General features: G+C 67.4%; 50 protein-coding genes, 1 other RNA gene and 4 pseudogenes (1 of these 55 running past the window's edge). 16 read left to right on the top strand and 39 right to left on the bottom strand.

Annotation, left to right across the window (positions count from 1 at the left end):
- A protein-coding gene (locus tag CV1CTNOD_RS10175; RefSeq protein ID WP_131785867.1) for an FMN-dependent NADH-azoreductase crosses the window boundary here: on the bottom strand, positions 1-360 show its 5' portion. It extends 273 nt beyond the left edge of the window; 360 of the gene's 633 nt are visible here — the first part of the coding sequence; its start codon is at positions 358-360; its stop codon lies off the left edge, out of view.
- A 118-nt stretch (positions 361-478) separates the two neighbouring features.
- On the opposite strand from CV1CTNOD_RS10175, the gene CV1CTNOD_RS10170 reads away from it, so the two are divergent.
- A complete protein-coding gene (locus CV1CTNOD_RS10170; protein ID WP_242606563.1) occupies positions 479-1,027 on the top strand; it encodes a MarR family winged helix-turn-helix transcriptional regulator in 549 nt (182 codons plus the stop codon).
- Positions 1,028-1,284: 257 nt separating this feature from the next.
- Here the strand turns inward: CV1CTNOD_RS10170 and tyrS are convergent, their stop codons facing one another.
- The 9 genes and pseudogenes from tyrS to CV1CTNOD_RS28225 form a co-directional block, all read right to left on the bottom strand.
- Positions 1,285-2,682, bottom strand: coding sequence for a tyrosine--tRNA ligase (tyrS, locus tag CV1CTNOD_RS10165; RefSeq protein WP_131785866.1), 1,398 nt, complete (start codon positions 2,680-2,682; stop codon positions 1,285-1,287).
- A 212-nt stretch (positions 2,683-2,894) separates the two neighbouring features.
- Positions 2,895-3,173, bottom strand: coding sequence for a hypothetical protein (locus CV1CTNOD_RS10160; protein ID WP_131785865.1), 279 nt, complete (start codon positions 3,171-3,173; stop codon positions 2,895-2,897).
- 29 nt (positions 3,174-3,202) lie between these two features.
- Positions 3,203-3,915 (bottom strand): annotated as a pseudogene (locus tag CV1CTNOD_RS10155) (IS6 family transposase).
- A 232-nt stretch (positions 3,916-4,147) separates the two neighbouring features.
- A complete protein-coding gene (sbnA, locus tag CV1CTNOD_RS10150; RefSeq protein ID WP_131785864.1) occupies positions 4,148-5,134 on the bottom strand; it encodes a 2,3-diaminopropionate biosynthesis protein SbnA in 987 nt (328 codons plus the stop codon).
- A gap of 36 nt (positions 5,135-5,170) precedes the next feature.
- Positions 5,171-6,241, bottom strand: coding sequence for a 2,3-diaminopropionate biosynthesis protein SbnB (sbnB, locus tag CV1CTNOD_RS10145; protein ID WP_131785863.1), 1,071 nt, complete (start codon positions 6,239-6,241; stop codon positions 5,171-5,173).
- Entirely contained in the window at positions 6,238-7,260 is a 1,023-nt protein-coding gene (locus CV1CTNOD_RS10140; RefSeq protein WP_131785862.1) for a TauD/TfdA family dioxygenase, read from the bottom strand. The genes sbnB and CV1CTNOD_RS10140 overlap by 4 nt, the downstream gene beginning before the upstream one ends.
- A 23-nt stretch (positions 7,261-7,283) precedes the next feature.
- Positions 7,284-10,538: a non-ribosomal peptide synthetase gene (locus tag CV1CTNOD_RS10135; protein ID WP_131785861.1), complete on the bottom strand. Its 3,255-nt coding sequence runs from the start codon at positions 10,536-10,538 to the stop codon at positions 7,284-7,286.
- Positions 10,539-10,570: 32 nt separating this feature from the next.
- Entirely contained in the window at positions 10,571-13,204 is a 2,634-nt protein-coding gene (locus tag CV1CTNOD_RS10130) for a Pls/PosA family non-ribosomal peptide synthetase (RefSeq protein WP_131785860.1), read from the bottom strand.
- A 185-nt stretch (positions 13,205-13,389) separates the two neighbouring features.
- Positions 13,390-13,530: pseudogene (locus CV1CTNOD_RS28225) on the bottom strand (aromatic ring-hydroxylating dioxygenase subunit alpha); the annotation flags it as partial.
- Positions 13,531-13,588: 58 nt separating this feature from the next.
- Between CV1CTNOD_RS28225 and CV1CTNOD_RS10120 the strand changes: the two are divergent.
- Positions 13,589-14,303, top strand: a pseudogene (locus CV1CTNOD_RS10120) (IS6 family transposase).
- Positions 14,304-14,560: 257 nt separating this feature from the next.
- Here the strand turns inward: CV1CTNOD_RS10120 and CV1CTNOD_RS24620 are convergent.
- The gene (locus CV1CTNOD_RS24620) at positions 14,561-14,722 is read right to left on the bottom strand and encodes a hypothetical protein (protein WP_165485426.1); all 162 of its coding nucleotides are present in this window, start codon (positions 14,720-14,722) and stop codon (positions 14,561-14,563) included.
- A gap of 217 nt (positions 14,723-14,939) precedes the next feature.
- On the opposite strand from CV1CTNOD_RS24620, the gene CV1CTNOD_RS10115 reads away from it, so the two are divergent.
- Entirely contained in the window at positions 14,940-16,181 is a 1,242-nt protein-coding gene (locus tag CV1CTNOD_RS10115) for an IS256 family transposase (protein ID WP_131785859.1), read from the top strand.
- Positions 16,182-16,377: 196 nt separating this feature from the next.
- A pseudogene (locus CV1CTNOD_RS10110) lies at positions 16,378-17,088 on the top strand (IS6 family transposase).
- 249 nt (positions 17,089-17,337) lie between these two features.
- Here the strand turns inward: CV1CTNOD_RS10110 and ssrA are convergent.
- The 4 genes from ssrA to ftsE form a co-directional block, all read right to left on the bottom strand.
- Positions 17,338-17,714: a transfer-messenger RNA gene (ssrA, locus tag CV1CTNOD_RS10100) on the bottom strand.
- 265 nt (positions 17,715-17,979) lie between these two features.
- Positions 17,980-18,459 carry an SsrA-binding protein SmpB gene (smpB, locus tag CV1CTNOD_RS10095; RefSeq protein ID WP_131785858.1) on the bottom strand — a complete coding sequence of 160 codons (480 nt, stop codon included), beginning with the start codon at positions 18,457-18,459 and terminating at the stop codon, positions 17,980-17,982.
- Between the two features lie 133 nt (positions 18,460-18,592).
- Positions 18,593-19,465 (bottom strand): permease-like cell division protein FtsX, encoded by an 873-nt coding sequence (ftsX, locus tag CV1CTNOD_RS10090; protein ID WP_131785876.1) that lies wholly within the window; start codon positions 19,463-19,465, stop codon positions 18,593-18,595.
- A 147-nt stretch (positions 19,466-19,612) separates the two neighbouring features.
- Positions 19,613-20,302 (bottom strand): cell division ATP-binding protein FtsE, encoded by a 690-nt coding sequence (gene ftsE / locus CV1CTNOD_RS10085; RefSeq protein WP_131785875.1) that lies wholly within the window; start codon positions 20,300-20,302, stop codon positions 19,613-19,615.
- Positions 20,303-20,741: 439 nt separating this feature from the next.
- Here ftsE and CV1CTNOD_RS10080 point away from each other — a divergent pair, with 439 nt between their 5' ends.
- From CV1CTNOD_RS10080 to CV1CTNOD_RS10070, 3 genes are all read left to right on the top strand, one after another.
- A complete protein-coding gene (locus CV1CTNOD_RS10080) occupies positions 20,742-20,927 on the top strand; it encodes a hypothetical protein (protein ID WP_131785874.1) in 186 nt (61 codons plus the stop codon).
- Positions 20,928-21,060: 133 nt separating this feature from the next.
- Positions 21,061-22,245 (top strand): PQQ-dependent sugar dehydrogenase, encoded by a 1,185-nt coding sequence (locus CV1CTNOD_RS10075; RefSeq protein WP_131785857.1) that lies wholly within the window; start codon positions 21,061-21,063, stop codon positions 22,243-22,245.
- 31 nt (positions 22,246-22,276) lie between these two features.
- Entirely contained in the window at positions 22,277-23,056 is a 780-nt protein-coding gene (locus CV1CTNOD_RS10070) for an AAA family ATPase (protein ID WP_131785856.1), read from the top strand.
- 79 nt (positions 23,057-23,135) lie between these two features.
- On the opposite strand, the gene CV1CTNOD_RS10065 is transcribed toward CV1CTNOD_RS10070, so the two are convergent.
- The 6 genes from CV1CTNOD_RS10065 to prfB form a co-directional block, all read right to left on the bottom strand.
- Positions 23,136-24,440, bottom strand: coding sequence for an FUSC family protein (locus CV1CTNOD_RS10065; protein ID WP_165485425.1), 1,305 nt, complete (start codon positions 24,438-24,440; stop codon positions 23,136-23,138).
- 145 nt (positions 24,441-24,585) lie between these two features.
- Positions 24,586-25,377 carry a uroporphyrinogen-III C-methyltransferase gene (gene cobA, locus CV1CTNOD_RS10060; RefSeq protein WP_131785873.1) on the bottom strand — a complete coding sequence of 264 codons (792 nt, stop codon included), beginning with the start codon at positions 25,375-25,377 and terminating at the stop codon, positions 24,586-24,588.
- A gap of 229 nt (positions 25,378-25,606) precedes the next feature.
- Positions 25,607-26,470, bottom strand: coding sequence for a hypothetical protein (locus CV1CTNOD_RS10055; protein WP_131785854.1), 864 nt, complete (start codon positions 26,468-26,470; stop codon positions 25,607-25,609).
- A 37-nt stretch (positions 26,471-26,507) separates the two neighbouring features.
- Positions 26,508-27,731, bottom strand: a complete 1,224-nt coding sequence (locus tag CV1CTNOD_RS10050) for a toll/interleukin-1 receptor domain-containing protein (protein ID WP_131785853.1) — start codon at positions 27,729-27,731, stop codon at positions 26,508-26,510.
- A gap of 217 nt (positions 27,732-27,948) precedes the next feature.
- On the bottom strand, positions 27,949-29,049 hold the full coding sequence (locus tag CV1CTNOD_RS10045) for a toll/interleukin-1 receptor domain-containing protein (RefSeq protein ID WP_131785852.1): 1,101 nt from the start codon (positions 29,047-29,049) through the stop codon (positions 27,949-27,951).
- A 312-nt stretch (positions 29,050-29,361) separates the two neighbouring features.
- Positions 29,362-30,462, bottom strand: coding sequence for a peptide chain release factor 2 (prfB, locus tag CV1CTNOD_RS10040; RefSeq protein WP_131785851.1), 1,101 nt, complete (start codon positions 30,460-30,462; stop codon positions 29,362-29,364).
- 670 nt (positions 30,463-31,132) lie between these two features.
- Between prfB and CV1CTNOD_RS10035 the strand changes: the two genes are divergently transcribed.
- The 5 genes from CV1CTNOD_RS10035 (at position 31,133) to CV1CTNOD_RS10015 (ending at position 36,547) form a co-directional block, all read left to right on the top strand.
- Positions 31,133-32,107: a hypothetical protein gene (locus CV1CTNOD_RS10035; RefSeq protein ID WP_131785850.1), complete on the top strand. Its 975-nt coding sequence runs from the start codon at positions 31,133-31,135 to the stop codon at positions 32,105-32,107.
- 439 nt (positions 32,108-32,546) lie between these two features.
- Positions 32,547-33,437 carry a hypothetical protein gene (locus CV1CTNOD_RS10030; protein WP_131785849.1) on the top strand — a complete coding sequence of 297 codons (891 nt, stop codon included), beginning with the start codon at positions 32,547-32,549 and terminating at the stop codon, positions 33,435-33,437.
- Positions 33,438-33,648: 211 nt separating this feature from the next.
- Entirely contained in the window at positions 33,649-33,960 is a 312-nt protein-coding gene (locus CV1CTNOD_RS10025; RefSeq protein WP_242606565.1) for a peptidase inhibitor family I36 protein, read from the top strand.
- Between the two features lie 167 nt (positions 33,961-34,127).
- Positions 34,128-34,928: a serine/threonine protein kinase gene (locus CV1CTNOD_RS10020; RefSeq protein WP_131785847.1), complete on the top strand. Its 801-nt coding sequence runs from the start codon at positions 34,128-34,130 to the stop codon at positions 34,926-34,928.
- Between the two features lie 89 nt (positions 34,929-35,017).
- Entirely contained in the window at positions 35,018-36,547 is a 1,530-nt protein-coding gene (locus CV1CTNOD_RS10015; protein ID WP_207386314.1) for a serine/threonine-protein kinase, read from the top strand.
- Positions 36,548-36,628: 81 nt separating this feature from the next.
- Here CV1CTNOD_RS10015 and CV1CTNOD_RS10010 read toward each other — a convergent pair whose 3' ends face one another.
- The 3 genes from CV1CTNOD_RS10010 to CV1CTNOD_RS10000 form a co-directional block, all read right to left on the bottom strand.
- Positions 36,629-37,198 (bottom strand): pilus assembly protein TadG-related protein, encoded by a 570-nt coding sequence (locus tag CV1CTNOD_RS10010; protein WP_347402918.1) that lies wholly within the window; start codon positions 37,196-37,198, stop codon positions 36,629-36,631.
- Between the two features lie 209 nt (positions 37,199-37,407).
- Entirely contained in the window at positions 37,408-38,502 is a 1,095-nt protein-coding gene (zapE, locus tag CV1CTNOD_RS10005) for a cell division protein ZapE (RefSeq protein WP_242606562.1), read from the bottom strand.
- A 297-nt stretch (positions 38,503-38,799) separates the two neighbouring features.
- A complete protein-coding gene (locus CV1CTNOD_RS10000) occupies positions 38,800-39,030 on the bottom strand; it encodes a GNAT family N-acetyltransferase (RefSeq protein WP_278043889.1) in 231 nt (76 codons plus the stop codon).
- 11 nt (positions 39,031-39,041) lie between these two features.
- Here CV1CTNOD_RS10000 and CV1CTNOD_RS09995 point away from each other — a divergent pair, with 11 nt between their 5' ends.
- The gene (locus tag CV1CTNOD_RS09995; RefSeq protein ID WP_131785844.1) at positions 39,042-39,554 is read left to right on the top strand and encodes a hypothetical protein; all 513 of its coding nucleotides are present in this window, start codon (positions 39,042-39,044) and stop codon (positions 39,552-39,554) included.
- A 55-nt stretch (positions 39,555-39,609) separates the two neighbouring features.
- Complete coding sequence (locus CV1CTNOD_RS24615; protein WP_165485422.1) at positions 39,610-39,762, top strand: hypothetical protein; 153 nt, start codon at positions 39,610-39,612, stop codon at positions 39,760-39,762.
- Positions 39,763-39,811: 49 nt separating this feature from the next.
- On the opposite strand, the gene CV1CTNOD_RS09990 is transcribed toward CV1CTNOD_RS24615, so the two are convergent.
- The 14 genes from CV1CTNOD_RS09990 to CV1CTNOD_RS24610 all read right to left on the bottom strand — a co-directional run bounded on the left by CV1CTNOD_RS09990 (position 39,812) and on the right by CV1CTNOD_RS24610 (position 54,543).
- Positions 39,812-40,408, bottom strand: a complete 597-nt coding sequence (locus tag CV1CTNOD_RS09990; RefSeq protein ID WP_347402917.1) for a hypothetical protein — start codon at positions 40,406-40,408, stop codon at positions 39,812-39,814.
- On the bottom strand, positions 40,405-40,827 hold the full coding sequence (locus CV1CTNOD_RS09985; RefSeq protein WP_131785843.1) for a TadE/TadG family type IV pilus assembly protein: 423 nt from the start codon (positions 40,825-40,827) through the stop codon (positions 40,405-40,407). Before CV1CTNOD_RS09985 ends, CV1CTNOD_RS09990 begins: the two co-directional genes overlap by 4 nt.
- A gap of 106 nt (positions 40,828-40,933) precedes the next feature.
- Positions 40,934-41,185, bottom strand: coding sequence for a hypothetical protein (locus tag CV1CTNOD_RS09980; RefSeq protein WP_131785842.1), 252 nt, complete (start codon positions 41,183-41,185; stop codon positions 40,934-40,936).
- A gap of 73 nt (positions 41,186-41,258) precedes the next feature.
- Complete coding sequence (locus tag CV1CTNOD_RS09975) at positions 41,259-42,206, bottom strand: type II secretion system F family protein (protein ID WP_131785841.1); 948 nt, start codon at positions 42,204-42,206, stop codon at positions 41,259-41,261.
- 196 nt (positions 42,207-42,402) lie between these two features.
- Positions 42,403-43,263 (bottom strand): type II secretion system F family protein, encoded by an 861-nt coding sequence (locus CV1CTNOD_RS09970; RefSeq protein WP_131785840.1) that lies wholly within the window; start codon positions 43,261-43,263, stop codon positions 42,403-42,405.
- Positions 43,263-44,570 carry a CpaF family protein gene (locus CV1CTNOD_RS09965; RefSeq protein ID WP_131785839.1) on the bottom strand — a complete coding sequence of 436 codons (1,308 nt, stop codon included), beginning with the start codon at positions 44,568-44,570 and terminating at the stop codon, positions 43,263-43,265. The genes CV1CTNOD_RS09970 and CV1CTNOD_RS09965 overlap by 1 nt, the downstream gene beginning before the upstream one ends.
- Positions 44,571-45,719: 1,149 nt before the next feature.
- A complete protein-coding gene (locus CV1CTNOD_RS09960; protein ID WP_131785838.1) occupies positions 45,720-47,249 on the bottom strand; it encodes a hypothetical protein in 1,530 nt (509 codons plus the stop codon).
- A 434-nt stretch (positions 47,250-47,683) separates the two neighbouring features.
- Complete coding sequence (gene pruA, locus CV1CTNOD_RS09955; protein ID WP_131785837.1) at positions 47,684-49,333, bottom strand: L-glutamate gamma-semialdehyde dehydrogenase; 1,650 nt, start codon at positions 49,331-49,333, stop codon at positions 47,684-47,686.
- A gap of 128 nt (positions 49,334-49,461) precedes the next feature.
- On the bottom strand, positions 49,462-49,947 hold the full coding sequence (locus CV1CTNOD_RS09950; RefSeq protein WP_131785836.1) for a DUF6912 family protein: 486 nt from the start codon (positions 49,945-49,947) through the stop codon (positions 49,462-49,464).
- A 112-nt stretch (positions 49,948-50,059) separates the two neighbouring features.
- Positions 50,060-51,070 carry a patatin-like phospholipase family protein gene (locus CV1CTNOD_RS09945; RefSeq protein WP_131785835.1) on the bottom strand — a complete coding sequence of 337 codons (1,011 nt, stop codon included), beginning with the start codon at positions 51,068-51,070 and terminating at the stop codon, positions 50,060-50,062.
- A gap of 214 nt (positions 51,071-51,284) precedes the next feature.
- The gene (locus CV1CTNOD_RS09940; RefSeq protein ID WP_131785834.1) at positions 51,285-51,779 is read right to left on the bottom strand and encodes a transcriptional regulator; all 495 of its coding nucleotides are present in this window, start codon (positions 51,777-51,779) and stop codon (positions 51,285-51,287) included.
- 501 nt (positions 51,780-52,280) lie between these two features.
- Positions 52,281-53,597, bottom strand: a complete 1,317-nt coding sequence (locus tag CV1CTNOD_RS09935) for an AAA family ATPase (RefSeq protein WP_131785833.1) — start codon at positions 53,595-53,597, stop codon at positions 52,281-52,283.
- A complete protein-coding gene (locus CV1CTNOD_RS09930) occupies positions 53,594-54,409 on the bottom strand; it encodes an SAF domain-containing protein (RefSeq protein WP_131785832.1) in 816 nt (271 codons plus the stop codon). Before CV1CTNOD_RS09930 ends, CV1CTNOD_RS09935 begins: the two co-directional genes overlap by 4 nt.
- Entirely contained in the window at positions 54,406-54,543 is a 138-nt protein-coding gene (locus CV1CTNOD_RS24610; RefSeq protein ID WP_165485421.1) for a hypothetical protein, read from the bottom strand. Before CV1CTNOD_RS24610 ends, CV1CTNOD_RS09930 begins: the two co-directional genes overlap by 4 nt.
- 471 nt (positions 54,544-55,014) lie before the next feature.
- Between CV1CTNOD_RS24610 and CV1CTNOD_RS09925 the strand changes: the two genes are divergently transcribed.
- Positions 55,015-55,272 carry a helix-turn-helix domain-containing protein gene (locus CV1CTNOD_RS09925; protein WP_131785831.1) on the top strand — a complete coding sequence of 86 codons (258 nt, stop codon included), beginning with the start codon at positions 55,015-55,017 and terminating at the stop codon, positions 55,270-55,272.
- Positions 55,273-55,435: 163 nt separating this feature from the next.
- On the opposite strand, the gene CV1CTNOD_RS09920 is transcribed toward CV1CTNOD_RS09925, so the two are convergent.
- Positions 55,436-56,008, bottom strand: a complete 573-nt coding sequence (locus CV1CTNOD_RS09920; RefSeq protein WP_131785830.1) for a hypothetical protein — start codon at positions 56,006-56,008, stop codon at positions 55,436-55,438.
- 786 nt (positions 56,009-56,794) lie between these two features.
- Between CV1CTNOD_RS09920 and CV1CTNOD_RS09915 the strand changes: the two genes are divergently transcribed.
- Positions 56,795-57,671 (top strand): LysM peptidoglycan-binding domain-containing protein (locus CV1CTNOD_RS09915; RefSeq protein WP_165485420.1); only part of this gene is annotated, 877 nt, incomplete at its 3' end.

Below are 57,671 nucleotides of genomic sequence, written 5' to 3'. Positions count from 1 at the left end.
CAGGCTGACGGTCCGGTCGACGACGATGACGGCGTCGATCCACGCCTTGACGGTCGACGTGATCGACCAGTTGTACATCGGGACGGACAGCAGCAGAGCGTCCGCCGCCTCAAGCTCGGCGATGAGCTCCTCACGCTCCGCCCAGGCCGCGGCCTGCTCCGGCGACCGCGTATCCGCCGGGGTCACCGAAGCGCTGACGGCTTCCCAGCCGAGATGTGCAGGCGGGTTGGCCACGAGGTCACGGTAGATCACCGTGCCGCCGGGGTGGCTTTCGGTCCAAGCAGTGGTGAACTGGCCGGCAACCGCTCGGGACGCCGAGGTCGGGCTGACGCTTGAGTCGATGTGCAGGAGCGTGGGCATGTGATCTCCTCGATTGGACCAACGAATGCGCGGTAAAACCGTGTGCAGCAACGATCGTCTGTAACTACACGTATCACTCGCGGAGAATATCTCAGATCACAAGCAGTAGGATGGGGGGGTGGACCACTCGGAGGCGGAGACGTCGAAGACGACGTCGGGAGCGGGAACTGACACCATCGCTGCCGCTGAGCTGCCGGCGGAAGTCCACGAAGACCTCGGTTGGCTGCTGAACCAGGTCCTGCAGGGCTTCCTGCAAGCAGCGCAGGAAGCCGTCGGGGACTTCCCCGGTGGCCTCCGCGGCCTGCACATACTGTCCGTCACCGCAACCGACTGTGCCCGCAACCAGCTGGAAGTCGCTCGCCACCTCGGCATCGACCGGTCGGTCATGGTGCGGCTCATCGACGACCTCGAACACGGTGGCCTCGTCAAACGATGTCCCGACCCGACCGATCGGCGTGCCCGGCTCATCCGGCCGACCGACGCCGGGTTGCGCGAACACGAGGAGATGACGGCGCGCCTGGACCTGGCCAAGCGGCACGTCCTCGCACCGTTGAGCGCCGACGAGCAGGCGATCCTCACCGCCGCGTTGCGGCGCGTGGTCATCGGCCTGCTCGCCTCCGGCCAGTCGCCCGAACCATGCCTGGGAGACGCAGCGGATTGCGAGTAAGAGCAACCGAGACAGGACGGTCCGGCTCATGGCACCCTGATCCTCGGTCACTCCAAAGCAAGTGATCTACTCGGAGCCGCCTTTCTCACTCCAGGGGGTTCCGCCTATCGTTTTTCGGCGTGATTGCGCCGACCGAAGATGAGCGGACCATCCCGATCTTCTTCTCGCTGGGAGATGCCGCCATTGCGAAGCCCCACCGGCATCAGTAGGCAAAATATCCTGCGATGCGCCGCAACGGACTTGCCCACGCCCTGAGATCAGGAGGTGGCGGTGATCCGGGCGAGCTTGCGGCCGACCTTGAGGTAACAGTCGCCGGTCCGGTCGCCCAGCTTGTCCTTGACCAGGGCTGCGAGGGGTTCACGGGCCTCGTCGGCGGTAAGCGTGATCTGGTCCTGGTCACCCTCGGTTTCGACCACGAGGCGGAGCCCGTTCTGCTGGGCAACGCGGCGGACGTCACCGTTGCTCTTGGCGAAGCCCAGCGCCTTCACCGCATCGGTCACCGACTGACCCAGGTCGGCGATCGTGGGCAGATCCTCGACGTCGCCGAAGGTGCGCCTGGAGAAACGGGCGGCGAACTCCTCCCGCGCCTTCATCGCGGCGTCGACACCGTGGACGGCGGCGGTGACCTCCCCCGCGAGGATCTTCTTGAGGTCCATCGGGTGCAGCGACCCGGCGGCCACCCGCTCACCGGTGACGGCCAGCTCGGAGTCGAGCCATTCGCTCAGCGCCCGGAAGTAGGGCTGCACGAGCCGGTCCGGCACAGACATGATCTTCCCGAAGATCTCGCCGGCAGGTGCGGTCAGCGGCACGTAGTTGCCCTTGGACTTGCTCATCTTGGCCCCGGTGCCGTCGGTGCCCTCGATCAGGGACGTGGCGACCACCAGCTCGGGTACCTGCCCACGGATGTGCATCACGTGCCTGCACATCTGCATGTTGAGGAACTGGTCGATGCCACCGACCTCCAGGTCGGTGTTGATCTCCACCGAGTCCAGCGCCATGACGACGCTGTAGAGCAGTTCGGCCAGGGAGAGCCCCTGCCCGGCCTCGAGCCGCTTGCGGAAGTCCTCACGTTGCAGCGACATCGAGACGGGGATCTGGGCGGTGATCTCGATCAGTTGAGGCAGCTTGATTTCGCGCAGCCAGTCGCCGTTGTGGCGGAACTGGGCACGTTCGAAGTCGAAGAACGGCGTGACCTGCTGGCGGTACGTGGCAAGGTTGCGGGCGATGTCCTCGTCGGTCAGCGCGGGCCGCTCGTCGGAGCGGCCACTGGGATCACCGATCTTGGCGGTCACGTCGCCGACGATGAACACCACCTGGTGCCCCATCCGCTGGAAGCGGCTGAGGATGAGCATCGGCACCGCGTGGCCCAGGTGGACCTCGTGGCCGGTCGGGTCGATGCCGAACTTGGCGACGAACGGCCTGTCCTTCTTCGCCGCCTCGACGATTCGTCCGGCCAGGGCGTCCGCCGACGGCTGGAGCTCCTGGGAGCGCTGGGCGATGAGCGCGGCCTGCTCAGCCGGCGACAGATCAGACAGGTCCGTACCGCGACGTTCGTTCGTTACTTCCAGCAGTTCGCGCACGGTCGCGTCCGCGGCGAGGTTCGCGTTCGCGAGCAGGGCCGTGGCACGATCGACGGACTTGCTCAGTCGAGTCATCGAAGCTCTCCGGGACGTGGGGTGTGGTCGCTATCCTAACGGGCCGCCTCCGGATGATTCTTCCTGGTCAACACCACATCCGGCGCATGATTTTCACGAATCGGACGTATGATCTTCACGAACCGTGAACGGTAGCGCGCCAGAACCCACAGGCCACGAGGACATTAGACGATCCGGGTTCACCTGCGCGGCGCGGCCTCCCGTCCAGCGATTCAACGGCATCCCAGGCCGACCACCAACTGGGCGTAGGTGGCGAGCTCGCTGGTGGTGGGCTCGTGACCGAGGGCGATCCAGGTGGTCTGGCGGCTCATGATGAGCTCATAGACCGCTTCGGTGAGGACGTCCGCGCGTGGTATCGCGGCACGGTCGAGTATCCGGGCGAGGGGTTGCCGCAGCGGCAGGGTGAGGGTGGCTTTCCCACAGACGCACATCCACCCGCAGATGGCGGTGGAGAACGCGGTCGACGGCTCTGTTGCATTGGGCGGAGGCAAGGCACGGTGGACCTGCGCCGGGCGGGTGCTCAGATGGCCAGGGCGAGCTCGGTGAAGGCAGCGGTCAGCCGCCGGTGGGGTTCGGCGTCCGTTCCGAGTTCGTAGTGGCCGCGGCGGATGTTCTGGACGAATGCGTGTCCGGCGCCGATCACGTGTGCGGAGCGGAGACGTTTCAGGCCGCGCATCGGCCGCAGCCGTGCCTTCCACCGGCCGTGATCTGCTTCGATCGGGTTGTTCGCATACCGTTCGTCGATGTGGTGGGCGGCGGGTAGCTGCTCGTCGAGGACCCGCGGGTAGGCGGCGGCCCGGTCGGTGGTCACCTCGACCGGCCGACCGCCATGGGATCTCGCGCCTGGGTGAAGAAGCGGCGGGCCGCGGCCAGGTCCCGGTGTTCGGAGGCGAGGACGTCGATGACCTGGCCGAACTGGTCGATCGCCCGGTACAGGTACGTCCAGCGGCCGGCGACCTTCACATACGTTTCGTCGACGAACCAGCGGTCACCGGGTGCGTGCCGGCACGGCCGGGCGGCGTCGATCAGCAGCGGGGTGAACCGCTGCACCTACCGGTAGACGGTCATATGATCGGCGACCAGGCCGCGTTCGGTCAGGAGTTCCTCGACGTCCCGGTACGACAGCGTGTAGCGCAGGTACCAGCGGACCGCCAGCACGATCACCTCGGGTGGGAAGCGGAACCCGGTGAACTCCGAGGCAGGGACCGGTGGACGGACGGGACGTCGACGCATCCACCCGCCCTGCCCGACCAAGGACCCGGCGAACGCAACAGACCCCTCGCCCGGCAGAGCCGCAGGTTTCGAAGACGTTCTGCCGCGTGCTCGACGGCGACAGTCCCGACGTCTACCCGCCCATGGCAGGTTACTTCCTCTTGCACTGTCAGCTTGCACTGTCAGCCGGTGACCTTCCCGTTTGCGCCACACTCCCAGGTAGCCGACCTCGGCGAACAACCCGGCGGCGCGGTCAGGCTGACCGGGAACCGGCGGTCAGCTCGTCGGAGCTGAGCACGTCCTCGCCGTAAAGATCCTGCAGCCAGTTGGTCTGGTAGATGGTGTCGAGGTAGCGCTCGCCGAGGTCTGGGGCGATGGCCACCGCGGTGAGTTCACGCGCGTCATGCTGGGCCAACCAGCCCATCGCGCCGCTGACCACCGTGCCGGTGGAGCCGCCGAACAGGAATCCGCTTCTGGCCAGACGATGGCAGGCACGGATGGTGTCCGCCTCCTCGACGCGTATCACCTCGTCCACATAGGACTCGTCGAGCAGCGGCGGACGGAGGCTCGTGCCCAGGCCGGGAATCATCCGGCGGCCCGGCGCACCACCGAAGGTCACCGAGCCGACGCTGTCTACTGCGACGATCCGCACCGGCCGGTGCCACTCCCGGAAGTAGCGCGCGCAGCCCATCAGGGTCCCGGTGGTGCCGGCCCCGACGAACAGCACGTCCAGTCGCGGGAACTGGCGAGCGATCGCCGGCGCCGTCTTGCAGTAGTGCGCCTTCCAGTTGTCCGGATTGGTGTACTGGTTGAGACACACGTACCGGTCGTCGGAGGCACACAGCGCGCGGACGTAGTTGATCCGCCCGGCGAGGAAGCCGCCCTTGGCGTCCGGCTCGGCGATGATGTGCACCTGGCTGCCCAACGCCTCCATCAGCCGCCTGGTCGACAGGTTGCAGCGGGAGTCAGTCACGCACAGGAACCGGTAGTCCTTGCTCGCCGTGATCATGCTCAGCGCCACGCCCAGGTTTCCGGACGAGGACTCGACCAGGACCGACCCCGGCGTCAGGACTCCGTCCCGCTCGGCGGCCTCCACCATCTCGGTCGCGGCCTTCAGCTTGATCGAGCCGGCGAAGTTGAAGCCCTCACACTTCAGGAAGAGCGAGTGCCCGAAGATCGACAGAAGGTCGACGTAGAGCTCCTCCTCGTTGAAGTCCTGGGGAATGGATATGACTGGCACGATGGCCCCCTTATTTGCAGCAGAGCACTCCGCCGCTCATCCGTACCGGCGCAGCTCGTGGAAGAAGTCGTCGACGATGTTCAACTCGCCGGAGTGGACCACCTCGTCGTAGACGTGCTTGCCCACCGCGAGATCGAGCACTCCGAGGCCGAAGGGAGAGAACACCAGCGGCCGGTCCGCCGGCACCGTCACCCGCCCGGCCATCACGTCGTCCAACGTGCCGTGCAGGAACTCCCGGTGGCCCGTGAGCTGTTCGGCCAGATGCGGCGACGTGTTGGCCTTCAGGCAATGCTCGATATCGTCGACAATGTTGGTCGAGGCGAGCAGGATCTCCGGCGCAAGGTCACGCAGCGAAACGTGCAGTACCAACGGATTGTGTTCGAACCAGGACAGGTCGCTGACATGCGGCTGACCGGCGACGGTGGCAAAGACCACCAGGTCGCTGGAGCGGATCAAACGATCGGCGCTGTCGTGCACGGTGATCCGGCCCGCGGTGCCCGACTGCTCCAGGTAACCACGGAAGCCGGCCGCGCTGTCGGCGGACAGGTCGTGCACGCCGATCTCGTCGAACGACCAGCCGGTGCCGGCCAGAAAGGTGTGAATGTAGCGGGCGATCAGGCCCACCCCGAAGAACCCGACGCGCGTCGGGCGCCGCCGGCCGCGGCTGAGCCAGTCAGCCGCCAACGCCGCCAACGCGGCCGTCCTGGTGGCGCTGATGATCGAGCCTTCCAGGCAGGCGAACGGGTAGCCGGTGTCGTGGTCATTGAGGATCAGCACGGCCGAAGCCCTCGGGATACCGGCCGCCACGTTCTCCGGGAAGCTAGAGATCCACTTCAGGCCATCCACTCGCACCTGCCCCCCGATCGAGGCGGGCAGCGCGATGATTCGGGAGGACGGGCGGTCGCGGAAACGCAGGAAGTAGGACGGCGGGTTCACCGAATCTCCGGCGCTGTGCAGCCGGTAGGTGCTCTCGACCAACTCCACGATCTGCTTCTTGCGCCCCTGCAGCGCCTGCTTGACCTGGGCACCGGAGATTATCGCGAATGGTGGCACGGTGATCGGCCCGAACATCGCGGACTCCGTTGCGGTGGAAGGCATACGGGTCATCTGGCGGTCACCTCGACGCTCGGCGAGCAGCCGGCCAGGCGCACCGCGTCGGCCATCCCGACCAGCACTTCGCGCGGTCCCTCGAAGGGCTCCCTGCTGTGCGCGGTGCGGACGTTGTCGACGAGCATCAGGTCGCCGGCCTGCCACGGCTCGCGTGCGGTGTTGGCCTCGTAGACCTCGTTGAGTAGCTGCACGACGTCCTCGCCGATCGAGTCGCCGTTGCCGAAGCGGGTATTGAACGGCAGCCCGTCGGCGCCGTAGACGTCCACCAGGAACTCGCGCACCTCGGGGGCCAACGTCCACTCGCTGAGGAAAGCGATCTGGTTGAACCAGCAGCTCTGGCCGGTGACCGGGTGACGCACCACGGCGCTGCGCCGCTGCCTGGTGCGCAGTCCACCGTCGGGTTGCCACTCGAACTCGATCGCGTTGGCGCGGCAATAGCTTTCGACGGCGGCACGGTCCTCGGTGCCGAACGCCTCACCGACGGACGCCCCGATCTCGTCGTTGTAGTTGCGGGTGAGCAGCCAGCCCTCCCGCTCGAACCGCTCGATCAACTCGGCGGGCAGCGCGTCGAGCACGGTCGGCGAGTCGGCCACTCCGGTCGCCCCGCCGTCGGTGGGCGCGCTTAGGCACGCAAACAGCATCAGGCCGGGGAACTCAAGCGTGTAGCTCAGTTCATGGTGCATGCACATCGGCTGGTTCGGCGGCCACTTCGCTGAGGAGTACACGCCGTCGGAGTAGGCCCGCCGAGGCGCGAAGGCCTCCTTCTCGGCCATCAGGCCGGTAGCCAGCCGCTGAAAGACCGCACCGACCTCGGCCGCGTCACGCAACCCGAGGCCGCGGAGCAGGACCGAACCGTGTTCGGCGACGACGACCCGCAGCGTCTCCCGATGTTCGGCCGCCCAGTTCGACGGGTCGCCGTTGCCCTCGGCCCGCAGCATCGGAGGTCTGCCGGGTTGGAGGTCCACGTCGAGCAGCGACGCCGAGGATGAGGACGAGGACGAGGACGAGGACGACATTTCGATCTCCTTTCAGTTGCCGGTCAAGAAGAAGCCAGCAATTCGGCGGCACGCAGCACGGCCTGTGCCGCCCCGGCCGGACGGGTTCGCAGGAAGTAGTGGCCGCTGTCGGCGAGTTCGTGCAGGTCGACGCGCTCAGCCAGGAGCTGCCAGTCGCGGTGCCGGCGCGGGAACTCCGCCGTGATCGGGTCGTCGGCGGCAACGACCACGGTGACCGGCGCGGACAGCTTCACCGTCGGCGGGGAGTCCAGGGCTTCGGCGAAATAGCGGTGTGCGCAGACGCAGTCGTGCCGGTAGGCGGCGCCGGCATACTCTGCGCGCCGCGCATCCAGCTCACCGAGCTCGGGGTAGCCGCTGTCCACGCTCAGCCCCGAGGCGATCTCGGCATTGCTCCGCCCGGCCAGCTCGGCGATCGTGGCGCGGCGGTCGGTGGCGTCGCCGAGCAGCTGGGCGCCGAGGAACACCCGCTGGACGTCCATACCGCGTTCTTGCAGCTTCCTGGCCGTCTCCAGCGCGAACGCGGTGCCCGAGGAGTGGCCCCACAGCAGGACCCTGGCCAGGCCCCGCCGGGCGATCTCGGCGACGACCTGCTCGACCACCTGGGTCATCGGCGCCAACGTTTCACTTTCGGCGGCCAAGTCGTGACCGGGCAGCTCTACGCCGTAGACGGCCAGCCCGCTGCCACGCAGTGCCCTGGCCATCGGCTGGAAGTTCACCGCGTTCCCGCCAGCGTAAGGAAAGCACACCAGGGCGCCGACCGGCGTACCGCCGGATTCCGACAATGGCTGCAGTAGCCCGCCGCGCCGCTCTCGCCTGCCGTCGACCAGCGCGGCCAGATCGGCGAGGATCGGGTGCCGGGTGACGTCCTTGATGGACACCGCACGGTCCAGGATGATCGCCAGCTTCACTGCTGACAGCGACGTGCCGCCCCGGTCGAAGAAGTGGTCCCGCCGGCCGATCTGGTCCTGCGGGATGCCGAGCACCTTCGCCCACGCGGCCGCCAGTCGTTGCTCGGTCGGTGTACTCGGAGCGTGGTAGTCCTCCTCGACGATGTCGAGTTCTCCGGCGAGCGCTGTCAGCATCTTCTTGTCGATCTTACTGTTGGCCGTCAGCGGCAGACTCTCCCGCCAGTGGAAGGTGGACGGGATCATGTACTCGGGCAGCGACTCACCCAGCCGGTCCCGCAGGACGTCGACCGGGAGTGGCCGCCGGCCGGAGTAGAAGGCCACGAGGTGCTTGCCCCGGTCGACCCGCTCGGAGACCACCACCGCGCCGTCGCGGACTCCGGGCACCCGCAACAGGAGGTTCTCGATCTCACCGATCTCGATCCGGAAGCCAAAGATCTTGACCTGGGTGTCCTGGCGGCCAAGGAACTCCAGCTTGCCCTCGGGCAGCCAGCGGCCGTAGTCGCCGCCCCGGTAGAGCCGCTGGCCCTCGCGGTGCGGATCGGGCATGAAGGCCAGCCGAGTGCGCTCGGGGGCGTTGACGTACCCGCGGCCGACGCAGACCCCTGAGAAGACGATCGCACCGGGGGCGCCGAGCGGCACCGGTGACAGGTGCTCGTCGACGACGTAGACGTGCACGTTGTTGACCGGGCGACCGAGCGGGACCCGTTCGGAGTCCGGCGCCCGGTCCATGACCTCGTGATTGGTGTCGTCCGACGTCTCGGTCAGCCCATACGCGTTGACCAGCTTGATCTCGGGCTCGGCCGCGAACCAGCGCTGCGCGAGCTCCTTCTTCAACGCCTCGCCGGTCACCGACACGCACCGCAGGTCCGGCAGCTCGCGGGGATGCTGCTCCAAATAGGACAGCACGACTTCGAGGTACGACGGCACGACTTGGAGCACGGTGACCCGGCCGCAGGCGATCTTGTCGACGAACCGCTGGACGTCCAGGATCACGTCCTGCTCGATCAGCAGGGTCCGCCCACCGGCCAGGAGCGCGGAAACCAGTTGCCACAGCGAGATGTCGAAGCACTGGGGTGCGGTCTGGGCGACCACCTGGCCCTCGCCGATCTCTAGATCGTTGATCTTGGCATAGAGGTGGTTGAACATGCCCGCGTGCTCGCACATCGCGCCCTTCGGCTCACCGGTGGAACCGGAAGTGAAGTAGATGTAGGCGAGCTGGTCCGGCGCGACACTGACGCTGAGATCATCATCGGCATGCTCCTCCTCGTAGGCCGCGTCGATGAAGAGCGTGTGGACTCCGGCCAGCGAGTCGAGGGCCTGGTCGAGCGTGGTGGTGCTGCCGGGTTCGGTCAACACGAGCCCGCACTCGGCACGGGAGAGCGTGGTCGCGATGCGATCGGCCGGGAAATGCGGCTCGATGGGCAGGTACACGCCACCGGCCTTGAAGACCGCGAGGACGGCGGCCATCCAGTCCAGGTTCCGCTCGGTCACGACCGCGACGACACCTTCGCGACGCAGCCCTCGAGCCAACAGGGCTCGTCCCAGCCGGTTGGCACGGGCGTTGAGCTCCCGGTAGGTCCACTGCCGGTCGCCGTGCACGGCCGCGACGGCGTCCGGATGTGCCCGCACCCGCTGCTCGAACAGCTCGTGGAACCGGCGGTCCGGCAGCTCCCGGCGCGGTCCGGCAAGCCCGTCAAGCTGGAAATGGAGTTCCTCGCCGGAGAGCAGGCTCTGCCGCCCGTGCTCGATATCCGGATCGGCGGCGATCAGCGCGAGCGCGGTGAGGTGATAGCCGGCGATCCTGGCGGCGCAGTCCGCGTCGAGCACGTCGGTCCGGTACCGCAGCCGCAGTACGAGTTGGCCGCCGTGGTGCGCGATACCCACCCATAGCACGGTGTCCTCGGCGAGATCGCCGCCGTCACCGGCCGGATCGAACACGGTCTCGAACAGCGGTTCGGTCAGGCCCAGCTCACGCCTGAGATTGTCGACCGGAAAGTCCTTGTACGACAGCAGTTCTGCCTCGATTCGCTGGGTCTGGAGTAGCAACGTCCGCCACGAGCCGGGTTCGGTCGTCAGCCGGCAGGGCAACGGTTGGCCGCCCGCCACGGCGACGTAGCCGGTCGTGACCTCGTGTTCGCCGGACAGCGCGGCGAGCACCTTGGCGTGCGCGGCCAGCAGCACCGAACTGAGCCGCACCGCCAGCTCGTCCGCCAGCCGACGCAACGCCGCCACGAGGTCGTCGGGGATCGTCGCTTCGTGCTCGACGACGCCCGTCACCGGATTGAGGGTCCAGCACGGGATCGCGGTGAACCCGCCGGCGACGAGCACACCGCGCCAGAACTCCCGGCCGGCCTCCGCTCGCATTCCCATCGGGTCTTCCCTCCACTCACGTAGCCACGGTGCTACTTGCCGCTGATCAGGGCGGCGCCGCAGGTGTCGTCGCTGTCTCGCTGATAGTGGGCATCTCGAATCTCCGCGGCCGGGTTTCCCCCCCACCGCGCGTGCTGTGGGATTTCCTCGCCTTTCATGAGAAAGGAGTCGGGGGCGAGCACTGCGCCGTCGCCCATCATCACGCCGTATTGGACGAAGGCGCCGACCCCGAGGGTGCAGCCGGCACCGAGCGTGATGCGATCGGACTTGAAGGTGCCGTCCTCCTGCGAGTGACACTGGATCTTGCTGCCCGCATTGAGCGTGCAGTCGTTTCCGATGGTGGCGAGCGTCCGCTCCGTGATGTGGACGCCGTCGTCGAAGACCCTGCTGCCGAGCCGGACCCCCAGCAGCCGCCAGATCGCGTTCTTGAACGGGGTGCCGTTGAAGACGTTGAGGTAGGTCTCCGGCACCTTCCACAGGCGCTCGTGCCACCAGAAGTACGGGTCGTAGATGGAGCACAACTGCGGGCGCAACGCGCGGAATTTCGCGACGCCACGCTCCACCAGGACGAAGTAGCCGGCGGTGAACCCGAGGCTGAGCGCCACGTCCGTGGCGATTATCACCTGCCCCACGACGTCGTACACATCGACGGCCACCAGGGCGAGCACCGTGAGCACGAAGAAGGGCAGCCACCGTAGGAGCAGCCACACGCCCATCGTGCGGAGGTTGTAGCGGTTCTTTGCGGCGAGACGGCGGCCTAGCTCCTCTCCGGTCCGAAGATGGTCGAACCGGCTGTCGCGCTCCACCGACCGGGGAATCTCGAAGGGCGGCGAGCCGAGCAGGCCCACCCCCTCGCGGACCTCGCCGTCGAGCGGGATCATCACCTTGGTCGCGAGGAGGCAGTTGTCGCCCGTCCTGCCCTGCGAGGGATAGGCGATGTTGTTCCCAACGAAGTTGTGCGGTCCGATCGATACCCGGGACACGCAAAACGACGTGCTCGAGAAGTCGGCATTGATGATTGACAGCCCGTCGGCGACCATCGTTCCGCGGCCGACAGAGCTCAGGTACGGGGTCTCGTGCTGCACCTCCGTGCCGAAGTTCGACCCGGTCTGCTCGACCTGGGAGAGGTCGTACCCGAGGCAGCGCAGATAGTGGACGATGTAGGAGCTGTCGCCGAAGAGCCACTTGAAGAACTTGATATTGGTCATGCTGGCGATCGCCCTGTGCACCGAGTAATGGAAGCCGTACAGCGGATAGACCTGGTCCGGCTTGACCACCAGGTTCAGCAGGCGCGGAACGGTGAACAACGCGGCGAGCCCCACGACGACGAAGCCGAAGAACAGCACGAGGGACAGGACCAGCGCATCGATGTAGAGCTCCGGCGACGTGATCTCCCCCGTGCCCGGTCCCAGTAGTTTGCCCAGCGCCGGAACCTCGGTCATCAGCATGTACGCGCCTCCGACGACGAGCGGCATGTACACGAAGACCATCTGGAGCAAGGTAAGCAGGCCGTAACCGGCCCGGCGCAGCGCGCCGCAGTTGGCCGGCGCGACCCTCAGGTAGTCCAGCTCGGTGCGCTGTGCCGGGGACCCGTGCCATCGCTGGCCGTCCGGTACCGCCTCGCCGCGTTGCAGCGCGGACGTGTGGCCCAGCTGCGCCCTGTCGCCCATTGACGTGTCGATGTCGAGCACGGTCTTCTCGCCGATGAGGACGTCCTTGCCGAGGGTGACCGCGCCCGTCTGAATCCGCCCGGCGTGCGCGCGGTGGCACAGGAAGAACGAATCCTTGCGGATCACCGTGCCCGCGCCGATCGTGAGCAGGTCGGTGCAGACCGGCACGTGGCGGGAGAGGATCGTGACGCCCTTGCCGATCCGCGCACCGAGGGCCCGCAGGTAAAGCACGTACAGCGGATTGCCGACGAAGAAGATCATCGGGCTGGCGTGGACCAGCACCTTGACGGTCCAGAAGCGCAGATAAGTCAGGCCCCAGACCGGAAACTCGCAGGGTTTCCACCGTCCGATGAGGATCCATTTGGCCACGACCGGGAAGGTGCACACGCAGACGAAGCCGGCGCCGCCGAAAAGGACCGACCGCAGGTAGATGTTGATCAAACCTGAGCCGGCGGAGACCCACTCGTAGCCTCGGGTGGTGACAAGTCCGGCGAGGTAGGAATATCCCAGGAAAATCAGGAACTGCAGTGTTCCGCAGAGGACGTACTGCAGTGTGCTGGCCGGTGTCGTCACCTCGATCGACGCCGGGACCGACGACTCGACAGGGGTGGGCGCAGCGTCCGTGAGCGCCGTCGCCAGGCTTCTGATCGTTGGATGCCGGTAGATGTCCTTCATCGACGCCGACGGCAGGTCCGCCCGCTTCCTGATCCGTGCACAGAAATGGGCCATCACCAACGAGTTAGCACCGAGGTCATCGAAGAAGCGGCTATCGACCGACACCCGCTCGACATGCACCACGTCAGCCAGCACCTCGGCGAGAATTCTCTCGGTGCCGGTAGTTGGGCCGGCGTAGCTCTCCTGGCTGGTCGAAGATTCAGCGAGGTCGGCTGTTAAGACCTCGACAGCACGGCCGTCCGAGCACGGTCTGCCGCTGCTGATCAACGTCTCCGCGCCATCGCTGACAGGGCGAACGTTGCCTGACGCGGCACCAGGCATTTTTTCGATCCTTTCCTCTCCCGGTCGGAGTCGGGTCCTGTGGTAGCCGCGGAATTGCGACTAACGACAGCTTGCCCCCGGAGCCGGGGTGAAATAGATATCCAAGGGATGGGCGCCGCGCACCGAAGGGGGCGGGAATCCCCCGCCTTGGTGGTGCCCTGGCCGTGGCGCGGGGCTTCGCCGAACGTGCTGTGCTCCGTTTCCGGTGTGATGCCGTAGAGGATCTTCACATGTGCCGCGCTCGTGTCGGTGCCGTCTTCTGCCGGCAGTACTCCGGTGAGCGCGATCCGGGAGTGCAGAACATAGGAACACACCGGACGATATTTGGGTCTGTTGCGTTGGCTGGGTCCGCCGTTTCGGTGTCGGGCCAGGCATGATCGAGCGATGCGTCGACGTCTCGGCCGTCCGCCAGTTCCTGCCTCGGAGTTCGCCGGGTTCCGGTTCCCGCCTGAGGTGATTGTGTTGGCGGTGCGCTGCGCTGGTACCTGCGTTACAACTCGTCCTACCGGGACGTCGAGGAGCTGCTTGCCGAGCGTGGGTTGGAAGTCGATCACGTCACGGTCTACCGCTGGGTGCAGCGGTTCACTCCGCTGCTGATCGAGGCGGCCCGCCCCTGCCGACACTCTCCCGGGGACCGCTGGTTCGTGGACGAGACGTATGCGAAGGTCTCCGGTGAGTGGATCTATCTGTATCGGGCGGTCGACCAGTTCGGGCAGGTCATCGACTGTGCGCCTCCGAACACCGCGACCTGGCCGCGGCGCGGCGGTTCTTCACCATCGCGCTGTCCCACGGCCGCCGGCCGGTCGAGGTGACCACGGATCAGGCCGCCGCCTATCCGCGGGTCCTGGATGAGCTGCTGCCGGATGCCTGTCATATCGATGCCCTGCGGGCGAACAACCGGATCGAATCCGATCACAGCCAGCTGAAAGCCCGGCTGCGACCGATGCGCAGGCTAAAACGCCTGCGCTGCGCGCAGACGGTCAGCGCCGGGCATGCTTTTGTGCGGAACATTCGCCGCGGCCACTATGAACTCGGCGTCGACGCCGAACCCGGTCTGTGGCTGTCGGCTGCCTTCGCCGAGCTCACCCTGGCGGTCTGATCACCGGCCTGACAGGGGCCACCATGTCCTGCTTCCGCGCAATGCAACAGACCCTCCTGAAGGGCAGGCGGCTGGTATGGAGCCTTCATGAATGCCTCCTGTCATCCGTGCTTTCCGGATTGCCGGACACGCTGACCGTGGCGGCGCCATGGGGGCCGGCGCACGTTGCGCGCTCTGGGTCGTCCGGTCGCCCTCTACTGTGCGACCGGGAGGTTCACTACGGATTCACTCGGCATACATCGCCCGGCCGGAAGGCTTCACCGGCGTCCACCCCAGTCGGAGCCCCGCCGGTCCACGCCGAGGTCGGCGGCGTGTCCGCCCGCGATCCACCAGCATGCCGGGAACCTGGTGAAGAGCGCCGTCACGTCCGCGAGGCTCGCTGGTTCCCACGGGCCCCAGGCTGTCTCGGTACGTCCCATGCCTCCATCCTCAGCCCGCAGGCTCGCGGTCCTGCGCAACGGTTTGTGCCGCGTCCGTCGGTTGAGCGCAGGCGCCGTTCGAACCGCTGGAGTCCATGGACGTGGTGTACGAAGAGCAACGATCTAGCGACTTGCCGAAGCGGCGGTCCATGACGTAAAGCGACCACCGCGTGATCCTCACGAGAAACCTGCGAAGCAACTCGAGGGGAGAAACGCGATGGCCGTACGTCCGACTGTGACCGACAGCGAGGGATTCGGCAAGGAACTCGCCGCGGCGAGTCCGGACCTGCTGGGAGCGATGGTGAAAGCGTTCGCGGAGGCGTTGATGGGCGCTGAGGCGGACAGTATCTGCAACGCGGACTATGGGGAGGTATCTCCGGAAAAAGTCAACCGTCGGAACGGCTATCGGATGCGGGAGTGGGACACCCGCGCGGGCACGATCGAGCTTGCCGTTCCCAAGCTGCGGTCCGGCTCGTACTTCCCGGACTGGCTGTTGACACGGCGTCGGCGGGCGGAGCAGGCGCTGATCTCGGTGGTCGCGACCTCCTACCTCCTCGGCGTTTCCACCCGGCGGGTTGACAAGCTCGTCGAGCAGCTCGGTGTCGCGCATATCTCGAAGTCCCAGGTCTCCCAGTTGGCGAAACATCTCGACGCCCAGGTCGAGGCGTTCCGCTCGAGGCCGCTGGACGCCGGCCCGTACCGGTTCGTCCAGGCCGACGCGTTGACGATGAAGGTCCGCGAGGACGGCCGTGTGATCAACATCCACTGTCTGCTCGCCGTCGGCGTCAACGGCGACGGCCACCGGGAGATCCTCGGTCTCGACGTCGTGTCCAGCGAGGACGGGGCGGGCTGGCTGGCGTTCTTCCGTGGCCTGGTCGCCCGCGGCCTGTCCGGGGTCCGGCTGGTCACCTCGGACGCCCACCGTGGCCTGGTGGCCGCGATCGGGGCGACCCTGCCCGGTGCGTCGTGGCAGCGCTGCCGGACGCATTACCTGCGGGACCTGTTGACCGTCACCCCGAAATCCTCCCAGTCCTGGGTGGCGACCCTGGTCAGAACCGTTTTCGACCAGGCCGACGGCAACGAGGTCAGCGTGCAGTTCGACCGGGTCGTCGATGCGCTTTCCGGGAAACTTCCCAAGGCCGCCGGCCATCTCTCCGACGCGAAAGCCGACCTGCTCGCGTTCACCACCTATCCACGGGAGATCTGGCGGCAGATCTGGTCATCGAACCCGCAGGAACGACTGAACCGGGAAATCCGCCGGCGCACCGACATTGTCGGTATCTTCCCCGACCGTGGGTTTATCATCAGGCTCGTCGGTGCCGTGCTGGCCGAGCAGAACGACGAGTGGATCGAAACCCACCGCTACATCGGTCTGGAAATCCTCGCCAAATGCGACCCGGCACAGGAATCCCGCGACACACCCGAGATCACCGTGACACCGGAGGCCTTGACCGCATAACCTAATCCCAGATCACGCGGAGTCACTCTCCGTACACCACGCCCCCGGACGCGACCTTCGAACCTGCTGCCGTAATCGGCGAGTAGGGATGGAACCGCGCTCTCGTTGTCTGAATTCTCCAGGCACGCGGGGTCGGGAGACAGGGATTCCAGGGTCTGTTGCGTTCGCCAGGTCCTTGATCGGGTAAGGTGGACAGATGCGTCGACGTCCCACCCGTCCACCGGTTCCCGTCTCGGAGTTCACCGGGTTCCGGTTCCCACCCGAGGTGATCGTGCCGGCAGTGCGCTGGTACCTGCGCTATGCCCTGTCCTACCGGGACGTCGAGGAGCTCCTCGCCGAACGCGGGTTGGTGGTCGATCACGTCACGGTCTACCGCTGAGTGCAGCGGTTCACCCCGCTGCTGATCGATGCGGCCCGGCCCTGCGGGCACATTCCTGGGGACAGGTAGTTTGTCGACGAGACCTATGTGAAGGTCTCCGGCAGGTGGGTCTACCTGTACCGGGCGGTCGACCAGTTCGGGCAGGTCATCGACGTCCTCGCCTCCGAACACCGCGATCTGGCCGCAGCCCGCCGCTTCTTCACCCGAACGTTGTCGCACGGCTGCCGCCCGGTCGAAGTCACCACCGACCAGGCCGCCGCCTACCCGAGGGTGCTCGACGAGCTGCTGCCTGCCTCCCATCATGTTGATGTCTGGCGGGCGAACAACCGGATCGAGTCCGATCACAGCCAGTTAAAGGCCAGACTGCGGCCGATGCGCGGGTTGAAACGCGTCCGTTCCGTCCAGACGGTCAGCTCCGGGCATGCGTTCGTCCAGAACATCCGCAGTGGCCACTACGAACTCGGCGTTGATGCCGACCCGCGGCTGAGGGTGTCGGCTGCCTTCGTCGAGCTCACCCTGGCGATCTGATCACCGGTCCGGCAGGGGTCCTTCGTGTCCTGCCCCGCTCAACGCAACAGACCCCCGGAAACCTGTACGCGCATCTGTTGCGCTCGACGGGGCGGAAGGCAGCCGAGACGATCTCGGCTGCGATCCCTCGCGCGAACCGCTCTGGGTACCATCTGGGCTCCACTGATCGTGAATCTTCCCTGGCCGGATCACCGCGGCCCGTTTCCGCTGGTAGCGGCGTTGTCCGCGATGATCCCGACCGTGTCACAACGGTGGAGGTGGCGGGAATCGAACCCGCGTCCTCCGGCCCCGCAACAGGGCTTCTCCGGGCGCAGCCTGCTTCTTGTTTCTCAGCCCCACCGGTCACGCAGGCAAGCCGGTGTGGGCTCAGTCACTGTGAGATGTTCCTTCCGATCCCGTGACCGGATCAGAAGGTGATCCTCCTGGCGACGCCAGACCCTGAGCCGGAGGAACTCTCAGGCTGACGGCTACTTAATCCCGCTCAGGCCGCGAGGGCGAAAGTGCGGGGTGTAGCAGACTGCGACTTGTTGGCAGTTATTTCTTCGAGCGGATCGTTTACGAGATAACCGCTCATCCTCGGCCCGCTTCCCCTATCCCGACGTCCGGAGTCGAAACCGGTCACCCCCGTGTCATGTCAGTTCACACTACGTTGATCATTGTTACGTTGACCGATGCTGATTCCAAAACCATCTTACCCGAGTCGCCGCACAACGACACGCACTGGCCGACGTCGAGCGCGCCGGCCGTGTTCCCGCCGACGCATCGGTCGCCAAGCCGACTGGCCCGAGACCAACTGCGCTGGAATCAACCAGCCCGGGCAGGCAAGCCGGCCCGGGCACGGCGATCGCCTGGGCACGTCGGTCGGTTCGGGGCGGTACGGATCGGCAGGGATCAGTCGTCGCGGCCCTTGGCCCGCCGTCCCAGCGCTCGGGAGACCTCGCGCGATGCGTCCCGCTCGGCGAGTGCGTGGCGCTTGTCGTAGGTCTTGCGCCCCCGGGCCAGCGCGACCTCCACCTTCGCCCGACCGTCCTTGAAGTACAGGGACAGCGGGACGAGGGTGAGGCCACCCTCCTGGGTCTTGCCGACCAGCTTGGCGATCTCGTCGCGGTGTAGCAGGAGCTTGCGACGCCGCCGCGGCGTGTGGTTCGTCCACGTGCCCTCGGTGTATTCGGGGATGTGCATGCCATGCAGCCACGCCTCCCCCTCGCTGATCTGCGCGAAGGCGTCCACCAGGGATGCCCGGCCCGCGCGCAGCGACTTCACCTCGGTGCCCTGCAACACGATCCCGGCCTCGATGGTGTCGAGGATGGTGTAGTCGTGCCGGGCCCGCCGGTTCTGCGCAACCAGCTTCCTGCCGGTCTCCTTTGCCACGTTCGGTGTACCTCATTCTTTCCTACCAGGTTCCACCGAGGCTACGCCGACGCCGACGGGCCGCGCGGAAAAAACATGATCACGCCGCCTTCGGCCATCCAGCAACCTGAAAACCAGGGCCTCCGGCAGCCTCCTACACATGCAGGTGGCGGCGCAGCGCGACAAAAGCCATCGCCGCGGACGCCCCGGTGCCGATCAGGATGACGCCAGCGACGGCGGCCCACACCGCGTCCCAGCCGAAAAGCGGAAACGCGGTCTGGCGGGCAAACCGGTGATCGACGAGGTAGGCCTTGCCCGCGATCAGCGCCATCGCGGCGAGTGATCCGCCGACCATCCCGGTGACTGCGCTCTCCAGCACGAACGGAGCCCGGATCGTCCCGTTCGTCGCCCCCACCAGACGCATGATCGCAGTCTCCCGCCGCCGCCCGTGTGCGGAAACGCGGATCATCGTGTAGATCAGCGCGAACGCGGCCAGCGCCTGGACGGCGGCGAGAGCGAACGCGCCGATGGTGAAGGCGTCCAGGATCCGGTAGAGCGGGGCGAGCAGGGCACGCTGATCGCGGACCCGGTCGACCCCATCCCGCCCGGTGTAGTAGATGGTGATCTCACCGGCCCGACGCGGGTCAGTGAGCGTGAGACGGAACGACGCAGGCAGGTCGTCCGCGCTCACCCCGCTGACGACGTCGGGCGAGTTGTGGAAGTCACGCTTGAAACGCGCGAACGCATCCGCCTTGTCCTCGTAGCGGATGTCCTGTACCAGAGGGTCTGCGCGCAGGTCGGCTGCGAGGGCATCACGTTCGGCGCCGGAGATGTCGTCCTTCAGGTCGATGACGACCTGGATCCGGTCGAGGAGGAATCCGTCGACCGTGTGGACCTGGGCCCGCAACAGCAGTCCGGCACCGACCAGGGTCAGGCAGATCGTCACAGTGACGATCACCGCGACGGACATCGCCAGATTACGCCGCAGGCTGGTGACACCGATCGCGAGCAGCGGTCCGGCGCGCATGCCGGTCATTTCCTCGTGATCGCTCAGCGGCCCGGGGAGCTGGAGCCTCCCGAACCTGCCGAGCTTGTCGGAGCTGTCGGACGGGCGAAGCCGAGACGGCAGGAACCCCGGGCGTGGAAGAATCATGATTGTGCTGCCCTCGACCCGCTAGAGCGCCGGCCCGTAACCACCACACGCCTGATCGCGCACGAGCGTCCCGTGCTCAAGCTCGACGACCCGGCGGCGCATGGTGTCCACCAGGGCGGCGTTGTGAGTGGCCATGACGACGGTCGTTCCCACCCGGTTGATCGCTCCCAGCAAATTCATGATCCCAGATCCGGTGGCCGGGTCGAGATTGCCGGTGGGTTCGTCGGCGAGCAGCACCTGGGGACGCGCGACCAGGGCCCGGGCCACCGCGACCCGTTGCTGCTCACCGCCGGAAAGCTCGTCGGGGTAGCGGTTCTCCTTGCCGGCGAGCCCGACCAGATCGAGCACTTCGGGTACGACCGTGCGGACCACGTGGCGCGGACGACCGGTGACGTCCATGGCGAAGGCGACGTTACCCGCGGCGGTCCGGTTCGCAAGCAGCCGGAAGTCCTGGAACACGCAGCCGACCTGGCGGCGCAACAGCGGCACCCGGCGGTCGGAGATACGCGCCACGTCACGGCCGGCGAGTTCGACTACGCCGGACGTGGGCCGTTCCTCCCGCAGCAGCAACCGTAGGAAGGTGGACTTGCCCGAGCCCGACGGGCCGACCAGGAAAACGAACTCACCTGCGGTGATCTCGAGGCTGACGTCGTCGAGGGCGGGATGTGTACTGCCTGGGTAACGTTTGGTTACCGATTTCATACGTATCACCACTAGCGCTCCCGACCTCCCTGGACCTCCGAGCACGCAAAAAGAACCATGATCACACATCCTTTGACCAATGAGCATCTGAGCAGACACACTGCGTCAGCAACCGATGCTAGGCCAAGACGCCCTCGCCGTTACCCAACGCGCATGTACGGACTTCGACGTGCTGTCGGGCACGTGCCGGTGGGCACATGCTGGCGCGCGCACCGGATTACCGGTACACCGTTCAACCAGACCTGCCAGCAGGTCCGTCAGCCACGGTTCGGCCACGGCCGCCGGTGTGGGTGAACACCCGACAGGCGGGTAGGTAGACAGCGTCGACTGCTCGCCTGATAGTGGAACTTTCCTTGACCGCCAGACATTGTGCGGGTCAGGCCGTGAACGCGGCGGCCGGACGTTGGCCATCATGGCTCGCCAACCGGACGCAAGGGAGGTCGACGGCATGTGCTGCGAGGACCTGATATGCGCCCGATGCGCCGGACCAGTGGCCGAGGCACGGTGCCCGTCCTGCCGGTCGGCCCGTGACTCGATGCACCACACCTCCTTCGCGATCACTCCGCAACTACTGATCGCTATCGTGGCGGTGCTCCTGATGCTGCTGGTTCTGCTGGCCGCCCATCACGGCTGAGTCGGGAGCCGGGCAGCCCTGTCCTCGGGCGTTCCAAGGCACGCACGGCGTGAACGGAACGTTGGGACAGGTATCCCGTATGGAGGCGATGCACCGTCGCCGGCCGTCAGGATGTTGACCATGAGGAGAGCAGATGCCGTTCGTCAGCATGCTGCGGCCGCGCGGTTGCGCCGGCCGAGCAGCGGGCGGCCGCGGTCCCGCCGGTGGAACCCTGCTCGCCTGCACGGCTGCAACTGTCATCGGGTTGGCCGGCATCGTCCTTGCCGGCTGTGCCTCGACCGATCCTTCCCGGGCGGGGGATCCCGCGGACACCTCCACCGGCTCCGGCCAGAATGGTTCACAAAGGCCGGAGACGGTTGCCAGCGGGTTGCGAGCACCATGGGGCCTGGCGTTCCTTCCCGATCGTTCCGCGCTGGTGGCCGAACGCGACAGCGGCCGCATCATGCAGGTGCCGGCGAATGGCGGCGTGCCCACCGAGGTCATGCGCATTCCTGACGTCGCGACCGACGCCGGTGAAGGCGGCCTGCTCGGTCTGGCGGTCTCCCCCAGCTATGCCACCGACCACGTCGTGTACGCCTATTACACCACCGACACCGACAACCGGATCGTGAGATTCCCACTGCCGTTGGGCGATGCACCGCGTGCGACCGTCGAACCGATTCTCGCGGGGATCGCGAAGGCCACGGTCCACAATGGTGGGCGTATCGCATTCGGACCCGACGGCATGCTCTACGCTGGTACGGGTGACGCCTCGGAAAGGGCCAGGGCTCAGGACGCGTCCAGCCTGAACGGCAAGATTCTGCGGATGCGTCCCGACGGTTCGGTACCGGCCGACAACCCCGACCCGCACTCGCTCGTGTACAGCCTCGGCCACCGCAACGTCCAAGGCCTGGCTTGGGACTCCGCCGGCCGGCTGTGGGCTACCGAGTTCGGCCAGAACGCCTACGACGAGGTCAACCTGATCCAGGCCGGGCACAACTACGGATGGCCCATTGTCGAGGGCAGGGGCGACACCGACGGCGGGCGCTTCACCAACCCCTTCGTCACCTGGACACCCACCGAGGCATCCCCGAGTGGGGCCGCGATCATCGGCAGCACCCTGTACGCGGCCGCACTCCGCGGCGAGCGGCTGTGGGTCGTTCCTCTTGACGGAAAGGGTGCCGGCACACCCCATGCCCTTCTGAACGGCGAAGTCGGACGCCTACGCACTGTTGTGGCTGCTCCTGATGGGTCACTATGGGTTACGACCAGCAACACTGATGGACGTGGTTCACCACGCGACAGCGATGACAGAATCCTGCGTCTCACCTCGTTCTGATCGCCGTGAACCGGCCCCGGCAGACAGCCCGATGACGTCCCGATTGTTCGGATCTCCAGGCGGGTACGAACCAGGACTGTCCAGCCCCGGCGCAGGCCTGCGTGCCAGTACGTCCGGCCGGGACTCGGCGGACGCTGAGGCGGGAGGCGGTGACACGACCGACCGCAACACGACTGAGCGTGATACCTCTGCCCTCGACGGATCCGGACCCACGCGTGCCGGCGATCCGGCCAGCGAGGGCTGGACGCTGCGCTACCCCAGCGGCACAGTGCTGGTCGTGGCCGGCATCCCCGGAGCCGGCAAGAGCACGCTCATCCGACGCATGTTCGGCGACACCACGGACGTGCGTGAGTGTGGCCAGGACGCCGGGCCGCTGGTGCTGGACTCCGCGGGCGTCCGGACCGCCCTGCGGGCCCGGTTCGGGCCTCGCGCGCCGTACCGGCTTTACCGGCCCGCGGTGCACACCCTGCACTACGCCCGGATCGCGTGGATGACGGCCTGGCACCGTGGGGACCTCGTCGTCCACGAGTGCGGGACGCGGCGATGGGCGCGCCAGGCCATCACCGGACTCGCCCGGTTACGTCACCGGCCCGCTTACCTCATTCTGATCGACACACCGCCGGCGGATGCGCTCGCAGGGCAACGGGCACGGGGCCGGACCGTGCGCTCTCGCGCGTTCCGACGCCACGAACAGGCGTGGGCCCAGCTTCGCAGCGCGGACCCGGCAGCGCTGTACCGCGAGGGATGGTCGTCGATCCAGATCATCGACCGCCGCAGCGCACGCACCCTGACCGCGATCCGTTTCGACTGACTGCAGCGAGATCCGATACATCCGTACGTCCGACCGGGGTCCAGCCGATGCCTCCCCTCCACCGGGGCGCACACCGTGGTCATGTGTCGTCGGTGGCGAACCCGAGTGCCTCGTCCGTGGCGTGCATGACCTCGTCGAACTCAAGACCCATGCCGAGCAGCAGGTCCACGGCGGCCGAACGGACCTGGCCCACAATCATCACGGCGGGCAGCGTCTGTTCCGGCGACAGTGCCTGCGCGGCCAGCCGGACGGCCCGCATGGCGCTGCGGTGTGCGTCCGCTCGCGCGGACTCGACCTGCAGGGCCGTCGTCCGCGCCCGCGTTCGCGTGCTCCTGTCCCGATGTGCCCCGGCTTGCTCCCCGACCAGCGCTGTCAGATATCCGCCCAGCGCGCGGACCGCCTCGGCGAGCTGACTGGTTGCGTCGACGAGTGTCGGCGATACCGGGCCGCCCAGCCTCAGCAGCATGGCCGCGGACCGGGCGAGGACACGGACGTTACGCACCGCGTAATCCATCTTGGTGGCGGCTTCGCTGTATGCCGCCAGTGACGGCGGACGACGCCGGCGCAGGATGGTGAGCCGGGCCGACTCCTCGGCCACGGCAACCGCATCGTGGAACGCCGCGACCGCGGGATCGACGTTGCGCGCGTCGTCCAGCGCCTGCCTGGCAGCGTCGTGATCCTCGGCTTTCAGCGCGGCCGCGACGCTGTCGAGGACGTCGGCCAGCCGCTCGAACACCGGCGAGGACTCGTCGGCCAGCTCGGTCAACGGATCAGCGCGCAACGGAAGCTGGTTGACGGCGATGGCGACGGCGCCGCCGACCAGCGCGTCGAAGAACCGGGCAGGGACGAGGCTGCCGTCTGTCGGCGTGGTCACGGCGACGTAGATGGCGGATACCGCTCCCTGCACCATGAGAATCACCCCGCCGCCGAGGAAGGCGGCCACGGACAGCGTGAGAACGGTGACAGCCACCACCGACCAGACGCTGGTCGGGCCGGCGGCACGGGCGATCACGTCGGCTGTCAGCACGCCCACCGCGACACCGACCCAGATGTCCAGGGCCCGCCGGATCCGCTGCCCGCGGGTGACCCCGAGAACGATCAGCGCGGCGGCCGGCGCGAAGAACGGCCGATCGTTCCCGACGAGATGCACGCCCAGCAACCAGGCCACGGTCGCGGCAAGGCCCGCCTCGACGATCGCGTCCACGGAGTCGCGTAATCGCCGCAGGCCCTGCGTAAGCCATGACCGGGCCGCCCGCAGCCGGCCCACCCATGGCCGGGTCACCTGTGACTGGGGCCCGGATGGCCGGGGTTCGGGTGACCGCTCGGGCGTGGCCGTCGGGCTGGTATCCACCGCGGTCGCCGGTCGACGCTCATGCTGAGTCATCGTCGTGGCTCCGGTTCTGCTCGGCGGTTCGGGCAGGACCCGTCGGAGGGCCAAAGGTAGCGCGATCATGCTTTTCTCGCGCTGCCGAAGGCCCAACTCCCCGGTCGCCGAGAGTTGATCATCATGTGGAGCGGTCGCCACGGAATCAAGCCATCTTCTCCCGGAAAGCCGCGATCTGCTCCCGCACAGTGACGACCTCTCCGATGACGATGACGGCCGGCGGCTGGATGCCGGCCTGCGCGGCCAGGGTTGGGATGTCGGCGAGCGGGCCGGTAACCACCTGCTGATCGCGGCTGCCGCCGTTGCAGATCACCGCGGCCGGAGTCGACGGCGCACGCCCGCGCTTGATCAGCTCCGCGGCGATCCGCTCCAGCGCACCGATGCCCATGAGGATGACGACCGTCCCGGCGCCGGTCGCCACGGCATCCCAGTCGACCGTCGAGCCCGGATGCGACGGGTCGACATGGCCGGACACGATCGTGACGTCCTGGGTGATCCCACGGTGGGTGATCGGAATACCAGCCATCGCGGGCACCGCTGTCGCGCTCGTCACCCCCGGGACAACCTCGCAGGGCACCCCGGCGGCCGCACAGGCCAGCGCCTCCTCACCACCACGGCCGAAAACGAACGGGTCGCCTCCTTTGAGGCGCACCACCCCCAGACCGCGCCGGGCCCGTTCCACGATCACCTGGTTGATCTGCCCCTGGGTGAGGTTGTGGCCGTGCGGCGCCTTACCCGCGTCCACGATCTCGACCTCGGGTCGCAGGTCGTCGAGCAGCGCCCGGGGAGCAAGCCGGTCGACGACCACCACGTCCGCGCGACGCAGGAGCTCCAGACCCCGGACGGTGATCAGGTCGGGATTTCCCGGACCGCCGCCGACGAGCGCCACCCAGCCGCCCGCCGTGCGGTGGGCCTGCGTGTCCCGGTCCGTGGTCATGCCCGGACGGATCACCCCGCCCAAAGCTGTCGCATGCTCGTCGCTGCCGCCCCGCCCGGCTGCCGCCGGTGGATCCGTATCGAATCTGCCCACGATGAGAGTGTGCGTCCTGTAGCGCGGAAAAGCCGTAGATGGGTTCCGTCGCCATGGCAGCGGTTTCCACCCACGGGTGCGGAAGCCGTAGGTGGGTTCCGTCGCCATGGCAGCGGTTTCCACCTACAGCTTCCGTCTACCTGACGGCGATGCGGCGCAGACCGCAGAGCACGAGGGCGACCATCTCGTCGGTGTCGTCCGTGGTGAATAGCACCTCGTTCTCAGCCTGGTCAAGGCCGTTGGCGAGCGCCCGCGGACCAGCAGCCCGCAGCTCCTCGAGCAGGCTGTCGTAGTCGACCGGCGCGCCGGCACGGGCTGCCTCCGCCACGAGCTCGGCGTACTCCGGTCGAGCCGCGACCTGGCTGTCCAACTCCAGGTCATGGGGCCGCCCGCCGTTGACGGCCTCGATGACCCGCTCGCTGCAGCCGCCGAACCCACCCAACAGGAACAGCGGCCGCCCGGCTCGCAGGGTGAGCACGGCCTCCTCCAGCAGGCCGGGGTAGAACCCCGAGCCGACGACGACAGCGCCGCCGAGCATCACCCGCGCGTCGGTCTCGGCAGCCATGCGTTCACGCATCGCGGTCAGAGCGCGAGCCCGCTTCCAGCGCGCCACCACCGTTGCCGGGTCACCGCGCAGATCCGGGTCGTCGGGGCTGATGTCGGCCGGCGGAGGCACATCGACCACCGTTGCGACGTCAACGAGTTCGGCCCGCTCGTCCACACCGAACCGGAGGAACAGATGCCACGCCAGGTAGTCGGTCACCCGCTCCGGCCCGGGTCGACCGGGCAGGTCGTAGGTATCGACAAGATCGAACAGGACCCGGCTGTACCCGCCGAGCCGCAGGTCACCGCCGTAGGCAAGGGAGCCTCCAGCGGCCAGGACATGCCGCGCGATCTCGACGAAAGCATGTCGCTGGTGAGGCACCCCCAGACCCCGCCGGGCAAGATCCGGACTATCGGAGACCGAGACGGCCACCCGGATGTCCGCGAGCGAACTCACGCCAACCTCCCAGCACACCCCGTTACCGTGGGTCTCATCATGTCGAGAACAGCATCGTCGGAGTCACTGCCCGCAGCGAATCATCGAGCTTCTCCAGCAACCGGCTCTCCTCGGTACCCAGCGGTGGATCAGGATATAGAAGATCGACCGAGGACGAGCTCCTGGCGGAATGCCGTGGCAGGTCAAGGAGAGTCAACAGTTCAGGCGGCCGTACCAGCAGGAGCGAGGGCAGGGTGACACCGTGCTTGCCGCACATCTCGGCGGCCCGCAACGGAAAGTACCGGTGCCTGAGTGTCTCGGTCAGCAGAACGCCCACCAAACGGTCGAGAACGGTCCGCGAATCACTGTGCCACCGGATGGTCGGAACGTTGCCAAGATACGGGAAGGCCCGCACCGACCTGTCCGTGATCGCATCCAGGACGACCACCGGCATGGACGCCCGCTTCGCACTGAGGAACTCCCGCTGGCACCACAACCGCGAACTGTAGGAGTCCGAGTTCACCGCGAGCATCGCGCAACCCGTGGCCGTGGCATCGAGAATGTCGGCAAAAGGGTCTCCGCCGGCAATATGGTGCGCGTCCAGGAAGTCGTCGACATCGGTCTCGAGCCGAAGATGCCGAGCCACCTCCCTGGCAATTTCACCACCGTCCCCGGAAGCATAGCTGATAAATACCCGGACCGGGTCCGCGACACTGATCTGACGACACACCCGGTGAACGACCTGGTTCAGGAAGACCTGTTCACGAAGATGCGCCGGCATCGTGTGCAGATCGACGACGTCGACGTCTGCCACGACGGGAATCCGGGCGAAGTTGGGAGTGAGCGCGAACGGCAGGAGCCAGTTACCGGGCCCGGCACCGACGGCGCGCAAAAGTTCCGCGAGATAATCACGCCAGCCCGCACTCACCAAACCATTGTCGATGAGCAGGACGACGACATTGCGTTCGGCCCGACTGAGATCAACAGGCGGCGGCACGTCGATGGCCCACTGCGCGCCACGACCGTCCGGGCGGTCCGCATGGACGTCACGACCAAAGGCAGCACGATCATTTCTATCGCGCCGCCTGAGGTCGGCAGGGACATCAGCGGACCCGCCGCTCGACCAGTAACGCACCGGAATTCCCAACGACCGCGCGTTCGGCTGCGACGGGTCAGCCGTCAGATGCGTGAAAACAGCGCGGGCGAGCTGGTCGGCTTCCAAGCCGCCGGAACGCCAGACCACGTGCACGGCGACGGGCGACCGCCTGGGCGGGGTTACCAACGGTCATCAATCGGATCGGGATGCATTCCGGCACAATAATCCGGTGTGGCAGCGGGGGTATCGGGACCCCGCCGATAGGCAGGATGAGCATCCCGTGAGCGTGGGCACCGTCCCCACCCACCCCGGCTGTCGCATGACGCCCCGCGAACATCCCGTGCAGCCGGTCGGCGGACCAGGTCGTGCAGGGCTGCAGCACATTCCGTCGGCGCGGGGCCGGTCACGCCGAGAACAGCATCGTCGGTGTCATCAGACGCATTCTCGGCTCGAACTCGTGCAACAGACGCGTCTCCTCGGCGTCCAGCGGAGGATCTGGGTAGACGACGGTCAGATCCGCCTCTACCGAGCCGGTACGGCGGCGCAACTCAAGCAGAGTGAGCGGCTCGGGCGGTCTGGAAAGACAGTAGTACGGCAGGTCGACACGCTGCAGCCGGGATAGCCAGGCCACCTGGCGAGGAAAATACCGATGCCGGAACGACTCGGCAAGGAGAAGACCCAGCAGCCGCTCCATGACGAGCGGCGAGTCAGGCTTCCACCGCAGTGTCGGAATGTTTCCGAGATAGGGTGAGCGACGCTCGTCGCCGTCCTCGACCGCGTCCAGCAGAACAATCGGTCCGAGCTCACGCTTGGCTTTGACGACCTCGTGCCTGCACCATCCCCGTGAACTGTAGGAGTCGGTCACGATCGCCAGGAAGGTCGACGCGGAGATCGCCCGGTCTATTGCCTCGACGAGCCGCTCACCGGCGGCAATACTGTGCACGTCGAGGAAATCACCGATGTCCGTGTAGTCATGCAGGTACTTCCGTACGGCCAGCGCCACACCCCGACCGTCCGTCGACGCGTGGCTGAGCAGTACGGTGAGCGGAGAATCGTCGTCGGTGACGTGTCGAAAGAGTCGGTGCAGGATTTTGTTCACAAAAACCTGGTCACGCAGTTCGAGATCTGTTTCGTAGAGCCTGAGACAGTTCATGTCCGAGATCGACGAGGTCCGGTCGACCTTCCGGGTGAGCAGAACCGGCAGCAGCCAGTGACGAGACGACGTCGAGACCATGCCGACGAGGTCGGAGACATAGTCGCCCCAACCTCCGCTCATCAGCCACGCGTCGACAAGCAGGACCACGATATTGCGTTCGGCCCGCTCGAGATCGACAGCCGGCGGCGGATCGTCCCGTCCCGGCGACAGCGGATTCGGAGCGGACGTCCAGAAACGCACTGGCACACCGAGGCCCCGTACCCGCGGACGCCACGGATCAGCGCACAGGAACTTGAAGGCGACACCAGCGAGATGTTCGCCGAGGAGATTTCCACCATGCCAGACCACGTGCACCGCAACAGGCGATCGCCTGGCAGCGGTTACCAACGGTCATCAACCGGGTCAGGATGCACTCCGGCACAATAACCGGGCAGTCACGCATGCATCAGAACGCAACCCTTCCTGAGCTCACGTCCAGCTCGATCTCGGGTCCAGCCCAAGACCAGACACAACCCGACGTCAGGTACGACGGCGCCGTGCCGGAACCGCCGCGGACGCCCGGCCGCGCTCCGGCTGTTCGTTGCACGCCGGCTTCCTGACGCCGCCGGCGGCTTCACGCCTCCGGTATCCGATCGCCCCTGGCGGGGGCCGCCGTCGGGACTATCCCTGCTGCTCCGCGGTCCGTCGCCAACGGATCTCTGCGTCGATGAACTCGTCGATGTCGCCGTCCAGCACCGCTGCCGTGCCGGACGTCTCGACCTCGGTCCGCAGGTCCTTCACCATCTGGTACGGGTGCAGGACGTAGTTGCGGATCTGGGAACCGAAAGAGACGTCCTGGGGGCCACCGGTCAGCCGCTGCTTTTCGGCAGCCTCCTCGGCGCGCCTGCGTTCGAGTAGTTTCGCCTGGAGCACCATCATGGCCGCAGCCTTGTTCTGCAGCTGGCTGCGTTCATTCTGGCAGGTCACCACGATGTTGGTGGGCAGATGGGTGATCCGCACCGCGGAGTCGGTGGTGTTGACGCCCTGCCCACCCGGCCCGGACGAACGGAAGATGTCGATCCGCAGTTCCTTGTCGTCGATCTCGACATGGTCGGACTGCTCGACCGCGGGCGTCACCTCAACCCCGGCGAACGAGGTCTGCCGCCTGTTCTGGTTGTCGAAGGGGCTGATCCGCACGAGCCGGTGGACGCCGTGCTCGCTGCGCAACGTCCCGTACGCGTAGGGAGCTTTGATCTGGAACGTGGCGGACTTCAGGCCCGCCTCCTCCGCCTCGGAGGTGTCGAACACCTCGGTGGCATACCCGTGCCGTTCGGCCCACCGCAGGTACATACGCAGCAGCATCGCGGTCCAGTCGGCGGCGTCCACGCCGCCGGCACCGGCCGAGAGCTGGATGATCGCGTCACGCTCGTCGTACTCGCCGGACAGCAGGGTGCGGACCTCGAGCGCGGAGATGTCGCGGGCCAGCGTGGGCAGGTCGTTCGCAGCCTCGGCGAGCAGGTCGTCATCCCCCAGATCGAGGGCGGCGATGACGTCGTCGAGACGTCTGCGCAACGCTTCGACCCGCGAGATGTCCCCACGCACCGACGACAGCCGCCGGGTCACGGCCTGGGCGCGGTCCTGATCACTCCACAGCTGCGGGTCTGCTGCCTCGCGCTCCAGGTCGGCTGCGCGACGCCGGAGGCTATCAAGATCAAGGACGGCTTCGATCCCGGCGAGCGTCGCGTCGAGAGCCTTGATCTCCTCTGTGATGTCGGCGGCCATGAGACCCACCTTACCGTCGGACGCACCCCACCCCCATCCATACAGATCTTGATTTTCCATCCGGTACGGATCACGGCTTGCCGGCGGCGCGGAGCGCGGCTTACCGGCATCCCCGCCCGGCCCGGCATGCCGCCCGACGGGCCGTGGGACGGGCACGGGCCCCCGTGCACCGAAGGCCGCGGGAAGCAAGCACGTGAGAGCGCATGGAGGGAACATGGGAAGCGTGGGAAGCACGGTCGTGGCCACGAAACCGCGTCGTCCGCACCTGCCGTCCCAGCACAATCGCAGCGGCGTCATCCGGCAGAAACGCCAACACGCAAGACGAAATAACGAGGAAACAATGTTACGGAAAAGAAACGGCGTTACAGGTCGGTAATTCACTCCGGCACGACCCGCGATCCGACGGCGATCAGCCCGTCGGCGCAATAGGCCTGAGAGACGTACAACACACTCCCGCATCCCGGCACGGAAGCGGCAGGCGTTCCGAAACGCTATCTTTAGTAACCAGTGGCCTCTTCGGTCTGGACGTGGTGACGTCGCGAGTGCCCTTCCAGGGCTTGCCGGAATCAGCACCGGTGAGCACGGGGAGTCCCCTGTCACCGCCCCGTCACCCTTCGGGTGGGAAGAGGACCACGGCAATATGGCCCGCACGAGCCCGAAGGACGCCGACATGCCTGAGCCTGCCGACCGACGACGGGTGCTCGCGGCCACCGTGGCTCCCATTGTCGCCATGACCGACCAGGCAAACACCAGCGACCTGCACGAAGCCTGCGCACAGGCCCTGGAACAGGCGCTGGACACCTATGAGACGTCCGACCTGGCCGGTATCCTCTCCGGTCTGACGGCTCTGGAGGAGACCATGCGCACGGTGCCACGTGCGCGGCGGCTGCGGGGGTCGGTAGCGCTGGACTGGATGCGGCTGCACGCGGCCGTGACCACCACCATGGCGGGAGCAGCCTACGACCAGGGCCGCCACAGCGATGCCATGTCGCTGGCCGATCGGGCGGCGACGGTGGCTCGCGCGGCCGGCGACGGACCGCTCGCCGGCCGCGCGCTGACCGTCCGCGCCCGGGTGGTGCGCCAGCACAGCCCGGCGGTGGCGCTGCAGATTGCCGATGCCGCGGGCCGCATCGCCGGAACAAGCCCGGCCCGAGCCCTGGTCGCCGGCAAGGTCTCGGCCAGTTCGTATGCCGCGGTCGGCGACGTCGCCGGGGTCCGGCGCTCGCTGGCTCACGCCTGGAAGATCATGGAAATGCTGGACAGCTCCGCGCAGGGACGTCCGGGATTCGCGCTCGACACCTACTCCCCCGCGGACCTCGCGCTCGCCTCCGCCGAAGCGTTGACCACCGTCGGTGTCGCCGAGGACGCCGAACCCCATCTTGAGCGGGCCTCCGAGCTGATCACGAACAGCGGGCAGACCGGGATGGTGATCTCGGTGTACATGGCGCGGGCCCGGGCAGCGCTCAGCCGCGACCGTCCGGACCCCTACGAGGCCAAGCACCATGCCTCACGGGCGGTGAGCCTCTCCCTGCAACGGCCGGCGGAATGGGTCGCTCGGCTCGTGCACGACATCTCCGCGCTCGCCACCAGACGCACCGGCCATGACATGGACGACCTGATCGCCACCACGTCCCCCTGGTTCTGAGGCGTCCCCTGGTTCTTGCTGCTGGTTCCTGCTGACCGTTGGCGAGTCGCCGCGCTCCGTAGGCACACCGTGCTGCGTGCTCGGGCGTGGCCGGGCAAGCTGTGGCCTCGAGCAGCTCGTCGAAGTGGGCGTGTTCGTCCGTGGTGACCGGCACATCGTTGTGCTGATCATTCATCGTCCTGATAACCCGTCGCCACAGGGTCCAGGCGGCAGCGCTGGGGTCCGGGAGGCTTCGGCTGCCGGTCCTCATCCGCATGGCATGTGTACCCCGCTGCTGAACAGAATGAACCGCCTGTTGAACCGCCGGCACCCGCGGCGCGGATTATAACCACGTAGCCGAGACGTCCACCCCTGACAACTTACAGGATGTCCGCTCCGGAGATCTCGGGAGACACTTCGGGACGTCAGCAAAACGGATACGAAGTCGGGAGTCGGCCTCATGCGCTTCCCGTGGAAAATGCTCGTCGCGGTGGCGGCCGTCCTGTTCATGACAACCGCGATCGCGCTCACCGTCGCCCTCGGCCGTAATGGGCCGGAATCGCGGCCGGCGGCGATCTCATCTGCCGATCTGACTACCCTGGAATTCGCCGAGCGGATCGATGTCGGGAAATGCATGGCGGACCGCGGATTCCGTTACCTGCCCGAACCGCCGACACCGGCCGAACGACGCTTCACATACGTGCTGGACGACGTGGCCTGGGCCCGCCAACACGGCTACGGAATCGTCCCGGCTTCCGATGTCGCAGTCACCGGAACCAACGAGAGATATTTCGCGAGCCTGTCCCCGGACCGTCGCGTACAGGCCGTGGCAGCACTCGCCGGTTCTCATGGCGAGGTTACCGTGAGCGTTCCAGGCGGTGGCGTAGTCGGATCGGCGACGGACGGCTGTACGGCACTGGCCCAGCAACGACTGTACGGTGATTTCCCGACCTGGTTCCACGCAAAAATCATCACGGCGAATCTCGAACTGTCGTATGTACCTCGCGTCCGGTCGGACCCGGCTTTCATCCGGGCGCTCGGCGAGTGGAGCCGGTGTATGGGCGGACGTGGGTTTTCCACGACCGGCCCCAACAACCTCGCCGAACAGCTCTCCGACCGGATCCGAGGCCGGACCACCGCTGACGCCCGGGACCTGGAAATCGAAACTGCCGTCGCCGAGGCGACGTGCGCACGGCAGACGCTCTTGGCCACAACGGCTGAGGGGCTGGACCGGCGCTACCGGACCGAAACCGAGGCTCGATACCACTCGGAAATCCAGATCCGTGACCGGCTGCGGGAAGCCGCCCTGCCACACGCACGACAGATCGTCTCCGCGTACCGGCCGGGCTGATGTCACACGACCTCCCGCGGACCTCCCGCGGACCTCCCGCGGGTAGGCACACCGGTTTTCGTTCAGAACCACCACAACCAGGAGGAAGATGATGGACCGAGCACACAGGACGCATGGGACGGCGGATCAGACGCGCAGGAGGAGTTGGCGCCGGCGCACCGCAGGAGTCGGTGTCGCGACCGCGCTGGCGCTCAGCGCAGGCGGCGTGGGAATGGCATCGGCCGCTCAGGCGGCCGACGGCTACTTCCGCGTCTGGGAGCACAACGGCGCCGGAGGCGCGGGCTGCGCATGGTTCGGAGATGACGCCGACTACCGATACAACACCGACTGCGGGAACTTCAATGACCGCGTCTCCTCGCTGAAGAATGACGGTTACCCGGGCGCCTTCGAGGATGTCCAGATCTTCGAGGACATCAACTACCGGGGCGCCTCCATCTGCGTCCCGAACGGTGCGTATTGGAGCAGCATGCCGGCCGGCTGGAACGACCGGGTGTCGTCGCACAAGTGGGTGAATGCCTGCTGACACCGATCGGCTGTCTCTCCCTGCCGGTCCGCGGCCCTCACCGCGGACCGGCATCGGCTTGTCCAAGCCCGTACGCGTCGGGAATCTTACAGAGCGCACCCGCAAGGCTACGGTTACCTTATAGTGACAGAAAGCTACGGAGCATCTGGTTCTTCTGGGAGGACGGCGTGAGCTACCTGGTCGTTCAGCCATCCGCAGGACCGTCGGACGCTGGTGAATCGGGCCAGCTCTACAACCTCGCCGCAGGGCAGGCACTCACCTTCGGTCGTGGCGCTCCCGGGATCGACGTGGACCTCGTGTTTTCGAATCCGGGCATCTCACGACTCGCCGGAGAAATCACAGCGGTCTCCGACCACTGGAGGCTGACCAATTTCAGCGACACAAGCTCCTATGTGGTCGACAACATCGAAGGCGGCGGCGAGCACGTCCGGGTCGCGCCTCGCAGGCTTGCGGCGCCCATCCCGTTCGAGTTGGCGCGGATCATCATCCCGACACCCACCGGCGGCTGGAGCATCACCGTGTTCGCGCCCGGACAGGCGTTCGTGACCTCCCAGGCCACCGAGGAACACGGCCTCGCCGAAGAACCGACCGCGGACGCATTCAGTCTGGACGAGACTTCCCGGTATTTCCAGGTGCTTGTCGCCCTGTGCGAACCAAGGCTGCGGGACGCGACCAGCGCGGCGGTACCCACCACCGCCCAGATCGTCGAGCGGCTTGCCCTCGACCGTCGACGACCCCCGCTGACCTCGGCCGCGGTCACGTATCACATCGACTACCTGGCCCGTCACAAGCTTCGCACCCACCCGTTCGAGGAGTTGGGCGCCGGCCGCGACACCGCTAAGCGGGACACGCTCGTCGTGGTGGCCCTGCGGTTCGGCCTTGTCGGCTCGGAACATCTCGCGCTGCTGCCGCCACGTAGGCGAACCGATCGGATGGCGGGTGGTTACGGCGCCGCTGCGATGCCGTGACCGGGATAGCTGAGGTACCCGCCCGGATGGATGACAGCCCGGTCTTGGCAATTGGCATCTCTCGACCGGGAAAAGGCTGGGCGGTAGATGTGCCCACGGGCTTGCGGGTGGGCCGATGGGTGGTGACAAGCCCGATCGCTACCGGCAGCTGGGGCTCGGTCTATGCAGCTCGGCGGGCCGACAATGAAGAAGACGGGGCACGGGAGCAGCCCGGTATCCAAGGCGACGCGGCCGATGTGGTCGATACGAACAGTACGGTCGGCACTGACGGCGACGGCGACGGCGACGGCGACGGCGACGGCGAAACCAACGTGGCCATCAAATTCCTCCCCTCGTCAATGCTCACTCCGGGCCGGCGCGGCCTGTTCACGGCGATCGTCGACCGAGAGGTGCGTTTCAGCCGCCGTGCCAACCACCCCAACATCGTTCGTACCTTCGAGATCGTCACCTTACACTCGGATGATCCACTCCTGGATGGCGCTGTATGCCTGGTCATGGAGCGTGCGGCGGGGTCGCTGGCCCACCGCTGGTCGGCCGTGGCCGAAGCCGAGTCGGCTCGCATCATCCGCCAGGCAGAACCACGCGGGATCCTGCTGGGGGTTGCCGAGGCCTTACGCAACATCCACGAGTCCGGATGGGTACACGCGGATCTCAAACCGAGCAACATACTGATCAATGCCGACGGTGACGCACGCATCGCCGACTTCGGCCTGAGCAGCGAGCTCGACGGGACACACGCATATGCTCCGCCACGCGCCGGGTCATGGGAGCACGTGCCGCCGGAGTGGTGGAGCGAGCGGCTCGCGCCATCCGGTACCCCGGTACGGACCAGTCAGGACGTCTGGGCCTTTGGCGTGATCGTTCATCAGGTCCTCACCGACGGCGTCCATCCTTTCCCCGGGGCGACGGCATCCGCCCGAGCTGAAACGGTACGTGCCTATGGAGCCGGTTTGGTGGAGCTCCAGCCGGCCCCGGTGATCCCGACGCAGTGGGCGGAACTCATCAGAGCCTGCCTGGACCGGGATCCGAGCCGCCGACCGTCCGCCGCGGACGTAGCGGACCGGGTACGGGCGCTGCCGCTCCCGGGTTCGTCCGCGCTTCCTGAATTCCCTGAGAAAAAGGACGACGTGGTCAGCCACGGGCGCCGTCTTCGGCGCCGCATGGACGCTGCGGTCGCCGTCGTCCTCACCTGTGGTGTAGCCGGTGGGCTGTGGACCGCCGGTGTCATCGGCTCCGGTACCAGCCGAACCGGTCGACCTGCCGTCGTCAGCCAGCCGTCGGATTCGCCGCATCCCCTGCAGATACGCGCCCTGCAGATACGCGTCGACCATGACTGCAAGATGTCCACATGCACCCTGCGACAACCAGTGTTGTTCCTGACCTCGGGCGCGAGCCCTTCAGGCATAGTGGAAACCACGGTGACGGGGCCGGACGGCGTCGACCGGAACACAGCCAAACCAGGCGCATACAACCCGTTCGGACGGGCGGACGGTAACGGGAGGAAAACCGGCCGGTGGAATTACGAAGCCGGTGACCCCTTCGGCATGTGGACGGTTACGGTGCGGGACGTCCAGACGGGGATACAAGCCGTCACCACTTTCCATGTCCTGAATGAATGAAGTAATGAATGAAGTGCCATGCCCTGAATGAGGTGGGAAACACCGCGCAACCGCCGCGCCACGCGCGTTGATCGTCCAGACTCAGGGGGCGGGCAGGCGGACGAGCGACTGGGCGTCCGCGCTGGCTGTGACGGTCACCGGGCCGATCCCGAGGATGGTCACCACCGGCAGGTCCACCGTACGGGTACCGGTCACCCGGACCGTCGCCGGATCCAGCAGTTGCGCGGTCAACGTCATGCGTCCGGACGGGTCGGCGTCGCTCTGGTACTGCGCGACAATCGCGGCGACCTCCGCCAGCGGTAGCCGCTGGAGATTCCCGGTCGAGGTGTAGATCGCCGTCTCGTCGACGCTCTGTGCCGCGGCAAGCGCCGCACCGTCCGCGGCGGAGGCAAGCGAACGCCTGGCCAGGTACACCGTGGACACGTCGGTCACCACGATCGCCAGCATCAGCGCGACAAGGACGTAGCCAAGGGTGAGAACCAGGATCGTGCCGTCGTCCTGACGCCGCCCCGCGCGGACGCCCCGCCTGGCACGCACCGCGGGCGAACCGGGCCGGTTCGCCCGCCCGCCGGGACGCGCCGGTAGGCATCCACAACCACGACGGGCTTCCAGTCCCAGGCGCATAGGACGTTTGCGCAGGTCAGCGCGCATCCACATCCCCTTTGGTCCTATCTGGGCCATACCGTCCGCGCGATCTTCATCGAGCCACTCGGCGTCCACGATTTTCCGTGTCCGATCCGCCGAGTACCGGTCACAGGGTGAGAGTAGGTCCTCAGCATCTCAAAGGGGTTGAGGTGGTCCATTCGGAACCCCGCCACGGTCACCTGAAGGTCACCCGAATCACCGCCTCACCACCTGTCTCAGCCGGTCTCCTTCCAGGACCTATCCGGCTCCCCCGGGGAGACCGCGGACAGCAGGGAAAGCCGGCTGGCGATCCGCCCGATGTCGATCGGCAGGCCGTCACCGCTGAGCACCTCGTCCAGCGGCGCGGCTGCGACGAGGAACAACCGTGCATCCTTGTCACAGAGAATGTCGACGACATTGGCGAATCGCTGCCGGGCGTCCCGGCCGACCTCTTCGAAACGGGGCAGTCCCGAGATCACCCAGGTCGTGAAACGGCCGGCGAGAATCAGGTAGTCCGTCGTGGACCTGGCCGTGTCGCACACATCGAAGAAGTCGAACCAGACGAGATCGTCACGGGCCGCCAAAGCCCGGATCCGCCGGTCGCCCACGTCGAGCACGGTGGTTTCCTCCTCGGAGGGGGTCTCCAGGCCCACGTCGCGGAGCTGGGCGTCCCTGCCGGGCCACACGTAGACCCCGGTCTCGAACCGTGACCGGGGCCCGCCCGACCAGGAGCGGCCACGGTAGTCCCGCGGACCGGCGAGCTCGACCACGTCCATCGTCCGCTCGATCTTCTCGATCATAGGCACGAATAGATGGTGGTAGATCGGGTTGGGCAACAGGCCATCCGGCGGATAGTTGGACGTGACCAGCAGAGTGATCTTCTTCTCGAACAGTGACGTGAACAGCCGGCTGATCAGCATGGCGTCGCCGGCGTCGTGGACGTGGAACTCGTCGAAACACAGCAGGCGGAAGTTGTCGAGGAGCTCCTCGACCGCGAAATCCACCGCCTGGGGTTTCCTCCGGTGCCGGGAGTAGGCCGCGTGGAACTGGCGGAAGAAGTCATAGAAATGCACCCGGTGCTTCCTGTCCGTCGGCACGGTCTCGTAGAAGACATTCATCAGCCAGCTCTTGCCCCGACCGACCGGACCCCAGAGGTAGACCCCGCGCGGCTGCCGACCGAACGGGCCCCGCCACCGCGGTATCTCAGCGCCCAGCTGGGCGAGCCGGTCGACGACCGACACCTGCGCGGTGTCCAGCTCGAACCCGGACCGCCGAGCGGCATCCCCGAAGCGCTCCGCAAACCGACCCACGTCCACGTGTTCACCGGCCACGGGCACACCGGTTACGCTGTTCTCCGATCGACGCGGCCCGGGCTGAGCCCGGAGAGAACATCCCGCTCGAGGTCGCGTTGACCGAGTTCGGCGACAGCAACCTGATCGTCTCCTGACAGACCCAGACCTGGTCGTGGTGTCCCACAGGATCAGGATCCGCCCGGCCACCCATCTTCTCGGGACAGCGCAGCGGTTTGTTCAAAACTCCTGTTTCGATTATCAGAATCATAAGATCTCCGCAGGCTGGAGTACCGTCATCAATCCTGGCCAGAGGGTCCTGGAAAAACCTCCCAGCGATCAGTAACCGGTACGGGTACGGGTACGGGTACGGGCTTCCCAGTCGGCCCGGGTGATCGTGTAGATGGCGCTGTCGGCCTCGTGCAGAGTTTCATAACGCTCGAACGTCATGCCCAGTTTCTCGGCGACACGAATGGACTGCGGATTGTCCCGATGAGGGATGGCCACGAGCCGGTCCACGTCGTGGTTCACGAACGCCCAGGCGCCGGACGCGCGTGCCGCCTCAGCCAGAAAGGACCGCCATGACCGTCACTGCTCCCGAGGATGTCGGCCACCGCACCACAGAAATCATCAGGCAGATCCGGAATTACCCGGAGTTCCCGCGGCTCAAGGAAGCAACCCTGCGCTGCCCCGAGTGCTGGGCCACGTTCACGGGCTATTCGATCATCGCCGAGTGGGACCTGACGCTCGACGGCCCGCCGCTGTTCGACGAAGCCATCCGCGTCCTGGCCCTGAAAACAGCCGTCTTCACCCTCACCGGTGGCAACGAGAGCACCGCCGAGCTTGCTGTCGCGGCCCCGGTGGACGAGATGGTCCACGCCGTCCTCGCCCAGCACACCCTGATCTCCCGCATGCAACGCAGCCTCGCGCTCGACCTGGTCCACATGACCGACCAGGAACAGTTCGACTACGAACCGGGCTGCTACACCGACGCCTGCTACCAGGCGGCAGCGCCGTTCCTACCCCCTGTGATGGCCGGCGAGCTCGCCGGTCTGCTTGCCACCGCCGACCAGGCCTGCCAGACCCGAACATGATCGAAATTTGCTCCGAACGCGATCGACTGCCCGTACGGCAAACGAGCTTCGGCTCATGGCAACAGCAGAGATCACGCAGACGCTTGATCTGACCTCTGCACGCTTTTACCAGATCATCGGAAGTGATCCGATGTTTCTCGAACCAGTCGCCACCACGCTGCGCGCCGGCAAGATCCGACGGGCAGAAAATGTCAAAAAGTCTGTATGACGTCATAAAAATACATGATCTTGCGGAACGCATTAAACGGTAGAATCTCTTACGCCGCAGGCGCTTGTGTGCGGTCGCGGCGGTAGGCGTCCACGACGACGATGAATTTCCCGTTCACGGTGATGTCGGCGAGGCCGGTGAACAGCCGCGCCGTCCCGGGTAGCGCCGCGACGGACCGGACGCATACGACGAACCGGGAACCGGGAACCAGCGACGCGGCGCCGTCGCCGGGGTCCCCGGCACCGCAGTCCGCTCCCTCAGGCGCGAAACGCAGCTCGGGCGCCCCGTCGAGACCCTGGTCGGCGAAGGCCAGCTCGGCGGCGACCCGGGCACGCGTGACGGCTTGCTCCTCGCTGTCAGCGGTCGCGTACGCCCGGCCTGCCGCTCGGGCGGCCTGGGTCACCGCGAACGCGGCACGCTGGACCGCGAACACGCTGAGGAAGAAATAGATGAACGGGATGAGCAGCAGGACCGACAGCCCGACGAACTCGATCAGGGCGGTGCCGCTGTCATCGAGCGGACGCCGTCGGCGCCACTCGCGCCGCCAGCGCCACTCACCTTGCCAGCGCCACTCACCTTGCTGGTACCGCTGGCGCCGCCGGTGTCGCTGGCCCCGGCGCCGCCAATGTCGCGGGGCCACGTTCACGGCGTCTCCTTGACCGCGTGCCCGACGACGCTGATCGTCGTCCTCGCACCCCCCGGCAGGACCGTCAGCGGGACGGCGACCTCGCAGCGCACCTCGACCAGTGGCACGCCGGACGCGTTGGTCGTGGCAGCGCTGGTGCAACGGGTGTCGGCCCGCCCGGGAATGGACGATGCGATCAGCTTCTCCGCGTAGGGGCCGCCGGAGTCGTCGGCCATGTTCAGGTTCGCCGCGTGCCGGGCGCCCTCGGCCGCGTCAGCGGCAAGGGTGTTGCGGATGTGCAGCACCACACCGACCTGGATGACCCCCAGGAACAGGAAGAGCAGCAACGTCCCGACCAGCACGAATTCGACCACCGCCGAGCCGCGCTCGGATGCCGGCCGCGAAGCTGACGCCCGAGCACGCACCCGCGCCGGGAACATGGCGAGCTCCCGCCCTGCCGTATGTCCGATCAGATGTCCGTACGGCAGATCGCCCCTCCCCCGGAAAAGGGCGAGCTTCCGCCCCCACGCGAGGAACCCGGCGCGGTCAGCCGCCGCTGACCACGGAGTCGATCGCATTGGTGAAGACATCCCGCAGCTGGGGCACGGCGACCGCCATCAGGGCGACGACCAGGGCTGCCGTCATGACGGTGACCATGACCCAGCCGGGCACGTCCCCGCGGTCACAGCGGTCCCTGCGGTTGCGGCGGGCCCGCCCAGCTCCCGCGTCACCGACGGCCCGAGACACCTTCTCCCGCTCCTGAACCCAGCGGCTCACGAACATCGCGAACACACGCACGGCCGACAACTCCTTCGGATATTCAAACAATCATCGGACACTGAAAAATCACTGGCAAAATCACTGGATAAAATCATTGGGCGCTGAAGGAAAGACTCACCAGCGCCGGATAGAAAGCGAAGATCACAGTGGTCGGCAGGACGAAGAACACGACCGGCACCATCATCGCGATCTCCTTGCGGCCGCCGGCTTCCAGCAGCTGGCGTTTGCCCGCCTCACGGACGTCGACCGCCTGTGCCCGCAGGACCTCCGCCAGCGGCGTACCGCGCTCGATGGCCACGGCCATGCCGTCGACGAACCGGGCCAGCGACGGCACCGTCGTGCGGGTGGCCATGCCCTCGAGGGCCTGGACCAGGGTGGCTCCGGCGCGGGCGTCCGCGAGAGCCAGCCGCAGTTCATGGCCGAGCTCCCCGTGGGAGAGCCGGCTCACCCGTTCCAACGCGCCGATCGGACTTTCCCCGGCGGTCACCGCGAGCGCGAGCAACTCGGCCACGGTCGGGAACTCGATCAGTATCCGTTCCTCGCGTTCCCGGATCGCGCGCGTCAGCCACCAGTCCCGGGCGACGATCCCGCCCGCAACACCCGCGACGACCATGGCGACGCCGACGATCGGCGGCGGTCCGACGCCTGTAATCGCCCGGAGGAGCAGCAGAAACGCGCCGAGGAGCGCGCCGACCGCGGCGCAGATCACCTGATGGATCCTGAACTCCTCGATGGACGTCCGTCCGCCCGCCTGGGTCAGGCGCCGGGCCAGGGCGGCACGCCCACCGAGGAAACGGTCGAGCCGCCGGGCCGTGTCGTGTACGAAGGGCCGCAGCAGCTCCTCCAGACCGCTGCGGGACGACATCGTGGTTCGCGGGCGGTCGGCGAGCAGCCGGGACTGCAACGGGGTGTCGCGCAGGTAAGGATCCATCCGGTCGGCCAGACGGATCCGCCGGACGATCGGCGACCGCCGGACGACGATGACCAGCCCGACTCCGGTGAGTAGACCGATCAGGGCGCCGGTCGCGGCCGGGCTCACCGGAGGCTCACAAGGCCGGCACCCGCAGGAAACGGGCTCGCAGGACCGCTCACCGGATGCAGGCTTGCAGGCCGCGGGTCCGCAGTGCGGCTCACCGGACGCGGGCTCACCGGACGCTCGCGCAGACGAGGCTTGCAAGGGCGGCATTCGCGGGGACCGCCGGTCGCAGGACGCTCGCCCGCCCCTCCCGGGATTCTCATGGGCGCAGCACCCGGCCTTCCTCGGGCAGCCGTCCGATCCACTTCATGAGCAGGTACGCCAGCACCGACACCCCGCCACCGACCACGAGCACGGCGACACCGGTCGGGCTGTCGTAGGCGCGCACAGTCTCCCCCCGGGTCGCCAGCATCAGCAGGACGACCCACGGTGCCCCGAGCGCGAGCCGGGCGGCATTGACCGTCCAGCTCTGCCGAGTCTCCAGTTCGGCGCGGGTTCGCGCGTCCTCCCGCAGGAACGTCGACAGCGTCCGCAGCAGCCGGCCGAGGTCGGTGCCGCCTACTTCCCGGGCCATCCGCAACGACTCGATGATCCGGTCGGCGATCGGGTCGGCGAGGTCGTCGGCGAGCCGGTCCAGGCTCGCCGAGAAGGAGCCGGTCGCCCGGTAGTCCTCGCCGAAGCGGGTGAACGCGGGACGCAGCGGGACCGGGCCGCGCACACCCACCGACGCAAGCCCCTCCGGCAGGGACATCCCCGCCCGTACGGCGCTGGCCAGGTTGTCCACGACGTCCGGCCACAGCTCCCGCAGGTCGTGCATGCGTGTGCGCCGGCGCCGTACCACCATCGCCCGCGGCAGCAGGGCGGCGAAGACGAAGAACGCCCCGGCCAGCGACCAGGTGGCGGTGAAGGCGAGGACGAGCAGGCCGACCAGCAGCCCGACCCCAATGCTGATCATGAGGAACTGGTCGGGGCTGACCCCCGGGATGCCCGCCTGAGCAAGAAGCTCCCTGGTGCGCACCCGCCATTTGGCGGTGCCGGGGTCGTGCCGGACGCGGGGACGGTTACTGGTGACGATGAGGAACAGGCCGAGTCCGAGGAGTAGACCGAGGAAGATGCCCATCAGCGCTCTCCCCCGATCTCAGCCCAGGTCCGTTCACCCGGCGGGGTCCGCTCAGCCAGCGGGATCCGCTCGGAGCACTCACGGTCGGTCGCGGCAAGCAGCGCGGGCAGGTCGTAGCCGGCACGCGCGAACCGTTCGGCGTGCGGGGGGTAGCCGTCGGCGCGCACCAGGACGTTGCCGTGCGACCGGTAGATCTGGGCGATCTCGATGACGTCCCCCTCGGTACGCCCGGGCAGCGAGACGATCTCGGTGACGCGTCGCCGTCCATGGACGTCCTTGGCCAGGTGGACGACGAGGTCCACGCTCGCGGCGACCGTCGGCACCACAAAGGCGTGGCTGACGTTCTCCCCGGCCAGCAACGGCAGGGTGCACAGCTTGGTGACCGCCTCGCGGGCCGAGTTCGCGTGCAGGCTGCACATACCGGGCAGGCCCGAGTTGAGCGCGATGAGCAGGTCGAGGGCTTCCTCCTGCCGGACCTCGCCCACGATGATCCGGTCCGGGCGCATCCGCAGCGCTTCCTTGATCAGACGCCGGAGCCGGATCTCCCCGGTGCCCTCCAGGTTGGCCTGGCGGGTCTGCATCGCAACCCAGTCCGGTGCCCGCAGCTTGAGCTCGAAGACCTCCTCACAGGAGATGACGCGCTCCCGCCCGGGAATCGCCGAGCCCAGGCAGTTTAGCATCGTCGTCTTCCCGGCCTGCGTCCCGCCGGCGACAATGATGTTCAGCCCGGACACCACGGCGGCCTCCAGGAAGGCGGCGGCCGACGCGGTGATCGTGGACAGGGCGACCAGTTCCTCCAGGCCGGCCGCGGACAGGACGAACTTGCGGATGTTGACCGACCAGTGGGCCCGGGTGACGTCGGGGATAACCACGTGCAGGCGCGAGCCATCCGGCAGCATGGCGTCCACGAACGGGGTGGACAGGTCCACCCGCCGCCCGGAGCTCTTCAGCATCCGTTCGACCAGGTCCGCGACCCCGTCTGCGGTCAGGATCGTCGTGGTCAGCTCGCTGCGTCCGTTCCGGGCGACGAAAACCCGACCAGGCTCGTTGATCCAGATTTCTTCCACGGTCGGGTCGTCGAGATGGCGCTGCAACGCCCCGAATCCGGCGACCGCATCGTGGACGAGCCGGGCGGTGGTGGCGCGATCGACAATCGGAGGCAGATCGCTGGTGAGCGCACGTTCCTCGTATTCACCGAGGACGTCCTCGACGAGCTGGCGTATGCGGCTGGGTTCCTGAACCGGGTCAAGGGAACGGCGCCGGACGAGTTCGCGCACTTCACCCTCGATGAGTGAAGTGGCATCCATCCAGTCACCGCGTGCCGCCACAGAAGACCGATCCTCTGGTTATGCGTTCGGACCGCCACGGCCCAGACAATTACTACGAAGCGTAGAAAGAAGATCGCATCGAATCAAGCAGCTGACCCCCGTGCCCCTCCGGCCTCCGGCTGTACGAAAAGCAAGATCGCACCGCCTTCGGCCGCCATACCCGCCTCTCGGCCTCCGGCGGTGCAAAAAACAAGATCGCACCGCCTTCGGCCCAGCCGGACGCCTGGCGACAATATTCGCACGACCGCCGTACCCCATCCGCATCGGGCCATGGAGAACCCGACGCCAGAAGGAAATGATCATATATTCAGCCGAACGATCGCTACTCTCTGTATCCAATGACCCGATGGTTGACCGCTGCACGAGAAAGCAGCCGACGAGCCGGGAAACCACCTGGAGCAACCTTTGCCGGCCAAGCCGTTCCGGACCGGCAACAATACCCTCCCGCTGGCGGGAAACGCCCGGAACTCATTCCAGCGCACGCCGGACGCCAACGCCGGTCCGCACACATCCGTATCCCGGCGGCACAGGTCGACCAGACATTCACGGGACGGATCGTAACCGGCGGGAAATATTCCGACCCGCCGGCCGCATGGCCGGATCCGGCAACCGGCGCCAGCGGGTCAGCACCGTGCTGCGTTCACGACCGATATGGGTTGACGTGCAGACCCGGGTGTTCTAAAAACAACTGGATCATTTTCTGACCCGCCGAGCAGTACCCGAAGTGCGGCCTGGACGGCGTCCGAGAAGATGGGTGAGCAGGACACGTCGAAATCGTTCGACGCCGATTTCGATACCGGCCGGAAATATTCGCGACCGCCGTCCCAAACCGTCCCGTGGCCGTATTCGTGACCGACATGTCCAGCCGTCGCATTCCTGCCAGCCGGCGCCGACGCAACCCTACCGGAATCGCCGCGGGCAGCCTCCCGGGGAATGGGTAGAAGCGTGCTGCGCATCCTGCGGAGATCCCCGCCGTAACCCGACGGCAGCCGAACACTCAATAACATACGGTGACGCCCTGCGGACGCGACCTAGAACGCCGTGTCCGAGTGCGAGGCCTGCACCGTAATCATGATCTAGTGATCATCGATCGGCTTCGGAGCGGATCTGCGGTACTTGGCCAACGCTCTAGACCCGCCCATGATGGTGACGTTCGTACAGGGAACCGGCCTGGCCCACCCAGTCGTCCGAGACGATCCGGTCACCGAACCCGTCCAGGACGCAGCCGAGCCAGCCGACCCCGTCCTCGTCGAGGTCGGCGAGCTGGCGGAAGCTCACGATGCCAAGCGCATGCAGCCGCGCCTCCAGGACCGGGCCAATCCCGACGATCTCCTTAAGATTGTCCTGACGAGCGCCCTGCACCGCAGCGGCCGGCGGGAAGGAGCCGGATCCGCCGGACGCCGAGGCCAGCCTGGCCAGCGCGACCGAGCCCGGCAACGCACCGGGGAAGGTACCCGGAGAGGACGTACCCAGGGGTACAGCGCCCGGGGAGTGATGGTCCGGCTGCATACCCGGGACGAGCCGGGCGGTGAGCACCGGCACGGCGCCGGCAACAGCCGGATCTTCCTCGAGCAACTCGGGGACCTGGGCCTCCCGGACCTTGAGGGAACCGAAATCACCGGGGTCCTCCTCGGGGCTGGTGTCCCCGCCGCCAACGCCGGTATCCGGGTGACCTGCCGTAGCGGTCTCGCCGGCAACCGGCTCGCGGGCGAGCGGAGCGTCCGGACGGTTGGCATCCGCGCGGTTGGAATCCCGATAGCCGGAATCCGGGCGGTCCGGTTCGACGTGATCGACATCCAAGAGATCGGGTTTGGCGCGGTCGGCGTCCATGCGGTCGGAGACAGCCACCGGCTCCTCGGCCTCACTCATCTGGGCGAGCAGCCGGACCTTTTCCGCGGCCCACTCGGCCTGATGGCGATCAAGCCTGGTCGTCAGGGTGGCGACCTGACGCTGGGCGTGCTCGGCCTCGGTGCGTGCCATCGCCAGCCGGGAGGAGAACTTCGCGGCGCGTCCCTCGGCCTCGGCGAGCTGTGCCCGCAGCTGCGCGGCCTCGGCCGCGAGTGCCTGGACGGCCTCGGCATCCGGCACCACGGCCCCACCTGGCAGCACGGCTTCACCCGGCTCCTCGACCTCCGGCGCCCCGGTTTCAGCCAGTTCCTCGGCCTGCGCGAGAGCTTCCTCGAGCACCTGCACCCTGCGGCCGGCCACCGCGGCCTGCCGCTCGGCAGCGGCGACCCGCTGCTCGGACTCGGCCGCCTGCTGCTCGGCGGCTGCCAGGCGGGCCGTGAGCGCCGCCTTCTCCACCACCCACTCGTCCTGCTGGCGCTCGTCCTGCTGGCGCCGTGACCGCGCGCTCGGTTGCGTGACCGCGGCGGAGCCCGTGTCAACGCCACCGGCCGACGGTCCGACCTCAGCCTCGGCGACCTCGGCCCCGGCGGCATCCGGATCGTGGCCGCGCACACGCAATGCGACATGACCCTGCACGGCCTCACCGCCGGCCAGCTCCGGCTCGGGTGGACCGGGGGCAGCCGGGATGGCACGCCGTATCTCCTCGACCCGGCGATGTATGGGGCCGAGGAGGAACACCCATGTCAGCAGCGCACCGATGGCCAGCGCCGCCAGCATGAGCACCAGGATCTGGCCGGCGAGGTAGAGCACGAGTGATCAGCATCCTTCCCACGGTGCGCCCTGCGGAGATCCACACCGATACGGGTGACAGCCTCCGACATCGTTCGAGGATCCCATCATGGCCACGAAAGTCCTCCATGGGCGCACCGGACACATCCTGAATCCATCACAAAAGTATCGTGAAGCACGATTACGATCTTTCCGGGTGGCGGCAAACCAATACGCGCATGGCGCTGTCGACGCAGTCGATCACACCGAGTACGTTCACCGGCGACCCCGGCGGGAACATCTCCGAGGCTATCCCGTATAGAACCATTCCACAGCCATGTTCCGAACGTCCAGTTCCAACCGGACGACCAACAGGTGACGGGCGTGGTCTGAGTGTCCGCCACGACCGGAACAGCCCTGTCAAACAGCGCGACGCCACCGGAACCGGTACTGCACCGCCCGAACCGGACAGTCCCTCAGCCCATGTGGGGGTAGGCAACCCGTTGCGGCGGGTCGAAAGTCTCCTTGAGTACCCGGGGGGAGACCCACCGCAGCAGATTCAGCGCGGAGCCGGCCTTGTCATTGGTGCCGCTCGCGCGCGACCCGCCGAACGGCTGCTGGCCCACCACCGCACCGGTCGGTTTGTCATTGATGTAGAAGTTTCCGGCGCCGTACCGCAACTCGTCAGTGGCTGAGGCAAGCGCGCTGCGATCCCGGCCGAAAACCGCACCGGTCAGCCCGTAGGACGAGAAGTCCGCGACATCCCGCAATGCCGAGGCAAAAGCCTCTGAACCGGACCGATCCGGACCATCGTCGTAGATATGCACAGCGAGTATGGGTCCGAAGTACTCGGACGTGAACACCTCGTGCGCGGGGTCTGCGCACACGACAACCGTCGGCTCCACGAAGAAGCCGATCCCGTCGTGGGCGCCTCCACCGACCAGCACCGACACCGCCGGGTCAGCGCGCAGGCGTGCGAGCAGGGCCGACAGCCGGTCGAAGGCCCGCCGGTCGATCACTGCCCCGCCGAAAAGGCTCAGGTCGGACACATCGCCGTGGGTCAGCGCCGCGGTCTCCGCGACCAGCCGGTCACGCAGGCTCGACCGCCACAGCGAGGCGGGCAGGTAGGCGCGGGACGCCGCCGAGCACTTCTGCCCCTGGTACTCGAAGGCGCCCCGGACCAGCGCGACAACGAGCGCGTCCGGATCGGCGCTGGGGTGGGCCACGACGAAGTTCTTGCCGCCGGTCTCGCCGACCAGTCGCGGGTAGTCACGGTAACCGTCGATCCCCTCGGCGACCGTCCGCCACATCGTACGGAAGGTAGCCGTCGATCCGGTGAAGTGCACCCCGGCGAGCTCCCGGTGCCGCAACGCCACCGCCGAGACCGCCGCGCCGTCCCCGGTGACCATATTGATCACTCCTGGCGGAAGACCCGCCGCCACCAGCAGCGACATGGTGTGGTGAGCAGCGAGCTGCTGGGTCGGGCTCGGCTTCCAGACCACCGTGTTACCCATGATCGCCGGAGCGGTCGGCAGGTTCGCCGCGATCGAGGTGAAGTTGAACGGTGTCACCGCGAGGACGAACCCCTCCAGGGGACGGTAGTCCATGCGGTTCCACGTCCCGGCGGCCGAGGCCGGCTGCCCGGCGACGATCTCGCGGGCGGAGGCGACGTTGAAACGCCAGAAGTCGATCAGCTCACAGGCCGCGTCGATCTCCGCCTGGTAGCAGCTCTTGCTCTGCCCGAGCATGGTCGCGGCGTTGAGAGCGTCCCGCCACTGCCCCGCAAGGAGCTCGGCTGCCCGCAGAAACACCGCGGCCCGGTCTTCCTGGGACAGCGCCCGCCAGCCGGGGCCTGCCGCCAGCGCCGCGTCCACCGCGTCGGCGACGTCGCCGGGTGCCGCAGCCCGTCCCGCGCCCAGCACCAGCGCGTGCCGGTGCGGGGCCACGACCTCGAACGGCTCGCCGGCACCAGGCCGAGCCTCCCCCGCGATCATCAAGGGTAGCTCGGTAGGCTCCCCCGCCATCCGTTCCAGCGCCGCTCGCAGGCTGGCGCGCTGCGAGCTGCCCGGAGCATAGTCACGGACCGGCTCGTTGACCGGTTTCGGGACAACAACGACGGCATCCATCCGAACCCACCCTCCGACCGCTGGGAACGCTCGAGAAGCGGGCCGCCCGGCTCGCAACACCCCGTCCTCAAGCAGTCTCAGACCAGGAAACCCAGGCCTCCCAGCAGCGCGCAAGAAGCATGATCGCTCTACTGGAAAAAGTCCGCCAGCTCCTGCGTGGCATACCAGAGCAGCTCGTACCCGTCAGCGGCATCCACCACGAACGCCGCGTCGTCACCGCCGAAGTCGGCCTCCACGACCGCAGCCGCTGCCGCTGCAACGGCGGCCTCGGCGTCGACGTCGTCCACATGGACGGCCCGGACGGCAGCCAGGGGCACGGGCCTGCGGATCTCGACAACTCCCCGGTCAAGGTCGTTTCTGATCCGGACGTCGCGATCGTCGACGTCTACGGCGAAGACCACCCGCCGTCGAGGCACACTCGGGTCGGCGTCGAGCAGCCGCAGGCTCGCGCGAGCCGCGTCGAGGAGGAGCGCGTACTCCATCTCCTCGATGTCGGAACGGGCGTACCACTCCCGCACGGCGGGGGTGACCGCGAAGCCGAGTCCCACCGGAACCATCCGATCCGCAAGGACAACCCGAGCAGCCGACAGCGTTGACGGCAGGTAGACGCGCACGATGCCAGTGTGCCGTGAGGTGGTCGACGGCCTTTGCGCCGGGCGCGGCAGGGGCGGTAGAGGTGGCGGGTCCGTGCGGGGTCATCCTCGGGTGGGTCACACCGCGGGCAGGTCAGCCGGCGGCTGCCAGGTGATCGTCGACAGTGGACGTCCCGGTACTCGGACTCGGTACCCCGGCGGCTGCCATTGCCAGCGCCGCTGCGCTCGTTCGCAGCGAGGTCTGGAAAACCTCCTGCCGGCGGGTCAGGTCCATGACGTTGCCTCCGATGATCTTCAGATCCTCCGGTCCCGGACAGATCACCGTGACCTTCGTTCCCGCGGCCCGCAGCAGTTCGGTCTCCCGTACCAGCACCCGGGTCGCCAACCGCCGCATCTGGCGTTCGATCCGTGCCAACGCTCCCCGGGGCTGGTCGAAGGCTAACGAACAGGCGGGAGCGAGCACCAGGACCTCGTCGAGACCGGCGTTGATCAGCAGGTCCACGGACGTTGGCGAACGCGTTCCACCGTCGACGTAGGGTCGTCCGTCGATGACGACAGGCGCATACCACGACGGGATCGCGCACGACGCCATCACGGCCTCGGCGATCGACGCCCGGGGCGCACCCGGCGAGCCGAACACGACCCGCGTCCCGGTGTCGTAGTCCATCGCGACGATCCACAGCGGTGCGGGGGTCGGCCATGTGGTCACATTGGAACCCACGGAGGACACCAGATCACCGACGGCGGCCAACGTTCCACGGCCTTGCGGGAGCAGGGAAACCAAAGCCACCAGCGGGGTCACGCTGCGCGGGTGGCGAGCCGAGACGGCAAGCAGCCGACGGGAACCGATGCGCATCCGTGGCCGCGGGGGAAGGGTCGAACCGAGCCGGGTGTAGTCGAGGACCGGATCGCCGAACAGGGGCCGGCCGTACTCGGAGTTGACCATCGTTTCGACACTGGTGCCGAGGCCGATCAGAGCTGCCAGCACCGACCCGGCGGAGGTGCCGACAGTCATGTCCATGCCGCGGACGTCGATACCGGTTGATTCTTCATAGGCGCGGAGGGCGCCTATCATCCACGCCGACCCAAGCACGCCCCCAGCGCCCAGTATCAGTCCGCGACGGGGAAGCCGTCTGCCAGCCATCAGCCACCTCCTGCTGTGCGTCACGATCCCTGATACACGCCCTCCACCGCCGGTGAAGGGATCATGCCGGCGGTTCGGGACACAACATCCGCCGTGCACGCTCTCGTGGCTGGCCACCGCGCCATCTCGCCATGCGGCACCGTCAGGGACCGACGCTGCCCAGGAACCGACACCGTCGAGGTGACGATGTCAGGGCGTCCGGCGCGGCAACGTCCTACTCGGAGGCCTCCTCCTCACCGAAATTCGTCTCGAGCACGCCCCATCCCCGCAGCCGTTCGGAGAACTCCTGCGGGGTGGTGTCGTGTAGGAGGGCCAGTGCCCTCAGATCGCCGTCCCGGATGGACAGGACCTGCCCGGCGTAGTCGTCGCGCTGGCGCTGTATCTGCGCCACCCAGCGACGCACCAGCGCGGACGAGTCAGGCGGGGCCTCAGCGAGTTTCTTCAGGTTGAGGACGGTGCGGTGCCGGTGCTCGCGCGGAGGCAGCGCCTCCTCCTCCGGCAGCAGCGCCGAGACCGGAACGCCGTAGAACGCGGCAAGTTCCGACAGCTGGTGAACGCTGATCATCCGGTCGCCGCGCTCGTAGGAGCCGACCGCCGCGGTCTTCCATCGTCCGCGTGACTTCTGCTCCACGCCTTGCAACGACAATCCCTGCTGGATCCGTATGGCCCGGAGACGAGCTCCCACGGCCTTCGCGTACTCCCGACTCACCCGATACACCCCCCGTCGCCTCAACAGAGCACTTGGTGATCATTTATTGCTCCCACCACTGCGGTGACGCAGGTGCTCACACTAACTGAACGTTACCCGAAAAGGATAGCTACATTTGATTAATGCAAGTAGTGACCCTTCTGTCACGATCACTACTTCTCGTAAGATCACTTCCCTCGCCAGGAGTGAAATCCACACGAGCGGCGTCCGCTCCACACTCCGAACAGCGAGATGATTGCGAACCGCTATCTTATCCCTACGATCAGTCACCCAGACAGACTGCCCAGGAACCGCAGTCCGTAACCGTTCCGCTGGACGATTAAAGAAAGATTTCTCCGTAAAAACGACATTTCCGGCACAGTCAGGTCGCCTTTATCGGTCACGCTTCGTATAGGATTGGCGGGAGGGGCTCTACGAGACCAAGCGGCAACCGGACCCCTGCACAGACCGTTTGCGACGACCTCCGCGGTCCCACCGGCGCGGCCCCACCGGCGCGGATCGTCAACGGCGGGCGGTCGAACGTCGGCGACGTCCGCGCACCGGGCGCCCCGCCACCCGCGCGGCCAGTTCGCTGATCGCCAGCCTGGCCGGCGACTGCGCAGCGACGTCCCGCAGCAACTGACCGGCAGCCTGCGCGGTGTCCATCGCCGCGATGTCGAGCGGTATCAGGGCCACCGGTTCCATACCGACATGGCGCACCATCGCCCTGGCGACCTCACGGCGGGCGTCCTTACCGATCGCCGAGGCGCGCAACCGGTTCACCACGATCCACGGATCCGCACCGGGCACGGTTTCGCGCAGGTCGGCCAGACCGCGGACGAACCGCACCAGCCCGACCGGTTCCGCGGACGCCACGGCCAGGACGGTGTCGGCCGCGCCGAGTATCACCTGGGTCGCGCCGTTGCGCCGCGGAGCGGAGGTGTCGAACGACAGCTCCTCGTCCATCTCCAGGCAGAAGCCGCAGTCGACGACAACGAAGCTCGCCAGCCGTCGCGCCAGGGCGAGCACGACCTCCACCGACGCCGGACGCAGCTCCGGCCAGCGCGACGGACGGGCGATTCCCGGCAGGATCCGCAGCCCCCCGCCAAGGTCCCGGCACAGCACCGCCAGCCGGGGGACGTCGAGGGTTCCCTGGTTGGCCGCCCGGGCGGCGGCGGCAAGCCCGGGTGCCTCCTCCAACAGCCCCACCAGCTGCCCGATCGCTGCGCCGTAGACGTCTGCGTCGATAAGCAGCGTCGGCATACCCATGGCGGCGAGTTCGGCGGCCAGACACAGAGCCACGGTGGTCCGGCCCGGCGCACCGGTCGGCCCCCAGACGGCGATCACCCGGCCGTCACCGGGTTCGGGAAGACCGTCGGGTACCGGCTGGGCAGCCACCGGCGTCAACGCGGCAAAACCGGCCATGGGCTTGCTGTACGCGGCGGGCAGCATCCCGGAACTATGATCGTCATTGGTAAGCGCCCGGACCGCCTCCACCACGGCCGACGCCACGACCTCGGCCGTCGCGTCGGTCGCGATCACCGTCGCGACGCCAAGCTGGCGCAGCCGGCGCTCACCGTCCTCATCCCCAGGCGTGATGAGCCCGACCACCGCAACCCCCGCCACCGCCAGGCGGGTCAGCGCATCCCGATCCAGGCGGCGCAGGTCCGCCGACAGCAGCGCCGCCCGCGCCGCACCCGTTGTCGCCGCGGCGAGCAGATCGGGCAGATCGACACACCGGCGGACCACCGTCACCCCGAGATCGCGGCGGTCGAACGCCGTGACGAGCCCCGACTCGACGACCGAGTTGGTCACCGCGGTCAGGATCGGCAGGCTCATTGCCCGAATCCCGGCACAGCGGTCGGGCCCACCGCGCCGACCTCGCCGCGGGAACCTCGCTCGAGCTTGACGACGTCCACCCGTTCGCTCTGGGACGCCGCCACCGCATTGATCGCCAGCTCCACCGGCACCCGTAACGTCAACGAGTACGAGCCTGCCGTCAATGTCGCCCGTGCGATGAACTCGACGTCGTGCAGCACAAGGATCTCCGTGCTACCACTGCCGCTCTGCGTGAGCGGCGCCGGCCCAGTCGGCTGACCGGCAGCCTGCGCCGCACCCGCACCCGCACCCGCAGCCCCTGCGGCCGCAGCACCTGCAGGCGCCATACCCGACCGTTGCAGGACGAAGACGTCCACGTGATCGCCTGGAGTGAGCGCGGGTGCTCTGCCGTCCTTGACGACGATCGCGACCAGCCGGGTCGGGCTCACGGTGTCCCGCACGAAGTCGGCGCCACTGAGCAGTTCCCCGGCCGACACCGGGCGGGCGAGCATCGCCCCGACCAGCGCTGAACGACGCTCACCCGGAAAATAACGATCCGCGGTCGTCGAACGCAGACGTGCCGAGGTCGTGGTGAGGTTGGCGGCAACCACGACATGCCCGGCTGGAAGGTCCACGGTTGCCGCCACCCAGTCGTGGCTGCGGTCGGCGGTCGCGAACAGGCGGGCGCCTACCACGACCGACACCAGCACCAGCAGCACACCGACCAGCAGACGGGAGTCCCGCCAGCGCGGCGGGGTGAGCCGGCGGGCCGGTGGCGACGGCGGGGCGGCCGGCTTCTCCGAAACCGCGACAGCGGGCGTGAGGCCGGTCACCGGCGGACCTCCTGTAGCTTGTGCCCCTCGAGGCCGGCCGGCGGCGGCGATGTCGTGATCGCGCCGTCGCGGCCGAGCAGGAGCTGCTGGCGGGCGGACAGCGGGTGGCCCGGCGCAGACCGGATGACGGACATGTCCGACGCACACCCTGATCGCTGAGGGTACGTGGTCTGCAACGGCGGTCTCGGACGAGGGCCTTCCGGATCGCCGGATCCGGGCCGGAACATCCCTCCTCCGGATCAACATGGCTCGATCACCGTCCCCACGTCGCCACTTCACGATCTCCTCATCCGGATCGCCGGCTTCGGATCAGCGCCTCCGGATCACCGCTTCACGCCGCTCGGTCCCTCGGCACCACGACCAAGATCTGATTTCAGGCTGCGATCAGTGGTCCGAGCCCCCGAGTCACTGGGGTCTCGAATCCCCGAACCTCCAGTGACCCAGGGCGCTTGGGCCCCGGCGCGAGAAAAACGTGACCGCACTGCTTTTGGCCTTCCAGGCGAACAGCACCTGTTATCCACAAGTAGAGGCATTCACAGGCGATCCGAGCCTGCAACTCTGATACACAGGAGACACGACCCATCCATCGCCAGGGAGACAGACCGATGAACGAGCGTTTCCTTCAGCTCAGCGATGTGGCGGAGATCCTCAACATCTCGTCGAGCCAGACGTACGCGCTGGTCCGCTCAGGTGAGCTCCCCGCCATCAAGATCGGCGGACGCGGACAGTGGCGAATCGAACGCACCGAGCTTGAGGCGTACATCCAGCGGGCATACGAGCAGACCCGCGCATTCGTGCTCGCGAACCCCCTGGGCCGGGGCGAGGCGCTCCTGGAGGAGGAGCTCCCCGGACTGCACGGCTAATCGGGACCGGGACCTAGTCGAGACTGGGACCGCCCGGACCACCCGGACCGCCCAGATCGGCTTCCGGACCTCGGATCCGGCAGGAACCCCGAGTGCGAAAAAGCATGATCGTCGCCTTTGAGCTTCCAGGACCGTCGACGATCTTCCGCGGAAGAAAAGCGGATCACACGGTTCGACGGACGAACCCGATCGCGGCCAGCGGAATGGTCCGCACAGCGCGTACCGACCGCGCCCTGCGGAACTCGTCGTCCGGATGCTCGGCCACCTCGACGAAGTCCACCCCGACCCGGTCGATCGTGCCCCGCACCGGGGTGCCATCCGACAGCACGACCGAACACGATGAGCGATCCCGCACCACACCTCGCAGGACGTAGCGCAGATCCAGCCGAACCGCCAGCGGATCCTCATGGCCCGGCTGAGCCGACAGCGAGGCCAACCCGTGCACCCACAGGACACAGCGCAGCGGCAGCAGGACTTCATGAGCCGCCGGCTCCCGCAGGAGCATCCAGTCCACTCCCAGCGCGGTGAGCCGTCCGGCCAGGACACCGCCGGATTCCCGCCCAGCTGCCTGGACACCCACACGCAGCGACGATCCGATCGCCGGACGCAAACGGTCGATCAGACGCAGATGCGCGGCCTCGCGCCGGCTCCTGTCCATGAGCTCGGAGTCGAGCTCAGCCGCCTCGGCCGCCTCCCACTGCATCTCAAGATCAGCAAACAGTGCCTCCCAGCGCACCCGCCCCCCTTTGTTCCCAGGCACCGGTCCGTGTTCCCAGGCACCGGTCCGCCGGAAGAGCCGACCGAACACCCGCTGAAGCGACACACCCAGCACAGAACGAAGCGAACCGGATACGCCAACACAGTCCATGCTGGTCGAGCCAGAAGGCCGGAGGCAGTGCGATCATGCTTCTTTGGCGCTACCGGAGCCTGGATTCCCGGGTCGCTACGAGGCTGACATGAGCTGGTCCGGCGTGTCCAGCCAGAAGGTCCGGCCGTCGAGCGTGACGGCTCACGCCTTCCCCGCGCCTTCGCACATCCAGAGGGCCGAAGGCAGTGCGATCATGCTTCTCGCGCGCTGCCGGAGGCCCAGGTTCCCGAGTCACCGACAGGTCACTGCCTCGTTCCTCCCGCCATCGGTCACGACAACCTTCCCGCTGCCGCCGCGCCATGGGCAGGCTTCCGAAAGACGCGACCGCACCGGCGGCCACCATCTCGACGAGGACGGGCCCCGCCCCCCGAACCCCGGCTCTTCCTCCGGCGTAGAAGGAGTGGCCGCTGACGGTCACCAGGGCCGGGTGCGCGACGATCGTTGCGGGCACGGGTTCCGGGGGTCGCCGGGCCCCTGCACGACGAGCAAACCACCTAATCAAGGTTGACATCAACTCTTTGGAGGATTACACAAGCAAACGTAGTCAAACAAAGCATTTCAAAAAGATCGATCGGACCAGCGGACCGCAGGTAGCGTGATCATGCTTTTCTCGCGCTGCCGAAGGACCGAGTCCCCGGGTCACTGGAGTTGCCGATGTCAGCCGTCCGGCGCCTGCTCGTCTTCCTCGCGGGAGCGGTCGCCGCAACGACACTGACGATCATCATGGTCGAAGTCGGGCCGGGGCGGGCAGATCTTCCGTCCGGGCTCTCGGCGGTGCCCGACTGGGTCGAGGCCGATCCCGAACACGCACTCACGACCGTTGTCGGCCTCGCCGCATGGGCCTGCCTGCTGTGGCTGTGCGTGGGGTTCATCCTGGGCGCGCTGGCTGCGCTGCCCGGCATCGGCGGGCGGGCCGCGGCAACCGTCGCCCGCCGCATCCTGCCCCGGGCCCTGCGCCATATCGTCGAGGTGGCGCTCGGCATCACCCTTGCGGCAGGGACCGCCGCCCCGGCATTGGCGGTGAGCCCGACAGCGGTCACCGGACCGGCCACCGTCACGGCCGCCGTGTCCTCGACCGCCTGGCCGGACGTCGACCCGTACGACCCATCCCCTCCGTCCGCGATACCTGCAGGTACTCCAGGTTCATCCATAAGATCATCAAGCCCGGAACCGACCGGATCTCCGGCGGACGTATTGGCCACCACGCCGTCTCCCGCGAACCCGACCAACCCCGCATCCTCGCCAGTGCGCTCCGTCCCCGCCCCCACGCCTGTCATGTCGATGTCACCCGGCGTCCAGGCGCCCTGGCCCGACCCGTCGCCGGGCAGCCGGGTCCAGGACAGCTCCATGGTTGTCGTGCTGCGCGGCGACACTCTCTGGACGATCGCGGCCCGCCACCTCGGAGCGGATGCGACTGCCGAGCAGATCGCGCAGGAATGGCCACGGTGGTGGGCTGCGAACAAGCACGTGATCGGCTCCGACCCCGACAGGATCCTCCCCGGACAGCACCTACAACCGCCCCACCCCCGGC

Source organism: Protofrankia symbiont of Coriaria ruscifolia (assembly GCF_900634745.1).
Classification (GTDB): domain Bacteria; phylum Actinomycetota; class Actinomycetes; order Frankiales; family Frankiaceae; genus Protofrankia; species Protofrankia californiensis.
Note: the sequence above shows the minus strand (reverse complement) of the source record. Positions and strands in the feature narration are given on the sequence as shown.

Excerpts from the sequence above, each read along its gene's own strand:
- tyrS (WP_131785866.1), bottom strand. The coding sequence starts at position 2,682 with ATGACTCGACTGAGCAAGTCCGTCGATCGTGCCACGGCCCTGCTCGCG.
- sbnB (WP_131785863.1), bottom strand. The coding sequence starts at position 6,241 with ATGACCCGTATGCCTTCCACCGCAACGGAGTCCGCGATGTTCGGGCCG.
- CV1CTNOD_RS10140 (WP_131785862.1), bottom strand. The coding sequence starts at position 7,260 with ATGTCGTCCTCGTCCTCGTCCTCGTCCTCATCCTCGGCGTCGCTGCTC.
- CV1CTNOD_RS10135 (WP_131785861.1), bottom strand. The coding sequence starts at position 10,538 with ATGGGAATGCGAGCGGAGGCCGGCCGGGAGTTCTGGCGCGGTGTGCTC.
- CV1CTNOD_RS10130 (WP_131785860.1), bottom strand. The coding sequence starts at position 13,204 with ATGCCTGGTGCCGCGTCAGGCAACGTTCGCCCTGTCAGCGATGGCGCG.
- CV1CTNOD_RS24620 (WP_165485426.1), bottom strand. The coding sequence starts at position 14,722 with ATGGGACGTACCGAGACAGCCTGGGGCCCGTGGGAACCAGCGAGCCTC.
- CV1CTNOD_RS10115 (WP_131785859.1), top strand. The coding sequence starts at position 14,940 with ATGGCCGTACGTCCGACTGTGACCGACAGCGAGGGATTCGGCAAGGAA.
- ftsX (WP_131785876.1), bottom strand. The coding sequence starts at position 19,465 with ATGCGCGCCGGACCGCTGCTCGCGATCGGTGTCACCAGCCTGCGGCGT.
- CV1CTNOD_RS10080 (WP_131785874.1), top strand. The coding sequence starts at position 20,742 with ATGTGCTGCGAGGACCTGATATGCGCCCGATGCGCCGGACCAGTGGCC.
- CV1CTNOD_RS10075 (WP_131785857.1), top strand. The coding sequence starts at position 21,061 with ATGCCGTTCGTCAGCATGCTGCGGCCGCGCGGTTGCGCCGGCCGAGCA.
- CV1CTNOD_RS10070 (WP_131785856.1), top strand. The coding sequence starts at position 22,277 with ATGACGTCCCGATTGTTCGGATCTCCAGGCGGGTACGAACCAGGACTG.
- CV1CTNOD_RS10065 (WP_165485425.1), bottom strand. The coding sequence starts at position 24,440 with ATGACTCAGCATGAGCGTCGACCGGCGACCGCGGTGGATACCAGCCCG.
- cobA (WP_131785873.1), bottom strand. The coding sequence starts at position 25,377 with ATGACCACGGACCGGGACACGCAGGCCCACCGCACGGCGGGCGGCTGG.
- prfB (WP_131785851.1), bottom strand. The coding sequence starts at position 30,462 with ATGGCCGCCGACATCACAGAGGAGATCAAGGCTCTCGACGCGACGCTC.
- CV1CTNOD_RS10035 (WP_131785850.1), top strand. The coding sequence starts at position 31,133 with ATGCCTGAGCCTGCCGACCGACGACGGGTGCTCGCGGCCACCGTGGCT.
- CV1CTNOD_RS10030 (WP_131785849.1), top strand. The coding sequence starts at position 32,547 with ATGCGCTTCCCGTGGAAAATGCTCGTCGCGGTGGCGGCCGTCCTGTTC.
- CV1CTNOD_RS10025 (WP_242606565.1), top strand. The coding sequence starts at position 33,649 with ATGGCATCGGCCGCTCAGGCGGCCGACGGCTACTTCCGCGTCTGGGAG.
- CV1CTNOD_RS10010 (WP_347402918.1), bottom strand. The coding sequence starts at position 37,198 with ATGCGCGCTGACCTGCGCAAACGTCCTATGCGCCTGGGACTGGAAGCC.
- CV1CTNOD_RS09995 (WP_131785844.1), top strand. The coding sequence starts at position 39,042 with ATGACCGTCACTGCTCCCGAGGATGTCGGCCACCGCACCACAGAAATC.
- CV1CTNOD_RS24615 (WP_165485422.1), top strand. The coding sequence starts at position 39,610 with ATGGCAACAGCAGAGATCACGCAGACGCTTGATCTGACCTCTGCACGC.
- CV1CTNOD_RS09985 (WP_131785843.1), bottom strand. The coding sequence starts at position 40,827 with ATGTTCCCGGCGCGGGTGCGTGCTCGGGCGTCAGCTTCGCGGCCGGCA.
- CV1CTNOD_RS09970 (WP_131785840.1), bottom strand. The coding sequence starts at position 43,263 with ATGGGCATCTTCCTCGGTCTACTCCTCGGACTCGGCCTGTTCCTCATC.
- CV1CTNOD_RS09965 (WP_131785839.1), bottom strand. The coding sequence starts at position 44,570 with ATGGATGCCACTTCACTCATCGAGGGTGAAGTGCGCGAACTCGTCCGG.
- pruA (WP_131785837.1), bottom strand. The coding sequence starts at position 49,333 with ATGGATGCCGTCGTTGTTGTCCCGAAACCGGTCAACGAGCCGGTCCGT.
- CV1CTNOD_RS09945 (WP_131785835.1), bottom strand. The coding sequence starts at position 51,070 with ATGGCTGGCAGACGGCTTCCCCGTCGCGGACTGATACTGGGCGCTGGG.
- CV1CTNOD_RS09935 (WP_131785833.1), bottom strand. The coding sequence starts at position 53,597 with ATGAGCCTGCCGATCCTGACCGCGGTGACCAACTCGGTCGTCGAGTCG.
- CV1CTNOD_RS24610 (WP_165485421.1), bottom strand. The coding sequence starts at position 54,543 with ATGTCCGTCATCCGGTCTGCGCCGGGCCACCCGCTGTCCGCCCGCCAG.
- CV1CTNOD_RS09925 (WP_131785831.1), top strand. The coding sequence starts at position 55,015 with ATGAACGAGCGTTTCCTTCAGCTCAGCGATGTGGCGGAGATCCTCAAC.